Consider the following 57,671-nt stretch of genomic DNA (forward strand, 5'->3'; position numbering starts at 1 on the left):
TAAATATTTATTTTGCTTACTGTAAGAGTGTTTGTCTTTTGTTGAAATATCAGTAAAAAATTTTTTCATCTAATGCCATTTTTCCAATATAAAAGGCCACCGGAGTGGCCTTTAAAGTTATTTATTGAATTTAATGAGGAGATGAAATGTGTTCAGTATCCTCATTTTTTTTGCTAAAACGGCGTTTAATCACAACGAAGAATACAGGGACGAAGTAAATTGCCAGAGATGTCGCTGCAATCATTCCACCCAGTACGCCAGTTCCTACGGCATTTTGAGCACCGGAGCCTGCACCGTTGCTCAGTACCAGAGGCATGACACCTAACATGAACGCCAGAGATGTCATCAGAATAGGGCGTAAGCGCATTCTGACTGCTTCCATCGTTGATTCAATAAGCCCTTTGCCATCTTTTTCCATCAAGTCCTTGGCGAATTCAACAATAAGGATGGCATTTTTTGCAGATAGGCCGATTGTTGTCAGCAAACCAACTTTAAAGTAGACGTCATTATCCATACCACGCATAAAGGTTGCCAGTAATGCACCAATAACACCTAATGGAACAACCAACATTACAGAGAATGGTATGGACCAACTTTCATACAGGGCTGCCAGACAGAGGAATACCACAAGCAGAGACAGGGCATATAAAGCCGGAGCCTGATTACCTGAAAGTCGTTCCTGATAAGACATTCCCGTCCAGTCATAGCCAATACCTGCCGGCAATTGTGACGCAAGTTTTTCCATCAGAGCCATTGCCTCACCAGTACTTTTTCCAAGTACGGCTTCACCGACAATTTCCATGGATGGCAATCCGTTATAGCGTTCAAGGCGCGGGGGACCGTAGATCCACGGTTCTTTGGTAGTGTCCATGAATGTCGAAAATGGCACCATTTCACCGTAGAGGTTACGGACATATAATTTGGAAATATCTTTTGGCAGCATACGGAAACGGGCATCAGCCTGAACGTAGACCTGCTTAATACGGCCACGATCAATAAAATCATTCACATAGGTACCGCCAAACATTGTACTGAGCGTGATATTAATGTCATTGATAGAGACACCCTGTGCTTCTGCTTTCTCCTGATCGATATAGAAGCGGTATTGAGGTGTATCATTCTGGCCATTAGGGCGCACACCGGTCAGCATATCTGGATTCTGAGCCGCCATGCCCAGTAATTGATTACGGGCATTTGTCAGTGCTTCATGCCCAAGGTTTCCTTTATCAATTAACTGGAAATCAAAACCACTGGCAGAGCCTAATTCCACGATAGACGGAATGTTAAATGCGAATACCATCCCTTCTTTAATTTGTGAAAAACGAATATTAGCTCGGTTTACAATTGCCGGAACCTTATCTTTGTCTTCCTTACGTTCATCCCAGTCTTTTAAGCTGACAAACGCCAGCCCCATATTTTGCCCCTGACCGGCAAAACCAAAGCCGTTTAAGGTAAATACAGACTGAACAACGTCTTTTTCATTGGTATGGAAGTAATCATTAATTTCATTCAGTACCTTCTGTGTTTGCTCCTGAGTTGAGCCGGAAGGTAACTGAACCATTGCCAGCAATACACCCTGATCTTCTTCTGGAAGGAAAGATGCCGGGATACGAATGAATAACAAAGCCGTTCCTGCGATGAGCATGACATAAATCAGCAGATAACGCCTTGTACCGCGCAGCATGCGCCCGACACTGTCAGTATAATGATGAGTGCTTTTTTCGAATAAACGGTTAAACCAGCCAAAGAAACCTGTCTGAATACCGTGGCTGCCTTTGGCAATCGGCTTAAGCATCGTTGCACAAAGTGCTGGCGTCAGGATCAGGGCAACAAATACAGACAAGATCATTGCCGAGACGATGGTGATGGAGAACTGGCGATAGATTGCCCCTGTTGCGCCACCAAAGAATGCCATCGGAACAAATACTGCGGAAAGAACCAGCGCGATACCAACCAGAGCACTTTGGATCTGTCCCATTGATCTTTTTGTTGCTTCTTTTGGTGAAAGCCCTTCTTCCTGCATGACGCGCTCGACGTTTTCTACTACGACGATTGCGTCATCAACAAGCAGACCGATGGCTAATACCATGGCGAACATGGTTAATGTATTGATGGAATAGCCAAATGCAGCCAGAACAGCAAATGTCCCCAGCAATACGACCGGAACAGCAATGGTTGGGATCAGTGTAGCCCGGAAGTTTTGCAGGAACAGGTACATGACAACAAATACCAACAGAATAGCTTCTATCAGTGTTTTCACCACTTCGAAAATAGAAATCTTAACGAAAGGGGTGGTGTCATATGGATACACAATATTTAAGCCATGCGGGAAGTAAGGCTGCATTTCTGACAGTGCTTTCTTGACCGCTTTAGAAGTATCCAGCGCGTTAGCACCTGTTGCTAATTTGATACCTATACCTGATGCCGGTTTACCATTAAATCGGGCAAGAAAACTATAGTGCTGGGCACCGAGTTCAACAGTGGCAACATCGGCCAGAGTGATTTTGGAACCATCAGGATTAACCCGCAGCAGGATCCGACTAAACTGCTCAGGAGAGCTCAGGCGAGTCTGGGCAATGATAGAAACATTCAGACGCTGACCGGGAACAGAAGGGGCTGCCCCTAATTGTCCGGCGGCAACCTGATTATTCTGCGCCTTGATGCTCTTCATGACATCCAGCGCGGTAATTTTATAGTTGAGCAGTTTATCGGGATCGAGCCAGATACGCATGGCATATTGAGTACCAAGCAGCATGGCTTCACCCACTCCACCTACGCGGCTCAGGGAATCTTTGACATTGGCTCCAACGTAATCGGAAATGTCCTCCTGAGACATGGTATTATTCTCAGAAATGAAACCCGCAACCATTAAAAATGAGCTGGTTGTCTTCTCAACGCTAACACCTTGCTGTTGGACTTCCTGAGGTAACAGAGGGAGCGCCTGCTGTAGTTTGTTTTGTACCTGAACCTGAGCTGTATCGGCGTTGGTTTCTGCTTCAAAAGTAAGAGTGATACTAGTACGGCCTGCTGAGTCGCTGTTGGAAGACATATACACAAGGTTATCGATACCATTCATATTTTGCTCGATAACCTGAGTGACCGTATTCTGTAACGTTATTGCGTCAGCGCCCGGATAAGTAGCCGAAATAACAATCGATGGAGGAGCAATGGCAGGATATTGCTCCACAGGTAATTTCATTATCGCCAACAGACCAGCGAGCATGGTGATAATCGCAATTACCCATGCAAAGATTGGTCGTTCTATAAAAAACTTAGGCATGAATCCCCAACTCCTTTATTGAGATTTTTTGGCTGATTCAGTTTTATTTGTTTCAGGTTTGGCATCCAGATCCACTTCTGTTGGCTGAACAGTAGCTCCCGGCGCGGCTTTAAACAAACCTGTGACAATCACTTTATCTCCGGCCTTCAACCCTTCAGTGACGAGCCACTTATTACCAATTGCCTGAGGAGCTTTGAGATAACGCAATTCTACTTTGTTATCTTTATCAACAATCAGTGCTGTTGCCTGCCCACGAGGCGTTCTGGAAATGGCTTGTTGTGGTACCAGAATCGCATTATGGCGAACACCTTCCTCCAGCTTGGTACGGACAAACATACCCGGTAGGAGTTCTTCATTCGGATTTGGGAAAACTGCGCGCATTGTGATGGTACCTGTTGTTTCTTCAACGGTAATATCAGAAAACTCAAGGTGGCCCGTCCGGCTATATTCCATTCCTGTATCTGTGACTAAATGAATTTTGGGCTTGCCGTTTTCTCGCTGGATCGTACCTTTTGCGATTTCATTTTTAAGCCGCAGATAATCATCACTCGATTGAGTGATATCAACATAAATCGGATCCAATTGTTGAACACTCGTCAGTGCCGTTGTCTGGCCGGCAGAAACCAAAGCACCTTCAGACACAGCCGATTTACCTATACGTCCGGAGATAGGCGCAGTGACTTTGGTATAGGCTAAATTGATACGGGCACTTTCCAGCGCTGCTTTAGCAGACTGAACATCTGCGACAGCCTGAGCGTAATCAGAGTTAGCTTTATCAAATTCCTGCTTACTGACATATTGTGTTCCCAGCAGTGGCTTATAGCGTTCAACAGTTAAATGGCCGACGTTTTCATTTGCTGTTGCTCTGGCTAAGTTTGCTTTGGCTTTATTGTAATCAGCCTGATAGCTTGCTGGATCAATTTGGTAGAGTGATTCTCCGGCGGTGATATCACTGCCTTCTTTGTAATTACGTTTCAGGATGATGCCACTGACTTGAGGACGGACCTCGGCAACTCGGTAAGCTGAAGTTCTGCCCGGCAATTCAGTGATGACTGTCAGAGGTTCAGCTTTGAGCGTCACGATACCGACTTCAGGAGCCTGCTCGCCAGCAGCCCTTTGCTGAGTATTTTGATTATCGTTACATCCTGAGAGAATGAAGCTGCCTGAAAGTACCAGTAATGTGGCCAGAGGCAAAACCCCTCTGTTTTTTAGCATAAGTAAACCTCAATTTTTCAATGTAAACTCTCGAGCTTTATGAGCGTTAACGAGTGAAATTATTACTTCATTAATGAGCGGTGCTATAGTACAAACATACATGAATGTATGTAAATCAGCCTTGAGTCAAAAACAAAGTTTATGGCATGAAAATGGCACGAAAAACTAAACAGCAAGCTAACGAAACCCGCCAACACATTATCGAAGCCGCGATAAAGGTCTTTTCTGAGTGTGGTGTGTCTGCAACATCATTATCTGAAATCGCGGTTGCAGCGGGTGTAACGCGAGGTGCAATTTACTGGCACTTTAAAAATAAAACTGATTTGCTTTTTGCTGTGTGCAAAATGCCAGCAAACAAAATAGACGCGTTAGAGAAAGAGTATCAGGCAAAATATCCTAATAATCCACTCCTCGTATTGAGATATATATTAATTTTTCTACTAAAAGTCATGACGACTGATTCTCAAAATCGTTTATTAATGGAAATATTTTTCCACAAATGTGAGTTTGTTGGAGAGATGTCTTCATTAGCTGAACAGATTAGAGAAGTCTGTATTTCTGATTATCAAAAAATAGAAGACATGTTGGTTATGTGTATTCAGTCAGGAGAGTTACCTTATAATCTTGATATAAGGCGTTCAGCCGTCATGTTAAGGGCATTAATGACCGGGTTGCTTGAAAACTGGTTATTTGCACCAGAGAGTTTTAATATTCAGGCACAATCTGAGTCTCTGGTGGATGGCTTTATTGACACACTAAAATATAGTCGTCACTTGCGTCGCATTGAAGATGCATCGTACTGAGTAAGTGAAACCAATAAAAAGACAATTAAGCGGTAAAGGCTATGCATCTATACATTATGGTGATGGCTCTTTCTTAACGAGCAGAATTGCCGGTACTTCAGTGCTATCATTCCATTATCTGTAAATGATGAGTAGATTAATTCATGGTTCTATTTAACCGCAGTTTGAGTGTCTTACTCAACAAAGCGGGTCTGTTATGCAATAAAAGGCCCGATATATTATATATTCGCCAGCTGGGCCTAATCAGCCTGCTTTTTTTTCTGCTGTTTTTTCTTCACCCGGCCTCGGCTGCATTCAGCAATGATGTACCAACACGTGATGATATCCAGAATCAGCTTAAGGTGTTAACGGACCGTAATGAGCATACTCTTGAAGAGAGAGCTTCGATCGCTGATTTGGAAAAAGCACTTTCTTTCTTTGATAAGATTGAGAAGATTCAGCAGGATTCTGAGCAGTTGGAAAAAAATTTACAGCAATTACCTCAGAAGTCACAACTACTCACCGCTGAGTTAGCGAGCCTGAAAAATAATTCTCAACAAAATGAGGATGAATATAAGAATAACCTGGCGACTCTATCGCTGAAACAACTTGAATCTAAACAGAGTGTTACACTTAACAGTTTACAAAAAGCGCAGGACAATCTCGCGAACTACAATAGCCAACTGATTGGGTTGCAAACACAGCCTGAACGGACACAAAATCTGCTGTTTAATAATGTCCAAAGATTACAGCAAATCCGTAATTTGCTTAATAATGCTGTTACGGAGCAATCGGACGTTCGCCATACTGAGATTGAATTATTACAGGTAGAGCAAGCTTTCCTGACGCAGCAAAAAGAATATCAAAAATCGGCTCTGCGCGCGAATACACAGCTGCAAACTCTTCTACAGCTACAGCGCGATTATACCTCCTTCCAGATTGAACAATTAGAACGGCATGTCCAGTTTATTCAGGATATGGTTAATGGAAAGCACTTAATTGATTCGGAGGAAACCGCGAAAGAAGCCCAGAATTCAAATGATACCAGCCCCCATATTCAATCTAATCCGCTGGTCAGAGAAGAAATTATGGTGAACCGTGAATTCAGTGAGCGTCTGGTAGCGGCAACACGGGATAATAATCAACTGGTGAAGAAAAAAATTCAGGTGAAGAATTTTTTAGACAGAGCTATCCAGTCTGAACGTGATTTAAAAGAACAGGTTAAGGTGTTACGCGGTAGTTTATTATTATCGCGCATTTTGTTTCAGGAACAGCTACAGGTTCCTCAAACTGTCCTGACAAAGGATTTACCCACGAAGATTGCTGATTTACGGCTGGAGCAGTTTGAAATCTCACAACATCGTGATCAACTTTATTTAGTGGACGATTATATTAATCAACTGCTGAATCAACATGCCAATGATATAAAAAATGAATCTCAGGAAGCCGTCGGAGAAATCCGTAATGCGATAGGGCAATTGTTGGAAATTCGTCGAGAGCTGTTGAATCAATTGAATAACCAGTTGGGGCAGCAGATCACACAAGCGATTAATTTACAGATGGATCAACAGGAGTTGTTGAATGTGACACAATCGCTGGAACAGACGCTCGCCCAACAGATTTTCTGGGTTAACAGTAATAAGCCGATGAATTGGGTCTGGCTGAAATCATTGCCTATTTTAGCTCATGAAGAGCTGACTCACTTTAGTGTGCACTTTACTATCAGAGGGATTATTTCCGGGTTGCAGAACTCTGTCCATTTTGTCATTCCTCTATTACTGGTAGGTTTGTTTCTGCGTTGGCAGACAAAAAGTATTAACGCACACTTGAAGAAAATTTCAGCTGAAATAGGGCAGCTACGCAGGGATAGTCAGCTACATACTCCACTGGCTTTGGTTCTGACGCTGATAAAAACGCTGCCACTGGCGTTTATTATTCTGGCTATAGGTTATTGGTATTCGAAGTCAGAGGATGAACTGGGAGGAATGATATGGGATTTCTCCAGTCATTTGGCTTTATTCTGGGTTGTCTATGGCTCCAGTTACCAAATTCTGGAAAGAGGTGGGATTGGAGAGCAGCATTTTTCACTCGATAGAGAAGTTTGTTCCTTATTCCGCAAAAATCTGGTCAGATTATCAGTCGCTTTGCTGCCGATTTTGTTCTGGATAACTCTGGGAGTTAAGCATCCGCTTCGTTTGGCTGATGATGTGATCGGTCAATGTACAGTGTTGATTTGCCTGCTCTTCGTTTTTATCTTTGTTTTTCCGTTCTGTCGTCAGGTATGGCGTGAAAAAAGTTCGCATATGATCCGCACGATCGTGGTGACAATGTTGACTTTTTCACCACTGATTCTGATAGTACTGATGGTGTCAGGTTATTTTTACACGACGTTACGCTTGTCTGAACGCTGGCTTTACAGCGCTTATTTGCTGCTTCTCTGGCATATTTGCTATCAATCTTGTCTACGTGGATTAAGCCTTGCTGCCCGTCGTATCGCATATCGCCGTGCAATGTCTCGCCGTCAGGCACAGTCAAAAGAAGGTGCGGAAGGTGAAGTCATCGAAGAACCGCCAATGGCCTTGGAGCTGATTAATCAGCAATCATTACGTCTAACGACCATGGTGCTGTTTTTGATCTTTTTTATGGCGTTTTACTGGATTTGGTCTGATTTGGTGACGGTCTTTTCTTACCTTGATGGAATAAACCTGTGGCAATACAGCACGACAACCGATCAGGGAAATATTCTGCAACACGTTACCCTGAAAGATTTGGCACTCTCAGTCGCAATGCTGGTTATTTCATGGGTGATGATGCGAAATTTGCCGGGGTTATTGGAAGTATTAGTGCTGTCCCGCTTACAGCTACAACAAGGTTCTTCTTATGCCATTAAGACAACGCTGACTTATTTAATTATCGGTGTCGGCGGAATTAGTGCATTGGGCACATTGGGAGTTTCGTGGAATAAATTACAATGGCTGGCAGCGGCCCTTTCGGTTGGTTTGGGATTTGGGTTACAGGAAATCTTTGCCAACTTTGTTTCGGGCTTAATTATTTTATTTGAGCGCCCTGTTCGTATCGGGGATACCGTAACAATAGGGACTTATTCCGGTTCAGTCAGTAAAATCCGTATTCGGGCTACAACAATCACTGATTTTGACCGCAAAGAAGTCATTATTCCTAACCGGGCTTTTGTGACAGAACGCCTGATCAACTGGACCCTTTCTGACACTATCACACGCATTATTATTAAAGTTGGTGTCGCCTATGGCTCCGATCTCGATAAGGTGAAAGAAGTCATGTTGCAGGCGGCGAAAAGTAATCATCGTGTAATGAATGAACCGGAACCACAGGTTTATTTTATGAGTTTCGGTGCCAGTACGCTGGATCATGAATTGAGGCTTTATGTAAGGGAGCTGGGAGATCGCAGTCGTACAGTCGATGAGGTAAACCGCAGTATAGATAAATTATGTCGGGAAAATGATATTAATATTGCCTTCAATCAACTGGAAGTCTATTTGCATAACGGTCAGGGCAATAGCTTGCAAGAGGTTAAAAGGTCGATAAGTGGTGCTCAGTACCAGACTGGTGAACCTCCAACGCCTGATGATAAGCCGTTCTTACCTTAAATAATCATAATATACCCAATGAATTTCAAATTGCTTCGCGGCGGTAAGGGAGTGAGTCCCCGGGAGCATAGGTAACCGTATGTTTATAAAAACGGTGACTGGGGTGAGCGAGTGCAGCCAACAAAGAGGCAGTTTGAAAAACGACGGGTATAAAAGGGGAACATTCCGGGTTGTACAATCAGGAGTGTTCCTCAGATTGTTGAGGTAATTGTTTTAATTTTCCCTGTAGATCTTGTCTGACGATATCTAATGCTGCCAAAGCCGTTTCTGGGGAAATATCATTACATTCGAGCAGGTAAATGAGATCAACTGCAAGCTTGACCTCTGGCGGTGCATTTTCGAGTGACATAATGGGGTATTCCTCTAATAATCATTAATCAGAATGTTCCTGCTTTTCTATCGTTCTTTCTATGCGCATTAACGCTTGACGACAACGAGCCAGTCTGCCTGCCAGAGCAGCGATCTCTTTTTGCAGTTTATATTTATCGACTGCCTCAGCTTTCTGAGCCAGTTGTAATTCTCGGTCATCAATCATTGCCATTAATCGGCGTTCATAATCCTGATGTTCGGCCAGACGATGATAAAGATCCTGCTCTTGTGACTGACGCCCGAATTTATCTTCCTGTTTGCGGAGAACCTGCGTGGATAATTCCCGTTTCAAAGCTTCTATTTGCATCACTAAACGTTCAGAGAGAAATTTAACCTGTACAGTGCGATTATCCCGGACGCAGCTTTTCAGTTGATCCATATTCTGATTAATTTCCAGCATATAGCCACTGAGTTTATTCGTATGGCAGTGGAATAACGCCTGATCAAAACGAGCAATTGAAAATGGTATATCTGGCAGGGAAGATAATTCGGCTGCTAGCATACTGATTTGTTTTTCAAGCACATCTAATAAATTTTGTATACCCATCAGTATCCCGTTATAGTCGATAATCTTTTGGTTGAATGCTATTTCATCTGACCCGCGCTGTGTTTAACGATACGCAGGGATCAGCTGAGGATAAGCTTGATACATATCAACAAAAATTAAGCTACAACTTGCTTTGTTGTTGCTTTTTCCCGGTAGTTTGCATAGATTTTAGCGTTTTCATTTTTTAACTGGCTGGCATTGATTATGACCGCTAACGCACAAAAACTGCAATTTATTAAAGATAGTATCGAAACAATACCTGATTATCCGAAAGCAGGCATACTTTTCCGCGATATTACCACGTTATTGGATAATCCTGTTGCATATCAGGCGACGATCGATTTATTGGTAGCTCATTTTCAAGGCAAAGGTATTACCAAAATTGTCGGTACTGAAGCTCGTGGTTTCTTGTTCGGGGCACCAGTGGCACTGCGTCTGGGGGTAGGTTTTGTTCCCGTCCGTAAAAAAGGTAAACTACCCAGAGAGACGTTAAGTGAAACTTATGATCTGGAATACGGTACTGATACATTAGAAATTCATAAAGATAGCATCAAAGCCGGAGATAAAGTCCTCGTTGTTGACGACCTGCTTGCAACCGGTGGCACGATTGAAGCAACTGTGAGCTTAATCCGCCGTCTTGGTGGTGAGGTTTCAGAAGCGGCCTTTATTATTGGTCTTCCTGATTTGGGAGGAACAGAACGCCTGAAAAATCAGGGTATTGATAGCTACACCCTTGTTGAATTTCCAGGCCACTGATCGCTCTTGTCTTTGCATTGATTGCTCTGATTTTTGCATAATTGATACATCAGCCTCGCCGACTATGGTGAGGCTGTGCTAGCATGATAGGCAGTCGTGTTCAATTTCCCCGGTATTCATGAGCTATCAGGTACTTGCCCGTAAGTGGCGCCCACAAATATTTTCTGATGTGATTGGTCAGCAACATGTGTTGACTGCATTGGCTAATGGTCTTGAACACCAGCGCCTCCATCATGCTTATCTTTTTTCCGGCACACGTGGTGTTGGGAAGACTACTATTGCCCGCCTGTTGGCAAAGGGCCTGAATTGTGAAATAGGTATCACAAAAAACCCTTGTGGACAGTGTGTTAACTGCCTTGAAATTGAGCAGGGGCGGTTTGTCGATCTGATTGAAATCGATGCTGCGTCACGAACAAAAGTAGAAGATACCCGTGAACTACTGGATAACGTGCAGTATGCCCCAGCCAGAGGGCGTTTCAAAGTTTACCTTATTGACGAAGTTCACATGCTGTCCCGCCATAGTTTTAATGCATTACTCAAGACATTAGAAGAGCCGCCGGAGCATGTGAAATTTTTGCTGGCGACGACAGATCCACAGAAATTACCCGTAACCATTCTTTCGCGCTGTCTACAATTCCATCTGAAAGCACTTGATGTCAGCCAGATTTCAAGCCAGCTGGAACATGTGCTTAATGCGGAACAAATAGAGAGTGAAGCTCGAGCTCGTCAGCTATTGGCCCGTGCAGCGGACGGCAGTATGCGTGATGCTCTGAGTCTGGCTGATCAGGCGATTGCTCTTGGTGGCGGAATACTGACAGCAGATATTGTCAGCCAGATGTTGGGAACGCTGGATGATGAACAGCCTTTAGAAATGGTTGAAGCTCTGGTTCGTGCGGATGGACAGAAACTTCTGACTTTAGTGGAACAGGTCGCAGCCCGTGGTATGGACTGGGAAAACCTACTGGTCGAAATGTTATCGTTGCTGCATCGTGTTGCGATGATTCAGTTACTGCCTCAGCAACCAGAGATTGAGCCTTCTTCAACAGAAGGGCGCTTACGGTTGTTGGCAAGATCAATGCCACCCAGCGATTTACAACTTTATTATCAGGCGTTGTTAACTGGCCGTAAAGATCTCCCCTATGCCCCAGAGCGTAGGATGGGGGTTGAAATGGCATTATTACGTGCTCTGGCATTTCATCCAAAAACGATAATTGAAGAAGTGCCAGCCTCTAATAACGCAGATATACCGGTCTCACAGGGTACAGCATTCATGCCTACGCAGCAGCCAGTGTCTGGTAATTTTGGTTCTGTCAGCCCTGAATCTGGTATGACAGATAAACAACCCTCTGCCCAGAAACAGAAAATGGCCCCAAGGGAGGGGTTAGAACCAGTTGCTGACAGCCCGACTGCAAAATTACTACAGGCAAAAAATCTGCTTTCGCGGCAGGAAGGCACTTCCTCAAAAGGAAGTGCTCCTCCAAAAAAGGCTGAGCCGGCAGCGTCTGTTAAGGCGAAGCCGGCGAGTTCGGCACTGGAGCGATTGGTTGCAGTGGCCGAACAACGGCCTCAGTCTTTTGTTCCCAAGGCACGTGAAGTTAAACCGGTAAAGCAAGAAGCTTATCGGTGGCGTGCGAAAAATATTGAAGAAAAGAAGGTTGTTACAACACCAAAAGCTATCAAATCAGCACTTGAATATGAAAAAACACCTGAATTGGTGAAAAAGCTGGCTATTGAATCCAGACAGCGGGATCAATGGGCGGCTGAAATTGATAATCTGAATATTCCTAAACTGGTTCAGCAGGTAGCCTTGAATGCATTTAAAGAGCAGATTAATGAAAATCAGTTCTGTCTTCATCTGCGTTCAAAGCAACGTCACCTAAATTCGGCATCGGCACAGAGATCTTTATCGGAAGCGTTGACGGAATTGCATGGAAAACCTATTGAACTCAGCATTATTGAAGATGATAATCCAGCAGTAAAAACACCGCTGGAGTGGCGACAAGCCATCTATGAAGAAAAATTGGCACAAGCGCGCCAATCCATTATTTCGGATAAAACGATCCAAACACTTCAACAATTGTTTGATGCTGAAGTGGATGAAGAAAGTATCCGGCCTGTTTAACCCCGCAGTGTGTATTGATACTGTGTCTACAGCAAAGAGAGAAGATTATGTTTGGTAAAGGTGGTTTGGGCAATTTGATGAAACAGGCCCAGCAGATGCAAGATAAAATGCAGAAAATGCAGGAAGAAATTGCAAATCTGGAAGTGACTGGTGAATCTGGTGCAGGTCTGGTGAAAGTCACCATTAATGGTGCACATAACTGCCGTCGTGTCGAAATCGATCCAAGCCTGATGGAAGATGATAAAGATATGCTGGAAGATTTGATTGCTGCGGCATTCAATGATGCAGCCCGTCGTATTGAAGAAACTCAAAAAGAAAAAATGGCTAGTGTTTCCAGCGGAATGCAGTTACCACCCGGCTTTAAGATGCCTTTCTGATGCAAACCAGCCCTCTTCTTGAATCCCTGATGGAATCATTGCGTTGCTTGCCGGGAGTCGGTCCCAAGTCAGCACAACGGATGGCGTTTCATCTTTTACAACGGGATCGTAGTGGCGGTATGCGGCTTGCTCAGGCATTGACACGTGCTATGTCTGAGATTGGACATTGTCAGGACTGTCGAACGTTTACAGAACAGGAACAGTGCACGATTTGTACCAATCCCCGCCGTCAGCAAAACGGTCAGATCTGCGTGGTTGAAAGCCCGGCGGATATCCACGCTATTGAACAGACGGGTCAGTTTGCGGGGCGCTATTTTGTCCTTATGGGGCATTTATCGCCGCTGGATGGCATCGGTCCTATGGATATCGGCTTGGATCGTTTGGAAGAACGTTTATCTTCTGAAACGCTGTCGGAAATTATTCTGGCAACTAACCCAACTATCGAAGGAGAGGCAACTGCGAACTATATTGCTGAAATGTGTTCGCAATATGGTGTGACCGCCAGTCGTATAGCACATGGTGTTCCTGTTGGAGGGGAGCTTGAAATGGTAGACGGAACAACGCTGTCCCATTCCCTTGCCGGTCGCCATAGAATTACTGATTTGTGATCATACCCCCATTTTTTAATGGAAAATTCCAATGGATGGTGTTGTGAAACCCGCCACCATCCATAATTATTTGTATAACTGATTGTTTTTAAAAGTCTAAATAATTAATTTCACATTCTTCTTATTCTCTGAACTTGAAACTCTTAAGTTTTATCCCCATCTGATTACCATCGTCCGATTTTACATATCTGAACTGGATTTAGATTGAGGTAATAAATGAGCATGAAAGATCAGGAAACCCGTGGATTTCAATCAGAAGTCAAACAACTGTTACAGTTGATGATCCATTCTCTCTATTCCAATAAAGAAATTTTCCTCCGTGAGCTGATTTCAAACGCATCAGATGCGGCGGATAAATTACGTTTCCGTGCATTATCAGCGCCAGAACTGTACGAAAATGATGGTGAACTGCGTGTTCGTCTGGCTTTCGATAAAGAGAATAAAACAATTACCATTAGTGATAATGGTATTGGTATGACCCGTGATGAAGTGATCGATAACCTGGGAACGATTGCAAAATCTGGTACTAAGGCATTTCTTGAATCTATCGGCTCTGACCAGGCTAAAGACAGCCAATTGATTGGTCAGTTCGGTGTTGGTTTTTATTCTTCCTTTATTGTTGCTGATAAAGTGACTGTACGTACCCGTGCAGCAGGTGCGGCGACGGAACAGGGTGTATTCTGGGAATCAACCGGTGAAGGTGATTACACTGTTGCTGATATCGAAAAAGCAGAACGTGGAACAGAAATTACCCTGCATTTACGTGAAGGGGAAGATGAATTTTTGAATGACTGGCGTTTGCGTTCTGTCATCGGCAAATATTCTGATCACATCGCCTTACCTGTTGAAATTGAAACCCAGACTAAAAATGAAGAAGATGATTCAGTTACTGTAGCATGGGAAAAAATCAACAAGGCACAGGCACTGTGGACCCGCGGTAAAGCTGAAATCAGCGATGATGAATATAAAGAATTTTATAAACACATCTCCCACGATTTCGCCGATCCTCTGAGCTGGAGCCATAACCGTGTTGAAGGAAAGCAGGAGTATACCAGCCTGTTGTATATCCCTTCTCAGGCACCATGGGATTTGTGGAACCGTGAACATAAACACGGGCTGAAACTGTATGTACAGCGTGTCTTCATCATGGATGAAGCTGAGCAGTTCATGCCAAATTATCTGCGTTTTATTCGCGGGCTGATTGATTCCAATGACCTGCCACTGAACGTTTCCCGTGAAATTCTACAGGACAGTTCAATCACTCGTAACCTGCGCAGCGCACTGACTAAGCGCGTATTACAAATGCTGGATAAGCTGGCAAAAGATGATGCAGAGCAATACCAGTCTTTCTGGCAGCAGTTTGGTCTGGTTCTGAAAGAAGGTCCAGCCGAAGATGGCGGAAATAAAGAAGCTATTGCTAAGCTGCTGCGTTTTGCGACTACGCATAATGACAGTGCTTCACAAACTGTTTCTCTGGAAGAATACGTCAGCCGCATGACCGAAGGTCAGGAGAAGATTTACTACATTACCGCAGATAGTTATGCTGCTGCGAAAAATAGCCCACATCTGGAACTGTTCCGTAAGAAAGGCATTGAAGTTCTGCTGTTATCTGACCGTATCGATGAGTGGATGATGAGCTATCTGACAGAATTCGACGGAAAATCATTCCAGTCAGTCAGCAAAGCTGATGAATCTCTCGATAAACTGGCGGATGAAAACAAAGCAGATCAGGAAGAAGAAGATAAAAAACTGGAACCATTCGTTGAGCGTGTGAAAACACTGCTTGGCGAACGTGTGAAAGAAGTCAAGCTGACCCATCGACTGACTGATACACCGGCGATAGTGACCACTGATGCTAACGGAATGACCACTCAAATGGCGAAACTGTTTGCAGCGGCAGGACAGTCAGCACCGGAAGTCAGCTATAACTTTGAACTGAACCCGGATCATAATCTGGTTAAAAAGGCAGCTGAAATTCAGGATGACAGCCAATTTGCTGACTGGATTGAGTTGTTACTGGAGCAGGCTCTGTTTGCTGAACGTGGAACGCTGGATGATCCAAACCAGTTTATCCGCCGTATGAATCAATTATTATTAGCTGAAAGCGCGTAATATCGTTTAAATTATGCCAATAAACCACGCTTCAACGGAAAATGAGGCGTGGTTTGTTTTTTGATAAGCGCGAAAACGTTTACCTGTTTTCTTGAGCGACTACCATTCCAGTGGTATGGTGGTTCGTTTTCTTTAAAAAATACGAAAAGCAAATAGCAAGGGGATTTACGCGATGCGTATTATTCTGCTGGGCGCGCCAGGCGCCGGTAAGGGGACTCAGGCGCAATTTATCATGGAGAAATATGGGATCCCTCAAATTTCGACAGGTGACATGTTGCGTGCCGCAGTAAAAGCAGGCAGCGAGCTGGGTTTAAAAGCAAAAGAACTGATGGATAATGGCAAACTGGTAACTGATGAGCTGGTTATTGCTTTGGTTAAAGAGCGTATCAAACAAGATGACTGCCGTAACGGATTCTTGTTGGATGGGTTCCCACGTACCATTCCTCAGGCTGATGCTATGAAAGAAGCGGGTGTCAGTGTTGATTATGTACTGGAATTCGATGTGCCGGATGAAATTATCGTTGATCGTATTATCGGCCGCCGTGTACATGCCCCATCAGGTCGTGTTTACCATATCAAATTCAATCCACCAAAAGTGGAAAATCGTGACGATATTACAGGCGAAGAACTGACTGTTCGTAAAGACGATCAGGAAGATACTGTCCGTAAACGTCTGGTTGAATACCACGCTCAGACTGCACCTCTGGTTTCTTACTATCAGCAAGAAGCACAGGCAGGTAATACAAGCTACTTTAAACTTGATGGGACACGTCAGGTTGCTGAAGTTAGTGAAGAGCTAGCCCGCATTCTGGGTTAAGACTCTGGGGTATTAGTGCCCTGAGGTATTAGTATCCCGAATAGTTGCGCGACAGATTTCAGATTAATTTGATCCTGAAGCATAGAGCAGGCGGTGTGAATACCGCCTGACTTTCACCTTTCCGTATCAGATCCCCCCCATAAAATGTATTATACCCTTCGTCTTTCAAGTTGCCTCTTTGTTGGCTGTGTTCACTCACCCCGGTCACATAGTTATCTATGCTCCCGGGGATGCGTTCCCTTGCCGCCGCAACGCACCTTGAAATCCATTGTGTATGTGACTATCACCGAGTTTTATCCTGAATTATCCGTCACTTTAATGGGTGGAGTGTTGAATAATGAGTAATCGTAATTATGGTGTGCTATTAGTTAATCTTGGTACACCAGACGCGCCGACACCTGCTGCAATAAGGCGTTATCTGGCACAGTTTTTAAGTGATCGGCGAGTCGTGGATATTCCGCCATTGATTTGGAAGCCTCTGTTGTATGGCATTATACTTCCTTTCCGTTCTTTCCGTGTAGCCAAGCTGTATCAGGAAATCTGGACAGATGAAGGCTCGCCTTTATTGGTTTACAGCAAACGTCAGAAACAGCGATTAAGTGAAAAACTGGGTAATATACCTGTTGAGCTGGGAATGACTTATGGTTCACCTTCATTAACTCAGGCAGTAGATAAATTACTACAGCAGGGTGTTGAATATCTCATCGTACTTCCTTTGTATCCTCAGTATTCAAGTACAACATCAGCGGCAGTATTTGATAGTCTCAGCAAAATATTACAGGGATATCGTACTATCCCACATTTAAAATTTATCCGCAGTTACGCACGGCACCCGGCATATATCGCCGCATTAAAGGAAACTGTAGAACAGAGCTTTGAAAAGCATGGTCAACCTGACCGCCTGATTCTTTCCTACCACGGTATCCCTGAGCGTTTGGCTGAAATGGGTGATATCTATCCACAGAACTGTCTGGCGACAACTAAATTGCTAACGGAATTGTTGGACTATCCGGCAGACAGAATTATGATGACATACCAATCGCGTTTTGGGCGTTTACCGTGGTTAGCACCTTATACGGATAAAACAATAGCTCTGTTGCCGGAGCAGAATGTGGAGCATATTCAGGTACTGTGTCCGGGATTCGCATCCGATTGTCTGGAGACGTTGGAAGAAATTAAGCAGCAGAATAAAGCTATTTTTTTAGATGCGGGCGGGAAAAAGTTTGAATATATACCAGCACTTAACGATAATGAGGCGCATATTTCACTATTCATGCAATTAATCAATGATGCCATGAGATAACGAATAACTGGTAGTTATGGATTATGGCAGGGTTTCATACCGGAAGTACATTGGCAGATATGGATATTTTTGCTTATAGTTAGACGGTGTATATTCTGTCAATTGTGTGATTTTTTTAGAGTATTGCTTCAAAATCAATATATAACGTAAGCTGGAAATTAATCTGGCAGGGAATAACGAGAAGCAAAATTATTTGGATTGGACATAGAGATAATGAGTAATAAACCAGTTAAGCATACAGACTTTTATGAGGAACATGCAGACTATTATCATCCAAGGCAAGATGATGAAATTGATCTGTTTGAACTGTTCTCCGTAATATTTCAGTCAAAATATTTGATTATTGCAGTATCCTTTATTTTTGCCGTGATTGGCTTTGGTGTTGCGTCATTTTTACCACAAAAATGGACCAGTACGGCGGCAGTGGTACAACCTGAGCTGGAACAGTTTCAGCCATTAAAAAACGTCTTAACAGAACTGAATGTTCTTAGTCTTGATCCAGAGATTACAGAGTATTCACTATTTAAGCGTTTTGTTGAAAACTATAACTCCCGTGTACTGCGTGAAGAATATCTGGTAGACACCGATTACTTCAGAACACTGCTTGCCAGTAAAGAAGATATTACGGCACAGGCTAAAAGAAGTCTGATTGAACAGATTGTAAATAAAAATATCTCTTCAACTGTACCCAATAAAAAAGATAAAGATGATGAATTTTATGAAACAACGCTTTCTTTCAGTGCGGGGACAGCAGAAGATTCATACAAGTTATTGTCTGGTTACATCAAATTTATCTCCTCTGTTGTGCGTGACCAGATAAAAGATGAACTGAATGATGCAGTGAGTCAGAAACTGGCTTACTCGAAAAAAATGTATGATATTGATTTGGGACGCATCACCAACATGCGTGTTACCGATATTGAACGACTGAAGTATGCAATTTCTATTGCCAATTCAGCGGGTATAAAAAAACCAGTCTCCAGTGGTGGCGCAGTTGTTAAGGATGACCCGGATTATTCAATCGCTCTGGGTGCTGATGCGTTGCAACGTAAATTGCAGATCACTGAAGGCATTACTGATGCAACAACGATAGATCCTGACTTACGTAACCGTCTTCTTTATATCAAAAATCTGGAAGCGGTAAATATTGATAAGCTTGATTTCCAGCCATTCAAATATATGCAGGAGCCTTACGAGCCAACGGCGAAAGATTCACCTAAGCGTCTGTTAATCCTGATTGGTGCTGGCTTTATCGGTTTTATTCTGTCGGTAATGTTTGTCCTGATGCGCCATATGGCGCGTAGCCGTCAGAAGCAAGTAGCCTGAAGCTTATAAGCTACATTTAATCATCAGTAGCTTATAATCAGCGAAATTTGGCAGCCAGTGTGTGTTATCACATTGGCTGTTTCTTTTCATCAATACTGAATACTGTGTTTTTTGTTTCATAGTGGGATTATGCTAATATGGCGCATGTTTTGGCTCCATAGCAACAATCAATTATGAAATTCCCCGGAAAACGCAAATCTAAACACTATTTTCCTGTCAGTCTGAGAGACCCTCTGCTTCAGCCCATCAAAGAGATGATGGATACTGAAAATAATCGAGCATATATTGTTGGTATTGACCAGATATTGGTAGATATTGAAGCTAAGGTTGATGAAAGCTTTATCCAACGTTATAACCTGAGTCAGGGACATTCATTAGTTATTGAAGATGATGTTGCTGAAGCGCTCTACAATGAACTGGCAGATAATAACCTCATCAGCCATGAATTTGCGGGTGGAACGATTGGTAATACTCTGCATAACTATTCTGTGCTGGCTGACGACAAATCTGTGTTGCTTGGCACCATGTGCAATAACATTCAAATCGGTAGCTATGCCTATTGCTATCTTTGTAATACTTCCAGCCGGATGGATTTGAATCATCTTCAGGGTGTCGATGGCCCAATTGGCCGCTGTTTTACTCTGATCACTGAAAATGGTGAAAGAACATTTGCCATCAGTCCGGGGCTAATGAATCAGCTTAAACCGGAAAGTATTCCTGAGCATATTATTGCAGAAGCATCAGCACTGGTAATCACGGCCTATCTGGTACGCTGTAAATCAGGTGAACCAATGCCGGAAGCAACCATGAAAGCCATTGAGTACGCGAAGAAACATAATGTGCCAGTTGTTCTGACACTGGGTACAAAATACGTTATTGCGGACGATCCTCAGTGGTGGCGCGATTTTCTGGCAGAGAATGTTTCTGTGGTAGCCATGAATGAAGATGAAGCTCTGGAACTGACCGGATTTAGTGATCCTCTGCTGGCTGCAGATATGGCACTAAATTGGGTTGACCTCGTATTATGTACTGCTGGCCCGGCAGGGTTGTATATGGCCGGTTATACAGAAGAAGAGTCCAAGCGTCAGACATCACACCCATTATTGCCGGGAGCGATTGCTGAATTCAATCGTTTTGAATTCAGTCGTGCCATGCGTCAGGATGATTGTCAGAATCCTATGCGGGTCTATTCTCATATTGAGCCATATATGGGAGGACCTGAAAAAATTATGAATACGAATGGTGCCGGAGATGGCGCACTGTCTGCCTTACTGCATGATATTACAGCTAATAGCTATCATCGTATGAACGTCCCTAATTCGAGTAAACATATGCGCTCTTGCCTGACATATTCTTCTCTGGCTCAGGTGTGTAAGTATGCGAACAGAGTGAGCTATCAGGTATTGAGTCAACATGCTCCACGTCTGACACGCGGTTTACCAGAAAGGGAAGATAGTCTGGAAGAGTCTTACTGGGAACGTTAATTTCTGATTCAGGAGTATCCCCCCTTGAAATTATAGGGATACTCCCTATTAATCAATTCATTATGCTGCTGATGAATTAGTTGGTGAAAATGCCGATGGTAGCGCTATCGGGCAGTCAGGCGTGGATTCAGGGAGTGAATCAGCCATCGCTCTGGCGATTTCATGTTCGCCAATAATAATATGATCAGCGCCACGTGCCGTAAGGTAAGTGACTTCATCATCGTAATGAGCGCGAACGATAATATTGATATCTGGCCTGATTGCTCTTGCACTCTCGATAATTTTGCCGGCTTCATAACCATTCGGGATAGTCAGGAATAGCGCACAAGCACAATCCAATCTTGCTAATGCCATGATATCTTCTCTGGCAGCATTCCCCATCACAGCACTAATCCCCATTTCTCCCAACTCTTCAAATCGGGCACGGGTATCCTCAATTGCAACCAGTGGAAAAGGTTTTTCCTGCAAACGCTGGCAAAGCAGGCGACCGACCCTGCCATATCCCACAACAATCGCATGGCCGCAAATATTGACAGGGATTTGAGTTTCTTCCTCTAATGTTTCTTCCAGTATCTGTTCTTCTATCGTTTCTGTTTTTTCCAGATAGCGATCCAACAGGCTGAATAAAATCGGATTCAACATAATGGAAATAATAGCCCCAGCGAGTATTAGGTTACGTGCATCATCATCCAACACGCCTAAAGTGACACCTAATCCAGCCAGAATAAAAGCAAACTCACCAATTTGGGCAAGACTGACAGAAATAGTCAGTGCGGTACGTCGTGAGTGGCCGAAAAGCCTGACCAGCAACAGTGCTGCGACAGATTTACCGATAATAATAATGGCCAGCGTTCCTAAAATGGCAATGGGCTGCTGGATCAAGATTATTGGATCAAACAACATACCGACCGAAACAAAAAACAGTACAGCAAAAGCATCTCTGAGTGGTAAAGTATCCTGTGCGGCTCTATGACTCAGCTCTGATTCATTCAGTACCATCCCGGCAAAAAATGCTCCCAGTGCAAATGAGGCATCAAACAGCTCGACTGCACCATAGGCGACCCCTAAGGCGATAGTGAGGACAGCCAGGGTAAATAACTCGCGTGAGCCTGTACTGGCTGTTTTTGCCAGCAGCCAGGGGATCAGACGGCGGCCGACAAAAATCATCAATAAAATAAATGCGACAACTTTGCCGACGGTAATGGCAAGTTCAAGAAGTAATTGGCCGATATCAGTATTATGGTTATCTAAAATACCCGCAGAAGCAGGCAGTAATACCAAAGCCAGCACCATTGCCAGATCTTCGACAATCAGCCATCCAATAGCAATTTTCCCTCGCTGGCTGTCAATGAGTTGGCGTTCTTCCAGTGCTCTGAGCAGTACTACGGTACTGGCGGTGGACAGGCAGAGGCCAAAGACAATTCCGCTGAATAAACCCCAGCCCAGTAATTTTGACAGGCCGGCTCCTAATAGCGTTGCCACGGCAATTTGGGCAATCGCTCCCGGGATTGCAATTGATTTTACGGCTAATAAATCTTTGAGTGAAAAATGCAGACCGACACCAAACATCAGTAAGATCACGCCAATTTCTGAAAGTTCAGGCGCCAGAGAAGTATCGGCAACAAAACCTGGTGTAAAAGGCCCGGCAAGCACACCGGCCATAAGATAACCTACCAAAGGTGAGATTTTCAGACGCTGTGCAAGCATGCCAAGCAGATAGGCGAGGAGAAAACCGCCAACAATAGTCGTGATGAGAGGTGTCGAATGCTCCATCAAGTCTCCTTCTGAGTTGGATAAATGTAATAGGATGTATTATCAGATTGGGTAATTATTAATTTTACAAATAATTTGAAATATTTGCTTGAAAAATATACTTTTTTGAGAAAATGAGGGTGATCTACATAAAGAGCATTGTAATGGTATTTTATGTAGATCTTTTTATTATTTACTCATGTTTACAAAGATAAATGATGGTAAATAATGAATATTTTTTATTATTTAGTACTGATTTTATTATGTTTATTTCCTATGTTTGGTAAAAATAGAGTGAAAATGCCAAGAAGTGGTAAAAAAGCACAGATTTTATAAACTAATTCTATACTGGTTTTATCTGCTATATATCCGAGAGCGGCTGCTCCGACACCTCCCATACCGAATGCTAATCCAAAGAATAATCCCGCTATCATCCCTGTGTTGCCGGGAAGTAGCTCCTGTGCATAGACGAGAATGGCGGAAAATGCAGATGCCAGTATCAGGCCGATAATAACGGTGAGTATGCCTGTCCAGAATAGTGATGCATAAGGCAAGAGAAGAGTGAAGGGGGCAACACCCAGAATCGAACCCCAGATGACATACTTACGGCCGATTTTATCTCCGATAGGGCCACCAATCATGGTGCCTGCGGCGACAGCAAACAAAAAGACGAAAAGATGAATCTGTGCATTTTGAACAGAAACACCAAATTTTTGGATCAGATAAAAAGTATAGTAGCTGCTGATGCTGGTCAGATAGAAATACTTTGAAAAGATCAGTATTAGTAGAATGATGAATGAACGGACAATGATTTTTCTGGGAAAAACAGGCTCAAAGCTTGTATTGGAGGCGTGGCGTGAAGTCGTGCGATACTGCATTTTGTACCATTGACTGACTTGTAACAGAATGATGATAGCCAGCAGAGCTGCCAGAGAAAACCACCCTATATTTCCCTTACCGTAAGGCGCGATGAAAATAGCGGCTAACAGTGGGCCAAGTGAACTTCCCAGATTTCCGCCTACCTGAAATAAAGATTGCGCTAATCCAAGACGCCCACCCGAAGCCATTCGGGCAACTCTGGATGATTCTGGGTGAAAGACCGATGAACCTGTACCGACCAGTGCTGCAGCCAGCAGTATCATAGGAAAACTTTCGGCATAAGCCAGCAAAAGCAATCCGGAAAGGGTAAAACCCATCCCAATGGGTAGCGAATAAGGTTTAGGATGTTTATCTGTATATAAGCCAATGAGGGGCTGTAGTAAAGACGCCGTGACCTGATATGTCAGAGTTATCATTCCAATCTGTATAAAACTGAGCGTAAATTCAGATTGTAATAGTGGATAAATCGCCAGAATCAGCGATTGGATCATATCGTTCAAAAGATGAGACAGGCTAATTGCGCCAAGAATAGAGAAAACCGTTTTCTGTGTTCTTTTTTGTGAGCCTGATTGTGGAATTGTACTATTTTGCTTATTTATGTTCATTTCTTCACCAATGTCACCTGTGTTGTATGGTGTTGAACGGTTATTTAATTGTTACACCTTAATGCATATTCACTTTCCAATAAAACCTTTGCTCATCTTGGTATAATTTGATGCCTATCGCAAAAAAATGGAACAACACTCTATTTAATAGCTTATTTATGTAATCTTGATCGAAAAAATACGGCATTAAGTGCTGTTCCGCTAGTCTGTTCTGTTGTTGAATATATGCCTGTGCCAGCCATGTTTCTTGTCATAAAAAATCACACTCTTTGAAATGAGGCAGGTTTTAACATCATTGAAAAACAATAACAGTCATGCAGTCAATTTATTTAGGAGCATGGAGATATCCGATGAAATTTTCATTTAAAGCGTCAGTATGTACCCTTGTTGTTTCTCTGGCTTTGTCACCGATGGTGGCTTCGGCCTGGGAAAAAGATAAAACGTACGATATTACGATCTTGCATACCAATGATCATCATGGTCACTTTTGGCAGAATGATCATGGAGAGTACGGATTGGCTGCTCAGAAAACGGTAGTAGATTCCATACGACAGGAAGTGGCTAAAAAAGGTGGCAGCGTATTACTGCTATCGGGTGGAGACATCAATACGGGTGTACCTGAATCGGATATGCAGGATGCCGAGCCGGATTTTAAGGGAATGAATCTGGTGGGTTATGATGCGATGACACTGGGAAATCACGAATTTGATAAACCTTTGAATGTTCTTTATCAACAGGAGAAATGGGCTAACTTCCCATTTTTGTCAGCGAATATCTACCAGTCCAGTACCAATAAGCGTTTATTTAAGCCCTATGTGATATTTGATAAGCAAGGGGTGAAAATTGCTGTTATTGGCTTAACCACTGACGATACCGCGAAAATAGGTAATCCGGCTAATTTCCCGGATGTGGAATTCCGTGTACCTGCGAAAGAAGCGAAAAAAGTCATTGATGAACTGAAGAAGAATGAAAAACCGGATGTCATTATTGCTGCAACGCATATGGGGCACTATGACGATGGTCACCACGGTACAAATGCTCCCGGAGATGTGGAAATGGCGCGTAGTTTACCTGCTGGCTATCTAAATATGATTGTGGGGGGGCATTCACAAGATCCGGTCTGTATGTCTGCGGAAAATAAAAATTATAAACAAGTGGATTATGTACCGGGAACACCTTGCTCTCCGGATCGCCAAAATGGAACGTGGATTGTTCAGGCCCATGAATGGGGCAAATATGTCGGTCGGGCAGATTTTCAATTCCGTAATGGTGAGTTTAAGTTAATGCACTATCAGTTAATTCCCATCAATTTAAATAAAAGAGTCAAACAAGAAGATGGGAGTACTGAGAGAGTTTATTACACTCAACAAATTCCCCAGAACGCAGAAATGCTGAAATTGTTGACCCCTTATCAGGATAAAGGCAATCAGAAACTGAGTGTCAAAATTGGGTCAGTTGACGACAAATTAGAAGGTGATCGTAGTAAGGTTCGTTTTATACAGACTAACATGGCTCATCTTGTGCTGGCCGCTCAGATGGAGCGGACTAATGCTGATTTTGCTGTGATGAGTGGTGGCGGTATTCGTGATTCTATTGAAGCAGGGGATATTACTTATAAGGATGTATTAAAAGTTCATCCATTCGGTAATCAGTTAATTTATGTTGACTTCAAAGGCAGTGAAGTTCTGCCTTATCTGACCGCTGCGGCTAATATGGACGCGGATTCAGGTGCTTATGGTCAATTCTATAATGTCAGTTTTGTGAAAGAGGGTAAAAGCATCAGCGACGTAAAAATTGCTGGGAAGCCTTTAGATCTGAATAAAACTTATCGTATGGCAACATTGAATTTCAACGCTATCGGTGGTGACGGTTATCCACGAATTGATAATTTGCCGGGATACGTAAATACCGGTTTTGTCGATGCGGAAGTATTGAAAGGATATATTGAAAAACACTCTCCACTGAAAGCCGCTGACTATGATCCTAAAGGCGAAATAATTTTCAAGTGATAATAAGTCAAAGCTGATTTTTGCTAAAAAAGACCATCTTTAAGACAGATGGTCTTTTATTTATCAGTTGAAATGGTAATAAATAATCTGAAGTAGGTATGGTTGAAGGCAAATAATTAATTATTTAATATCATAGTTATTAGCGTATTTTTCTCTCCTTCTTTTTTGGGTAATTCTTTAAATCCATTTGAAGTGTATAGCTCGATAAGTTTGGTATTGTTTTCACATTCTAAAGCAATTACTCTTCCTCCAATCAGGGTTTTTACCGTAAGAATAATGCTTTTCACATAAGTAAAAATTCCGTTTAATTTTATCGTGTTTTTACTAATGGAGAAGTTTTTTGCTATTTGCCCGACTAAATAAACTTTTATTGTATTAGCATTTTTACTGATACCGTTTAGTTTCTTTGTCATTGTTTTTGAAATTTCAAAATTATATGTTTCCAATTCCTTAAAAGTTAATGAAAAGTAGGCGAGAATTAACCCTTTTTCATTTATTATCAGATATGTTCTAGTTACATCAGCCTGTTCAAATCTAATTGCATTTATGTGTAAAAAATATTCTACATCTGGGTTGACGGGGCAGGAGAATGAAAGTAAATATTTTATAGTCTTATCTCTGCCTAGTATCGATAATACTTTACTTAAAGTGAGAATTTTCGTTTTAATATTTCTATTGCCTCTTCTTGTTGAGCTTCAATGTCTATTTTTTCAAAATCGGTTTTAAATGGCCTTCTATTAGCCTTGCGTAACATCTTAATTGCCTTAGGGTCAGTAATCACAATTTGCCGGAAAATTGACGAGGTAGCCATTTTATCTCCTTTTATTTAAATATATTAAGTTACTTAAAATAGTAAATGATATTATTTTTGCCATAAGGAAAGTATATCGATATTAGAAAGTTGAACAAGACTCTGTTTTTGGGAAAACAGAGCCGGCTCGAAAAATTTATAAGTAATTACAATTGATTTTCAAATTCTGGCGATATCAGCAAATGAACCATTTAATAGTTGGCATAAATCAGCAGGAGCCAGTTCAATATCCAGACCTCGTTTGCCGCCGGAAATAAACAGAGTAGATAAAGACTCTGCCTGGCTATCAATAACAGTAGGGAGACGTTTCTTCTGGCCTAATGGACTGATTCCTCCTACCAGATAGCCCGTAATCTTTTGTGCCAGTTGAGGGTCTGCCATATCGGCTTTTTTGGCTTTAAATGCTTTGGCGACTTTTTTCAAATCCAGTTGTCTTGCAACAGGGGTGACAGCGACAACAAGATTTTTAGGATCACCATTTAGTGAAACCAAAAGGGTTTTAAAAACTTTTGTTGCATCTAAACCCAGTTTTCTGACTACTTCATCACCAAAGTTATGTTCATTGGCATCGTGTTCGTAAGGATGAATCTTAAAATTAATTTTTTGTTTTTCCAGCAGAATGATGGCGGGGGTCATATGTTATGTCCTATATATGCTTCAATTATTTAAAATGTTTTTTTATTCTTGTTGCTGCAACAACTGTAGCAAATTGTTTTCACCATGAAGGTGTAATGCACCGACCGCCACTACATATTTTCCCGCAGGTAAGGCACGTAACTGTGTGCTCCATTGGTAGTTACGTTCAGTCATCAGAGTTTGGTAAATAGCGTCGCAGAAAGTTTGTGGCAATACCGGGTTTTTCTGGTCTGTTTTGTAATTCATCCACCAGCCAATCATAGTTTGTAAAGCTCGGGCATTAGTATGCCAGTGAACAAGCGTATCTTCTAATAGAGAAAGGCCACCATTTGGCAACTCGGTAAGCAAATTGATCTGCTTATCTGTTCCTTCCAGCTCGATGATATCTTTATCAATGGCTTTTGCGCTGTTCAGTAATTGGTAATCAATCCCATATTGAGGACTCATTCCCAAATATTTAGCCTGAGCAGCCTGAAGGATCAGGGCAACCTGCCAGGAAGGCAGGCGATCCAGCAATTCTATCGGCTGATGGATCTCATGGCAGTATTGCTGTAGAAACGAAAAGTGTTCAGATGATAAACGTTGTGACAGACCGGCCTGCTCAGGGAGTATTTGCTGAAATGGCGACCCTGACGGGGTAATATCTGCTTCAACAATTAAAGAATTGCATTGTTCCAGTTGTTCCAGCAATACTTCAGAAAGTGGATACATATTTTCTGTACCCATATGGATACTGCCAACAATATGTAATTGTCTGTCCTCAGGCAGAGTGACATCATAAGCAGGATAGGGGTAATTTCGTTGGGAATTTAGTCCTAATACATTACTGAGATAGGTCATGAGTTTTCCCATTTCACAACTCCGTTAATGGACGTAAGTTGATATGCTAATGTATTAAAGGTTAACAGGAAAGTGTGAAAAAGTGCGAAATTCATAGGGTATGTATGATAAGTAGAAAGCTAAACTTCCTTGTTTAGCTTTTCGAATCTTAAATCACTTAACCTTTCGTTTTAAAACGTAATAATCGGTTAGCGTTACTGACTACGGTAATGGAAGAGAGAGCCATGGCGGCACTAGCAATCACCGGGTTTAATAATGTGTCGGTGAAAGGGTAGAGGATACCGGCTGCAATCGGGATACCCAGTGTATTATAAATAAACGCCCCGAACAGGTTCTGCTTCATATTACGCAATGTTCCTTTAGATAATTCAACGGCATCGGCAACTCCATGCAGGCTGTGGCGCATCAGGGTAATTGATGCTGTTTCAATAGCAATATCACTACCGCTTCCCATTGCAATACCTACATCGGCTTGTGCTAATGCCGGAGCATCATTAATTCCGTCACCAATCATCGCTACTTTTCTTCCCTCAGATTGTAAGGTCTGAATAGTTGCTGCCTTACCATCAGGCAAGACACCAGCAATAACCTGATCAATGCCCGCTTCTTTGGCGATAGCATTAGCCGTTGCCGGATGATCTCCCGTCAGCATTACTAAATGATACCCCTGCTTATGCAGACGTTGCAGGGCCGAGATTGTATCCTGACGGAGTGGATCACGTATTGAAAACAGGGCTGCTATTTTACCGTCAACAGCCAGAAGAACAGGGGTAATACCTTTTTCCGCCTGTTGTGCCACTTGCTGTTTTAATGTGGTTGTTTCAACCTGATTTTGTTCAAGTAGGCTCAGATTACCTAACAGCAGTGTCGTGTTACCGATATTGCCGCTAATCCCTGTGCCTGCCAGAGTGCGAAACTGCGTGACGTCAGGTAATTGTTTACTCTCTATTTTTCTGTTTTCAGCTTTCAGGAGAATTGCTTTTGCTAAAGGATGGTTTGAACCGCTTTCCAGCGCACCTGCCCACAGTAATACCTGTTCTTCCGTGTAGCCGTTGAAAGTATGAATTTCCGTAACCTGTGGCATGCCTTCTGTCAGGGTTCCGGTTTTGTCAAAAACAAGGGTATCGAGTTGACTGGCCTGTTGCAGGGCATCAGCATCGCGTATTAATACGCCTAATTCAGCAGCCCTTCCGACTCCTGAAATAATAGACATTGGTGTTGCCAGACCAAGTGCACAAGGGCAGGCAATAATCAGTACCGTTGTGATAATGACCAGTGCATACATGATTTGCGGAGCCGGGCCGGCAAAATACCAGATAGCTCCGGCAACCAATGCAATAACAACGACGACAGGAACAAATATTGAGGATATTTTATCCACCAGTTGGCCGATTTCCGGTTTACTGCTTTGTGCCTGACGCACCAGATTGATAATTCTGGCTAAAGTAGTTTGGCTGCCTACGGCTGAAGCTTTGAACAGCACCGTTCCATCCTGAACGACTGTCCCGGCATGAACTGTATCACCGATTGTTTTTTGCTGAGGAATAGCTTCTCCCGTCAGCATCGCTTCATCCAGCCAGACAGTGCCCTGAGTGATCTCTCCATCAACGGGAACCCGATCACCTGTTACCAGCCGCAATGTCATATCGGGTTCAACATCAGCCAGCGGTAATGACACTTCGCCTTCTGATGTGATGACTCGGGCCGTTGGAGGCGTTAAATCCAACAGTCGCTCAAGTGCTTGTGAAGAACGCTGGCGTGCTCGCTGTTCTAAGGCATGACCAAGATTAATTAAGCCAATAATGATAGCGCTGGCTTCATAATAAATATGACGCGCCTGAGCTGGAAAAATATCTGGCCATAAGTTGACGCTGATGGAATACAGCCATGCTGCTCCTGTTCCCAGTGCAACTAATGTATCCATTGTCGCGCTGCCGTTTTTCAGGCTTTGCCAGGCGTTGCGATAGAAATGCCCGCCAGCAAATACCATGACGGCAAGAGTCACCAGACCAATGCTCAGCCAGATGGTATGATTTTCCGGTGTGAGCATCATATTGTCGCCTATCATGCCCCAAATCATAACCGGAACACCGACAATCAGAGCGAGGGCTGATTGCCAGCGGAAACGGCGCATATTGGCTTGTGCAATCTGTTGCTGTCGTTCCCGGCGTTCAGTTTCATCCAGAATGATTTCAGCTCCATAACCGGCTTTGATAACTGAATCGACCAAAGCCTCGGAGGAGGCGGAGCCTGTGACCAGAGCACTTCTTTCCGCCAGATTGACTCTGGCATTTTTAACACCTTCAACAGATTGCAGGGCTTTTTGTACTTTACTGACGCAGCTTGCGCAGCTCATGCCATCCAGCAGAAGCTGAATGCTGTGCTCGCTGTTATGAGGAGCATCAGAGCCAGTTTTTTTATCAGATTTTGCGATCGGAACAGAGGCGGGATCTGTTGCCGCTGGTAAAAATTCTGGCTCAGGTGTTGTCAGCGGCTCATTTTTTGGGAGATGCGCACTCATGGCTGATTCAGCATGATAGCCAGCTTGTTTCACCGCATTAACTAAGGCATTCTCTTCAGCCTTGCCGTAAATTCTGGCTGATTGCTTATCGACTTCAGCAGCAACGACACCTTCCACTGACTCCAGAGTTTTTTGGGTTTTGCCGACACACTTCATACAGCTTAATCCGGAAAGTTGTAACTCAACATCGGGGCGATCTGCGATTGAAGCCTGATAACCAGCATCACGGATAGCCGCTATCAAGGCATCAGGTGTTACGTTACTGATAACTTTAGCGTATTCAGTAGTGACCTCAGCCTGTTCAACTCCGGGTAGATGCTCCAACGCTTTTTTGACCCTGTTGACACAGTGCATACAGGTTAAGCCCTGAAGTGCAAGAATGGTTGTTGTAGACATAGTAAAATCTCCTGAAACAGAGTGATATACCCCGCGATGCAACTTAAAATTCATTGGGATATACTTACTATTATTATTGGGGATAGCTCGTTATCTGTTTAGGCTAAACCTTCCTGCAAGGGGAAGGTCAAGGGGGAATGATGAATATCAGTGAAATTGCCCAGAAAACGGGCTTAACCAGCAAAGCTATCAGGTTCTATGAAGAAAAAGATTTGATTACAGCGCCGGGGCGGGAAGAGAATGGCTACCGTTTTTATCAACAGAAGCATATTGATGAATTAATCCTTTTACGGCAGGCGAGAGAGGTGGGGTTTACTCTGGAAGAGTGCAGGGAACTATTACGATTATTTCACAACCCTAATCGCCATAGTATTGATGTCAAGGCTGCAACATTGCAAAAAGTGGCTGAAATAGAAAAAACGATTGCAGAATTGCAGAATATCAGGAAAAAGTTATTAACACTGGCGGCTGAATGTCCGGGAAATGATGGCGCTGAATGCCCCATCATTGAACAACTATCTGGTATTTGTGCAAAACATGGTTGATGATATCAGCTTAATTGTCAGGGGCCTGTGTATTTATATCCAGAGTCGCTTAACCTGATTGCATATGCGCTCCCAGTCAGGTGTTTGCAAATATTTATCCACTTCAGCTTCAAGGATTTCGATATGTTTCCAATCGTCTATATCGAACGGTTTACTGAGCGTAAAATTTGCGCGTAAGTAGTTTTTTCCAAGAATTTTTGCGGTCTGAAGTTCTGCCATTTTAGCCGTCGTTTCAAATATGAGCATCAACAGAGCTGCTGGTGGTATCTCATCTTTGTTCCCCCACCGCAGAGGCCACAACCAGCAATTTACTCCCCAGCTTAACGGTGGTGCACAGTAGTCGAAATTGATCGAACTCACTCCGTTAGACATATCTCCGGTACCTACGGATAGCATGCGGATATCAGTTGGGCCAGAAATTCCCTTCAGTGATAATGCTTCGGTAAGTGCTGTCATGGACGGATTATTGGCAAAAACCCCACCATCTACGAAATAGCCAAAATCTGTGCTATTCACCTGAATACGGTATGGCGGGAAGTACGTTGGAGCCGCGGATGTTGCCATTGCTGCATCAACCATGGAGATATTACGAAAGGGATTTTCTGGTAGATTGGAAAATGTGCACGGTAGCCAGGATTGATTGTTTTCGTTCCAAAGCTGGGCCGCATTAATCGCTATAAAGCATCTTGAACTGGATAGTTGTGCATCAGAAAAGAGTTTCTGTAGAATTGTTTTCAGGTTACTGCTGTAATATCTTGCGCCCATAAGACCCGGTCTTCCAAGAGGTTCATCATTTTGAGCGGAAAACCCTCTAGCCCTGCTTATATTTTGTAGTGATATCTCATTCGAGCCAAAATGCTGAATGCCATCATTTCTGTAGCGGCCAACCATTTTCGAAAGAGTGATATCTTGTGATGATATCCCTTCTGTGGATATCCCCGCAATCCTACTGGTTTTTTTAGTAATTTGAATTTGAAATTGTCTATCGAGCTCTTGGGTAAGTTTGGGGACCGGAAAATCACAAATTCCAGTCTTGTATTTATTCTGTAATAAACTATGGACTTTGAAAATATTAGCCCCCTCCTTTTTGTATAAATCAACTATTTTTGAGATAGGGACACCGTGTGCCATGCCCAGAGCTAATAAGCCTCCTGTGGATGTTCCGGCAAATCCATTGGTTCTTTTAATAATATGAAATTTCTTATCGAGATCTTCGATAAGTTTGGCTGTTAGCAAACCACGAATTCCGCCGCCATCGCAGCAAATGATTTTAAAAGTCATGATTAAATCCCTATTCGTTTTTCTCAGAACTGGGTATTCGATTAATTTTAACTTTCGCTACATTGAGATATTTTTATCTTGACTATTCGTTCGAAATGGATCTGTCATTTCTGCTGTTCTTTTCAGAAGAAACGTACATCCTGTCAGAGCTTAGGTGTGCTTGTTTGCTAGGGTTATGTGGTATTGATAAGTTTTGATATAACGATAAATGAATGATAATTCAGTTACCTGTAACATATTGTAAACAGAAATTACTAAACTCCAGTCAATGGCCGTTTTCAACGTTTTCCACTGGATTCATCGTTTGGTTTCATGAAAGGTTAAATATGGCTGGCATAGCCAGCCTGTATTAGGGAGTGTCGTTGATGAATGAGGGCAATTTATATCAAAATTAAAGGTTGCTGGATGGCTAACTGCATTAACTGACAACAAGGGTTTAATATTTTCTGTGTCGGTTTGTTGCCACCCTGTATTATACCGGCTTAACCTTCAGTGTGATCCCGTCGACGGCGATGATTTCAACTTCTGTATTGGCAGTGAGTTCATGGTCACAGTGAATGCGCCAGCTACCATCAGCCAGTTTGATTCGTCCATAGCCATTTTCAGTATCTGTCGTTAAGCGGGCGTGCTGCCCGATTAATTGCTGATTTTTCTGATTGAGCCTCTCATCACTACTCTTTTGCGGGTGGCGGCGCAACCAGGCCCGCCACGCGATAGCAGAGAGTAATGTTAATAAAGCAAACAGTATGCCTTGTAGCTCCCAGCTCATTGAGGGAAAAATCCATGTGATCAGGGCGACAATGACCGCTGCAATCCCTGTCCACAGCAAATATCCCCCCGTACCCAGCAATTCAGCAATTAACAGTAATCCACCAAAACAGAGCCAGAACCAGACCGGTTGAGTGGCTATCTGTTCAATCATAGTTAGTTATCCTGTCTATCCTTCTTACTTTCGTTAATCAGCTCAGCAATACCTCCGATAGCACCCATCAGATTGCTGGCATCCAGCGGCATCATAATGACTTTGCTATTATCTGCTGCACCGATACTGGTAAGAGCATCCGTATATTTCTGGGCGACAAAGTAGTTAATCGCCTGCATATTGCCGTCAGCAATCGCGTCAGAAACCATTTTTGTTGCTCTTGCTTCAGCTTCTGCGGCACGTTCACGGGCTTCTGCCTGTAAGAATGCTGATTGGCGTTCACCTTCTGCTTTCAGGATCTGAGACTGCTTTTCCCCTTCGGCTTTCAGAATAGCGGCCTGACGAACCCCTTCAGCTTCCAGAATATCTGCACGTTTAGTACGTTCAGCTTTCATCTGGGCATTCATTGCTGAGATCAATTCCTTCGGTGGACGTACATCACGGATCTCGATACGGGTAATTTTCACCCCCCACGGGTTAGTCGCTTCATCGACGATGGTCAGCAGGCGGCTGTTAATTAAATCGCGCTGTGACAGCATTTCGTCCAGTTCCATTGAACCCAGAACAGTTCGGAAGTTAGTCATCGTCAGGTTGATAATAGACAGCTCAAGGTTACTGACTTCATAGGCAGCACGTACCGGATCGACAACCTGAATAAAGCAGACGGCATCAATAGTGACATTGGCGTTATCGCGGGAAATCACCTCTTGCGATGGAATATCCAGTACTTGTTCCATCATATTGATTCTACGACCCACGCGATCAATAAACGGGACCAGAATATGCAATCCCGGCGTTAAGGTGCGTGTATAGCGGCCGAAACGTTCTACTGTCCACTGATATCCTTGTGGGACGGTCTTAACACAGGTAAAAACGATAACGACTGCAATAATAATCAGAATGGGCACAGCCCCGAGAGAAAGTAAATCCATAACAATTCCTTTATTAGTTAATCATGGAATACATAAATGATCTTAATCAATAGAGTAAAGAGTATACATGACGACGATATCTGGATGCCAGCGCATCTCCGGTACCGAGCGCGGTGATAATATCCATTAGTGTTTTTTTCACTTCACCATTGGCAGCAGAGAGATCTTTTTTCAGAAAACCGAACAATAATTCAAGCGCTTCTTCATTACGTCCGACTTCATGTAATTTAGACGCCAATTGAAGCGCAAGTTCCGCATTTTCTGGCTGAGATGCCATTTCCAGCAAAAGCTGCCTGATTTCAGGAGAATCCGCTGCTTGTTTGTGTGATTCAATGGTGGCCAGTAAATCATGATAACGTTGGTCTTGCTCTTCTGATGGAATAGTTTCCAGTACTTTTTCCGCTTCTTCCAGATGATTGAATGAAATATGAACTTCAGCCAAAAATAAGCTGAGTTCCATATCCTGCGGATCTTCCTGATGAGCTTCTTTCAGTAAAGACAGCGCTTCCTGATTTTTTCCTTCAGCAAGTAATTCACTTGCCTGTTCCAGCGGGGACTTTCCTGACAGTGGCAGAATTTGGGCAAACATCTTTCTGATATTCTCGTCGGTTTGCATCCCTTCAAAGCCGTGGAAAGGGCGGGCTTCACGCACAAAAAGTACGGTTGGTACAGTCCGCACACCAAATTGTGCCGAAATATGGCCCAGTTGGTCACAATCAACTTTAGCCAGAATAAATTGACCGGCATATTCATGGGCGAGTTTATCGAGGGTGGACTCTAATTCATGACAATGCAGATCCTGAGGGGACCAGAAATAGAATACAACAAGTGTGGTTAGAGACTGTTGAACAACCTGAGCGATATTTGCTTCATTAATGCGAACAATCTGAGCAGTGTTGCTGTTAGTATTCATTGTTGGTTCCATGGGTTCTCTCTCGTTATAAGGGCATTCATTAAAGTATACATAGGGCTAGCCTGCCGGTTTTTCAATCTTATGGCTAATGCGAAGATACGATTTTATCGATTAATCTTGCTGGCAGCAGGCGACGCAGAACAGTAACAGCATGAGATATTAGCGTCACAGGATAGCGTAACTTAGGGTTAGGGCTTTCCAGTGCATGAATTAATTTTTCCACAACATCTTCAGGCGTCATCGTTAAACGGCGAGCCATTGCCGAGTTTTCGACGGGGTTATCAATCTCGGTCTGAGCAACATTTTCAGTGAAACGAGTTTTAATCGGCCCCGGCTGTATCAGACTGACTTTTATTCCACTTCCAGCTAATTCCATTCTCAGGGCATCAGACCAGGCTTCAAGCGCATATTTACTGGCAGAATATGCACCACGGCCCGGAGTGGAAATTAACCCCAGCACAGAGCTGGTCTGGATAATCCGTCCCTCACCATTCGCCCGAATTGCTGGCAGTAGCAGAGACGTCAGTTGATGGGTGCCAAAGAAATTCGTGGAAAATTGTTTTTCCATCTGTTCACGGGAAATACTCGCCAACGGGCCATAAACGCCAAAGCCACCATTATTGAATAATCCGAATAGACGACCATTTGTTAACTCAATAACTTGCTCAGCGGCTTTCTTAACACTTTCCTGATCATCCAAATCCAGTTCGATGGGTTCTAAACCTAATTCGCGCATATGTGCTAAATCAGCAGGTTTACGGCAAGCAGCCAAAACACGATAGCCACGTTGATGAAGCGTTTTGGCGGCGGCTAATCCGATACCACTGGAGCATCCGGTAATAAGAATGGCTTTTTGCATAACTTTACCTGTCAATTTACAACAATTTACTGGCATAAATGATTTACTATTAATAAGTGAACATTTTTACTTATGGGTAATATATGCCGATAGTTTTCTGGACATCCAATCAGCAATAAAGGGTTGTGCGGCCTGATTGGGGTGCAACCCGTCATCTTGCATCCATTCCGGTTTGATAGCAACTTGCTCCATAAAAAAGGGCAATAAAGGGATATCATTATTTTTTGATAAAGCAGGGTAAATTCCGGCAAAAGATTCGGTGTAACGTTTCCCATAATTGGGCGGAATGCGGATTTGCATTAAGAGCGGCTGAGCTTTGCTCTGTTTGACTAATGAAATGACTTTTTGCAGATCCTGTTCTATTTGCCGAACGGGAAAACCACGTAGCCCATCGTTCGCTCCGAGTTCGATTAAAACCCATTTGGGCTTGTGTTGTTTCAGTAATTCAGGCAGGCGTTCAAAACCTTGTACTGCGGTATTCGCGCTGATACTACCATTAATGATATTCACTTTATTACCGGATTGATGCCATTGGTTTGCCATAAGAACAGGCCACGATTGCTCAACCGGCAGGCGATAACCTGCACTGAGGCTGTCTCCTAATATAAGCAGAGTATCAGCCGCCATTGCTCTGGCGCTGCATAGCATTAACAATAAAAGGAAAAATACATGGCTGTAGAGTGTGCTCTTGAAGTTCATAATCTCATTAAATATGTAGGTGAAGGGGAACAGGTAATTAATATATTGCAAGGTGTTGAGCTGCTTGTCGAGCGAGCGCAGACAATTGCATTAATTGGTGAATCAGGTTCAGGGAAATCGACCCTTTTGGGTATTATTGCTGGCTTGGATGACGGTAGCTCAGGGGAAGTTCATTTGCTGGGGCAGAATATCAGCCATATGAATGAGGAACAGCGGGCACAGCTACGGGCAGAAAACATCGGTTTTGTTTTCCAGTCGTTTATGTTGATCCCTACTTTGAATGCACTGGAGAATGTCCAGCTTCCCGCACTTCTGCGCGGAGAATCAGAAAGTCAGAGTCGTCAGCAGGCTATCGAATTACTGGAGCAGCTAGGTTTGGGCAAACGCTTGAAACACATGCCAGCCCAGCTTTCAGGTGGAGAGCAGCAGCGTGTTGCATTAGCCAGAGCGTTCAGTACCCGCCCTAAAATTTTGTTCGCAGATGAACCGACAGGTAACCTTGATCGCCAGACAGGTGAGCGTATTGCGGATCTCCTGTTTTCACTCAACCATGATTATGCAACCACACTGATTTTGGTCACTCATGATAGCCAACTTGCTGCCCGCTGCCAGCGGCGCTTACGTCTGGTAGACGGAAAATTGCAGGAGGAAGCATGATCTGGCGCTGGTTCTGGCGTGAGTGGCGTACTCCATCGCTGTTGATTGTCTGGTTATCGCTGACGCTGGCTGTGGCTTGTGTTTTGGCGCTAGGGCGTATAGGTGATCGAATTGATCAGAGTGTTCATTATCAGAGCCGCGATTTCCTGGCTGGCGATCTGGTATTACGGGCATCATATCCTGTTGATCCATCATGGCTGCAACTGGCACAGAAAAAGGGGCTGACACTCAGCCGCCAGATCTCATTTTCAACGATGGCTTATGCGGGAGACGTTCCACAACTTACGGATGTAAAAGCCGCAGATAAACACTATCCGTTGTATGGTGAACTGGAAACTAGCCCCCCGGGGCTGAAACCGGAAAAAGGTTCAGTTCTGGTTGCCCCGCGTTTGCTGGCGTTATTGCATATCAAAGTGGGAGATAGCCTTGACGTTGGTGATACCACACTGAAGATTAGTGGAGAACTTTTGCAGGAGCCGGATAGTGGCTTTAATCCGTTCCAACTCTCTCCCCGGGTTTTAATCAATATCGATGATGCGCAAGCGACAGGCGCTATTCAGCCGGGCAGCCGTCTGACTTATCGTTATATGTTTGCAGGTTCACCAGATGCGATTCAGTCATTCCAACAATTAATTGATCCTGAATTAAAAGCGGATCAACGCTGGTTAACATTAAAACAGGATAATGGTGCGCTGGCAAAATCCATCGAACGCGCCCAACAATTCCTGTTGTTATCGGCCTTGCTGACATTATTGCTGGCTGTCGCTGCCGTAGCGGTTTCTATGACGCATTATTGCGGTAGTCGCCATAATCTGGTTGCGATACTGAAAACGCTGGGAGCAGGGCGCTGGGCATTGCGTCGATGGATTATCGGGCAGTGGTTGGTGATATTACTTGCAGCAACTGTTGTTGGTTCTGTACTGGGGCTGGTTTTTGAAGCCGCTCTGATCCGGGTACTGGCTGCGATGTTGCCTAAAATGTTGCCGGAAGCAGGGATGTGGCCGTGGGTGTGGGCGATTGGTGCTCTGTTCAGTATTGCTCTGCTGGTGGGGGGCCGTCCTTACCATCAGTTGATGGCAACTCAGCCCTCCAGAGTATTGAGAAGTGGTGTTTCTGCCAGTGTCTGGCCACTACGCTATTATTTGCCTGTAGTTGCTCTGCTTATTGCAGGAGGATTAATACTGTTGGCAGGGACTGAACCACTATTATGGTCATTACTGGCGGGAGTCCCTGTTGTAGCACTTTTACTAGGTGGATTAGGCTGGAGCGGTCTGTGGTTACTGCGTCGTATCACATTTCGCCAGCTGAGCCTGCGTCTGGCTGTGAGCAGGCTGTTATGCCGGCCATTCCAGACAATGACTCAGTTGGCCGCATTTTCACTTTCTTTCATGCTACTGGCATTGCTGGTGATGGTGAGAGGAGATTTACTGAACCAGTGGCAGCAACAGTTACCGCCGGATAGCCCGAATTATTTCCTGATCAATATGACTCAACCACAACTCACACCAGTGGATGAGCTGTTGGCACAATATGATGTAAAGCCAACGGAATTTTATCCGGTGGTGCTGGCGCGTCTGACAGAAATTAATGGGCAGTCTGCAATTGAATGGGCTGACAAAGTACATCCTAAGAGCACGACAGTACGGCGTGAGCTTAACTTGACATGGAAAAAAGAATTGCCGCCGTTCAATACCCTTGTTGAAGGTAACTGGCCGCCGCAATCAAAGGAAGTTTCTCTTGAGCTGGGGGTTGCGGATCGGTTGCAGATCAAAATCGGCGATAAACTGACTTTCACCGGTGACACCAGAACTTTTGACGTTACAGTCAGCAGTATTCGCAAAGTAGATTGGGAAAGCCTGCATCCGAACTTTTTCTTTATTTTTGATAAAGAAACACTGGCGCAACAGCCTCAGACGTGGCTGACCAGCTTCCATTATGTCGGAAACGGGAAATTACTGACAGAAATTAATCGTCATTTCCCGACGATCAGCATGCTGGATATTGGTTCTATGGTTAAGCAGATCCAAGGTATCTTGCAGCAGGTTAGTCGGGCACTGGAAATCATGGTTGTGCTGGTAATGATATGTGGAGGGTTACTCTTATTGGCACAAATTCAGGTCGGTATGAGCCAGAGACAGCTTGAACTGGTGGTTTATCGCACACTGGGAGCCAGTAAGAAACTATTGCGGCGTACATTATGGAGTGAATTCGCCTTGCTTGGTTTTATGGCGGGTCTGGCGGCGGCATTTGGGGCTGAAATCGCTCTTTGGCTGTTACAGACAAAAGTCTTTGAGTTTCCGTGGCAACCACAGTGGCTGATGTGGCTCTTGTTGCCAGTTATCAGCAGCCTGTTACTTTCACTTTGCGGGGGTTGGCTGGGAGTGCGGCTGTTGCGCAGGCAGGCGCAATACCGGCGTCTACCGGAATAAATAAAACGTTTCTGTTCTATTCACTTTTGACACATTACCGATCATGGGAAGCTTTGGCTTCCCATGCTTCAGAACAGTAAATTTCCGGGCGACACTCGCCAAATCAGAGCAGCTAAATTCAGCTTTGCATGAACCTGGCCCGATATGTCACTTCAGCAATGCCTGCCATCACTAGTTCCTTATTTGTGCTTCAATCGATGCGGCAATCCTATTCAGTTTTAACTGAAGTGCCTCTTATTTTATGGCTGGGTGGTTTCATCATCATTGTTACGGTTAACACAGCGAAAACAGGGAAAGCAATGATGAGGAAAGCCCAGGTAAAACTACCGGAATAATCTTTAATAGCTCCAGCGAAGAAAGGAGCCAAACAAGCTAATGTAGAAATCAGATTCATGATCGAAAAGAGTTCCAGATAAGGCTTACGACCAAAATAATTGGCGAGCAACACACTGGAAGCGAGAAAAGTCATGCCGTATCCCATACCGACGAACAGCGTAAATGCAATCAGGAATGGCCATGAAGAGGCAATACTCAGGGAGATTAAGCCAAGAATAATGATAGTCAGGCTACCAAGCAGTAATTTTTTCGGCTCAAGCCATTCCCCGACAGCACCTCCGGCCAGTCTTGAGAATGCATTGATAAAAGCCATGGAGCTTAGTAATCCTGCGGCAATGGCTTCATTAAAACCATTTTCAATAATATGGGCTACAGCGAAACTATTAACCGTAATACCACACCACAAAAATGCTGTGTAGGTGGCCGCAATAACATAAAACTGCCATGTCCGTAGTGCCTGATGGGCTGTCCAGAACTGTTGTGTACGATATATACTGGATGAGTTTTCCCTATTATTTTTTTGGCTGACTGCCTTAGCGTGGGCAATTTCCTTTTCCCCTTCCCGAAGGGTGAAAATAGTCACGATAACAAAAACAGTGAGCACTATAGCGGAGATCATCCAGTGCATTCGCCAAGTTCCCCAGACCCGGGTTGCCAGAAAATAGATCCACGGGCCAATCACGCCGCCTAGCCCGCCAATTGTAAAATAGAACCCGAAAGCCAGAGACTGTTTTTCATATAATCGTGAAATAACATAGGTGCCGGGTACAGTGGCCAGAAAGGTAAAACCGACACCAATTAAAGCCGTTCCAATGAAATATGATGCAATGGCATGAGTATGATAGAGGTTGTAGAAGCCAGCCAGAAAAATCAGTAACCCAATAAAGAGTGTGAACCGAACACCGGCCCTGCGAATAAACACGGTTGGCAGGAAACTGGACAGCCCGCAGGTCAGGCCAAGCAGTGTGAATCCTAAACCGGCATCAGTCCAGCTCCAGCCCAGTTCATTAATCATACTGGGTAGGACAACACCCAATGACGTAAAGGTTGTTGCTGTGGATAGAAAATAGACCATGCCTAAAAGTATCAGCAAAAACCACTGATAAGTACGCCCGAATTTGTCGTATTGAGTGGACATTATGACCCCATCAAGGATATGAACCGTTAAAAACAGCACTATTTTAAGTGGTTATCAGGAAAAACTGTATCGAATAAACACACCATAGCTCAATTGGTTAGTACGAAAATAAGATGTATCCTTGATTTTGTATTTATTTTTGACTGGGTTGAGAAAAAAATGCCTATAGATGACTGGTCTGATACTCTAGTTGTTTTCCAAGTGATAATGCAATTTTGGTTGAAAGTTAAACACTTTTGAAGTAAAGACTGGTATCAATTGATGGAAAATTGACGAAATTAACGAATTACACTTAACTTTTTTCATTATCTTACGGAAAATTACATAATTTTCTCTGTCATCAATTAAATTAACGTTACAATCAAAAAAAGTGCTAGTGTTAAAACCAGCACTTTTATAAGGAGAAATGAATGGAAGAGGAAATATAGTATTTTTATTATTTAAAATCTGATTTTTATTTCATGGAAGAATTAGTATTTCCTACCATCATTACATAATAGATAATATATTAACCTGTGATTTATTGCAGAATAATCTAGCTACGTCGTCATCATGATTTTGGGTTCTATTTGTTTTCTGGATCATTATTATCCTCTAAAATTAGAGTGGATACGTTCAGATCTGTGCATGTTACGGTAATTTTATTAAAATTAAATTTTGCTAATATAAGGAGGTCAGAAATATTTTTTCCTCTAGGTGTATTAATCCCTACTTCTTTTGATAGACTCATAATAGAATCTGGATAATTACTTAAAGTAAATGTGGGATATTCATAATTATTTTTATAAATGATTTTACCAACATATCCAGTATAGGTTCCATTCTTGCCATTAGGACATCCAGCATAAGCTGAACTAATTGACCAAGTTATTAAAAAAACAATAATCATGAGTGGATTTGTGTATTTCATGATGTTACCTCTATCTTTTGTATTTAAATTATTATGCAATTTAAATTAATTCGGTTTTTTTATAAATATTATTTAATAATATAGAGAGAGAAAAAATTTCCAGTCTGATTCTGAATGCGGTTTTTCCACAAAGCTCAGAGAATATTATGATAACCACTTTATGTGCTTTTAATTATAGCACCTATATCATGAAGTCAATGTTACTAGAGAAAAATACCTTTTAATACTGAATGTGATTTTCTTTTTTAAGAAACTTATCTTTTTAATAAATTAGATGTTTATTTATGTGATTATTTTTAATTTGTTAATAACGGTTTAAATAAAATAATAAAAATTAAATTTATGGTTTGCTTTAGGTTTTTATTTGTTTCCATATAATGAATATATGATTTCTAAAAAATATTTTTACTGGTTAATTCATCATGAAAATTGAATGGGCGGCTATAATTCAATAAGGATGACTGCATTTTCATTCTGTAGCTATCTCTAATTATAATAAGGTATTGAAATGTTATAACTTCATGAGGGAGTAAAAAATGAAAATTTGGATTAATATATTCATTGCAATTTTTTGTATGGGAATTTTCATAACAGAAAAGGGATTCGCAATAGCTGATGATCCACCGAATCCTAAATATGTTGGATCATATGTTAAGCTTTTATTTTCCTTTGACAATATACACCAGCGTGGTTCATATGAATGTGGCGGAGTAATTATTGGGAGTGACTTGGTGCTTACTGCTTCTCATTGTTTTGATGATAATTGGTTAAATGCCAAAAAAAGAGATGTGGAAGTCAGCTATGGGAAAATATATAGCAAAATGTTTGGTCGGAGTGCACACCTCTATTCGGGGAAAAGTTTAGTCAGGTTTATGCCGTCAGTTGATATAGCTATTTTCAAGGTAGATACCGATATGACTTCTATTGGAAAAGGTGCTGAGATAGCAAAACTACCTGAATCATGCTCAAAAGGAGGCCCAGGAGTGGTATATCCCTTTGAGGGGATTGCATATCAACTAATGGGGGATGATGGAATTATATTACCACATACGATTTATCAGACAACGACAACACTAATTGAAAAGTTCAGTAAAATAGAGGCAATAAATGGTTATGAACTGAGAACACATATTACAGGAAGAAAGGAAGATTCAGGAAGTCCTATTTTTTCAAAAGACGGTATTTTACTTGGTATATTTTCACGTTTTTCTTTTTCCTATGAGTATTCTTACTTTCCTGCAATTTGTTATTATAGGCATCGGATTGAGGCTATAAAAGAAAAATTACATGGAAGTTAATGATATTTTTTTGATTTTCTTATTTATAATAAAAGTGACGTAACATTATTTCATGTGGAGAGAGTTATTTTGCAAACCGAATTAGAAAATAATAAGGCGTTTATTTTAATGTTAACACCTTATTTTATTGTGGCAATGTATATTGTAATCGATTGAGTTCCTGATATTTTATAAGGAAGTTTACTCTTGAAGTTTAATTATATTGGATAACTATGGATATGCTATAAAATCACCAACTTTAGGATTTTTATACGTATCATGCTATATTAAATTCCTCTTTGATTTATATAAAAAATCATGATGTGACAACGTAGTAAATGTAACCATACGTGTTTAATGTATATTTTTTAAAAATTAATGAGTTAACTTCTGGAGTGAACGTCATGTATACAGGAATTGTTCAGGGTAAAGAGAAGGTATTATCACTCAATAAGAATAATGGTTTTAGTACAATAACAATTAGCAACAATAACCGTCTTTTTGATGATGTTGCCATTGGTGCTAGCGTAGCGGTTGATGGCACTTGTCTGACAGTGACTCAATTCAATGAAGACAAAGTCTTTTTTGATATTTCTGATTTTACCGCTGATACCACAACACTAAAATTTATTTCCATTGGTGATCAGGTCAATATAGAGCGTTCACATCAGATGAATAAAGAGAATGGCGGTCATAGTCTTTATGGGCATATAGAGGGTATAGCCGAGGTGGTTGAGTTTACTGAGATAGGCGAAACTTATCGGCTGGTTATCCGAATTCCTCAGGATAATATTAAATACTTTTTCCTGAAAGGTTTTATCGGGCTACATGGGTGTAGTTTAACTGTCAATCATATTGATGAGGAAAATAAAACCATTACTTTAAATCTTATTCCAGAAACACTGAGGATAACGAATCTTAATAAGATTAAAGTAGGCGATATTCTTAATTATGAAGTAGACCAAACAACAAGGACAATAGTAGATACTCTGTCCAGAGCATTATCAAGAAAATAATTCTTGGTAAGAAAAAGTACAGAACTATGTTTTGGAGGGGGGTGTTAACTTACCGCGGTATAGTGGTATAACTGCTGAGGTGGCAGGGATATAACAGCAGTACACCACCGCGGGGTTAATATTCCTCCCTATATATTTTTGTGGTTTAGATGACATAATTTTCTATTTTCTTTCTGTCTTTAGTTGATTATCATGGTTAACTGTTGTTTGTGCCTCGTGGTTAACCCATTCTGACAAGCCTGTTCACTACCATCACAGGTAAACTTAACTGGAAATTGACATTCATCGTATGTTTCAAAAAAGGTTCTCCAGACGTTATCTATATCATCGTTACTATGATCCATTATTATCTTGCAGTTGGCTGTATCAGAACCGTGAGAATAATTAACAGACCATAAAATATATTTTGTTTTATCATGGCAATGGCTAAATATATTATTACTGTCTTCTATGTCAAAAGATATATTTTCTTTGGAGGATAGTTTTATGGGAGATGGTCCAGTATTATACATACAGTTGTAATCTTCACGAGTGATAGTGACTTTTGCAGTGTTACTATTGTTTATAAAATTCATATGATAATACGCAGAAGAAAAAGCATTATTTGAAAAAAATATCATGATCAAAAATAAACTATATGCTGTGTGTTTTTTAAGTGATTTCATTCCATTTTTCTCCATATTAATAATAACATGAGTAGCAAAGCTGAAAGTTTAAAAATGGTTACATACACCATGTACCTCAAAATTAATCGCTGCCCATTTCAATGTAATTTGAAAGACGATGGGAATATTCATCTCTGGTACTGTAAGTATAGCAGGAATAAATAGAAGTGAATTTTGAGTTTGTTTTTTTAATTGGAAAATATAATATTTATATTGTTTAATAATTTTTATATTTAGTTGCTGTTGATGGTATTTGTCTGACTATTAATCAGTTTATGACAAGATTGAAATGGAAAATGGTAGCTTATTTTAATCACTACCACTTTCTTTAGCTGCTACTTGATCAACTTAATTTATTTTGTGCCCATTTAAGGCTACTTTGATATTCTGTTGGCAATAGTAAGGCCAACGTTTTCAACATGTTTTTTAATGTTTCTTTGTCCGCATGTGTCACATTTAAGTGCCCCACTTTACGTCCCGGGCGAACTTCCTTGCCATACCAATGTAAATGAACCAACGGTAAACTGAGCCATTCTGGGTTTATTTCAGTACCAATCAGATTGACCATCACAGAAGGGGAAACAATTTCCGGTTGAGGCATAGGTAAATTCAGAATTGCCCGTAGGTGAAGTTCAAACTGACTAATAGAGGCACCATTTTGTGTCCAATGGCCACTGTTATGTACCCGTGGTGCCAGCTCATTGATCAGTAACTCATCACCGACAATAAAACACTCCATCGCCATAACACCGATGTAATTCAGGTGCTCCATAATGCGGGACAACATTTCTTCTGCTTGCTGTTGTAATTGACGATTAGCACTAGTAAAGGCAACACTTGTACGTAGAATTCCTTCCTGATGAAGATTATGGGTCAGCGGATAGAACACTGATTTTCCGTCGGCATTACGCGCCCCCACCAGAGAAACCTCCCCCGAGAAAGGGATCCCTTGTTCTACAATGCATTCACCATAAATTTCAGTGGGTAAATCCGTTTCTTTACCCGGCCGGATACGCCATTGTCCACGACCGTCATAACCACCGACCCGACGTTTTACGATGGTGAAATCACCCAGTTCACTGAAAATTTGCGGCCATTGGCTAGGATCAGATAATAATTTCCACGGTGCTGTTGCCAGCCCAAGCGTGTTTAAAAGCTGTTTCTGTGGCAAGCGATCAGCAAGTAACGGGAAAATATCACGATTAATAAATGCTTTATGATGGGAAAGCTCGCGGGTTAAAGCCGTTTCAGGCCAGCGTTCAATTTCAGCTGTAATAATGCTGCTTTGATAGGGAACAGATTCGGGTTCAGCATCCAACCCAATCGGATAGACGGCTATCCCTAATGGTTCGCCCGCCTGACGTAACATCCTGCCTAATTGGCCATTACCCAATACACAAACAGGCCTCATGCATCCTCCCGGGGATCCGGATTTTCCAGAACATCCTGAGTTTGAGTCTGACGCCAGTTTGCCAGTCGCTGAAATAGAGTCTCATCATGTAATGCCAGAACCTGAGCTGCAAGCAAGGCTGCATTTGCTGCGCCTGCCTTACCGATAGCTAACGTACCCACAGGGATCCCTTTAGGCATTTGGACGATAGAATAAAGGCTATCCACACCACTCAGGGCTGCACTTTGTACCGGAACACCAAACACAGGGACTAATGTCTTGGCCGCCAGCATCCCCGGCAGATGAGCAGCGCCTCCCGCACCGGCAATAATCACCTCAAAACCATTTGCTTTTGCTTGTTCAGCAAAATGAAAAAGTTTATCGGGTGTTCGATGCGCTGAAACAATTTCGACATGAAAAGGAAGATCAAGGGAAGCCAGAATATCAGCTGCGTGTTGCATTGTTGCCCAATCACTTTTTGAACCCATGACAATAGCAATTTTGGCATGATGCTGTATTTCGGTTGTTGCTGCCGTGGAGATAGTTTGTGAGGGATCAGGGCTTGCCGTCATAAATCAGATGCTCCTGTATTGGATGTCCACCAGAACAAAGTTCAAAATAATGTTGTCTTGAAATCCATTATGGATAAGGTGGTGGATAATATCACGCGAATTGCAGAAGGAAAACGTTTGCGTTGGTTGCTTTTTTTATTTTTACAGAAAAAACTCACTATCTTCAAAAAGGAAAAGATACCAATTCAATAGATGTTTCTGTCACTTTGAACATTGATCCTTGATGATGCCAGGCACCCAATACACCACGATGTAATATTTTATCGCCGATGCGGATATCATGGATAGCCGGGCGATGCGTGTGCCCGTGGATCATCCAATCCACTTGATATTTATTAAAATGTTCAATAACTGTTTGTTGATTGACATCCATGATCGACTCAGATTTCTGGCTATTGGCGTACTGGCTGCCTGCCCGCATTCTGGCTGCAATTTTCAGCCGGATAAACAAAGGAAGAAGTAAAAACAGCCGTTGGACCCACGGAGTATGTACCCGCTTACGATATTGCTGATAACCCGTATCATCGGTGCAAAGAGTATCACCGTGCAGGATAAGAATGCGCTTACCGTAGAGTTCCAGAACTTTTTCCTGTGGCAGAAGAATCAGCCCACTCTCTTTGGCAAACCGGGAACTTAATAAAAAATCACGGTTACCATGAATGAAATAACAGGAAACGCCTTTTTGTTTCAGAGAATTAAGTGCTTGTGCGATTTCCGCATGTAAAGGGTTGGGATCATCGTCACCAATCCAGTAATCAAAAAAATCACCGAGGATATACAGGCTTTCCGCATGAATTGCGTCTTCACGTAAAAAACGTAGAAAACCGGCAGTAATTGCCGGTTCCTGCTCACTGAGATGCAAATCAGCAATAAACAGTGTACTCATGTAACGACTAATTATTCGCTGACAGTAACACGTTCAACGATAACATCTTCATGTGGTACATCCTGATGCATACCGCTGCGACCAGTTGAAACACCTTTAATCTTATCAACGACGTCCATGCCTTCTACAACTTCAGCAAATACGCAGTAACCCCAGCCGTCAGGGCGTTCTGAGCGGAAGTTCAGGAAATCATTATCAACAACATTGATAAAGAACTGAGCTGTTGCAGAGTGTGGATCATTGGTACGAGCCATTGCCAGAGTGCCACGGCTGTTTTGCAGACCATTATTAGCTTCGTTCTGGATAGGAGATTTAGTCGTTTTCTGCTTCATACCAGGCTCAAAACCACCACCCTGAATCATGAAGCCATTAATGACACGGTGAAAAATAGTGTTATCGTAGAAGCCTTCGCGGCAGTAATTCAAGAAATTTTCAACAGTTACAGGCGCTTTTTCAGCGAAAGTATTAATCACGATATCGCCGAAATTGGTATGAAAAGTCACCATAATAGAAATCCTAATAATATTTTTGACTGACCCTAATATTCTAGAGTGTGCGAAACAACGGCTTTTATACCATATCTGTGATTTTGAGTCAGTACTCAGCCATTCCACGGGAATAAAGCTGATCACAATGCTTGCAAAGTGCCGCGTATCAGGGTGAAATATCTAATCTGGCTTTTCTATTATAGTTTATTTATCTAGCTGATAAGGAAGCCCAAAATCAGCGGATTTGTCCGCTTTTGTTTTTTTATTACACGTACATCAATTTTTACGGAAAACCCACTGATGCTAAAAATTTTCAATACTCTCAGTCGCCAAAAAGAAGAATTTAAGCCGATCCATGAAGGGAAAGTGGGCATGTACGTGTGTGGCATCACCATTTATGATTTGTGTCACATTGGTCACGGCAGAACATTTGTCGCATTTGACATTATTGCCCGTTATCTGCGTTATTCGGGCTACGAATTAACCTATGTCCGTAATATTACTGATATAGATGATAAAATCATCAAACGCGCGATTGAAAATAATGAAAGCTGTGATGCCTTGACTACCCGTATGGTGAATGAGATGCACAGCGATTTTGATGCGCTGAATATTATGCGTCCGGATTCAGAACCGCGTGCGATGCAACATATCCCTGAAATTATTGAGCTTACTGAACTGCTGATTAAACGTGGGCACGCATACGTTGCTGATAATGGTGACGTGATGTTCTCTATCGATAGTAATCCTAATTATGGTCTGCTGTCCCGTCAGGATCTGGAGCAGTTACAGGCCGGTGCTCGTGTTGAAATTGCGGATGTTAAACGTAACCCAATGGATTTCGTATTGTGGAAAATGTCCAAGCCGGGTGAGCCAAGCTGGGAATCTCCGTGGGGAGCAGGGCGTCCGGGCTGGCATATTGAATGTTCCGCTATGAACGCTAAACAGTTGGGGCATCATTTTGATATTCATGGTGGTGGCTCAGATTTAATGTTCCCGCATCATGAAAATGAAATTGCACAATCTACCTGTGCTCACGATGGCCCTTATGTGAATTACTGGATGCATTCCGGTATGGTAATGGTGGATAAAGAGAAGATGTCGAAGTCTCTCAACAATTTCTTTACCATCCGTGATGTGCTGGCATATTACGATGCTGAGACAGTGCGTTATTTCCTGATGTCCGGTCATTATCGCAGTCAGTTAAATTATACGGAAGAGAACCTTAAACAGGCTCGTACTGCGCTTGAGCGCCTGTATACCTCTCTGCGTGGTACGGATAAATCCGCTCAGCCTGCTGGTGGTGAAGCTTTTGAATCCCGTTTTGTTGAAGCCATGAATGATGACTTCAATACCCCAGAAGCTTATTCCGTACTGTTTGATATGGCACGTGAAATTAATCGCCTGAAAACTGACGATATAGCTGCGGCAAACGGGCTGGCTGCTGAGCTGCGTAAGCTGGCGGGAGTGTTGGGGCTTCTAGAGCAAGAGCCTGAACAGTTCCTGCAAGGTGGTGCTGATGACGATGGTGACGTTGCCCAAATCGAGGCACTGATTAAACAGCGTAATGATGCTCGTAAAAACAGAGATTGGGCTTTGGCTGATTCTGCGCGTGATCAGCTTAATGCAATGGGTATTGAACTGGAAGATGGCCCACAGGGCACAACATGGCGCCGTAAATAATCGATTATAGACAGCCATAAAAATACCAAAACCGCCTCGCTGTAGGCGGTTTATTCTATGATATCTATCAGCTTGATATTTTATTGATTTTTATTCAGATGGTTAGGATAAAAAGCACTTCCTGAGTGATAACTGATTTTTCCTGAAGAAGCGTCTCTTTTTTTGGAAATAAAAGACGAATGGTTCAGATGTTCAGGTATTTGATGTTTATCAGTATCGACGTTGAGATTCAAAAGAGAAATAGTCACTCTACGTTTAGAATTGCTTAACTTATACGGCATGCCCAACAACCTTCTTGCAGCTCTATTACTTAACATAATCAACTCCTTTTCAGTTGTAAGTGAGCTTCTCAGTATAGCAACTAATAAAAAAACCAAAACATTTAAGGCGTGATTGTTTAATAAGCATCGCTAATGTCACAGATCTGTGTTGAACATATCCATCACATAGAGCGGTATGCAATAAAAAAACTGCACCTTAAATGCGTAACGCATAATAAAGTGCCGTTTCTTTGACGGGGATTAGCGAAGAGCTAAATTATTCTTTAACGCGAACAGAATCGCCGTTGAAAGTAATAACTTTTCCTGCAACAATTTTGCAGCGTTTGCGAGTTTCCACCTGAGAATCAACTTCAACCAAACCCTCTGCGATAGCAGCCTTTGCTGCCGCACCGCTTTCACTCCATCCTTGAAGCTTCAGTAAATCACACAGTTCTACATAAGGGTGGCCATCTAAATAAAAAATTTCCATCACTGTCCTTCAGTTTTGTTTACATCATGATATTCCTCGCAAGCTTGCAAGGTATTTTGAATCAGCGTCGCGACGGTCATCGGGCCGACACCACCCGGTACAGGGGAAATCCAGCTTGCGTGCTCAGATGCTTTATCAAAGTCAACATCCCCGATAACTTTCCCATTTTCCAGACGATTGATACCCACATCAATCACTATTGCGCCGGGTTTAACCCACTCACCGGGGATAAAGTTTGGTTTACCGACCGCGACGATCAATAAATCAGCCTGCTCTACATGCTGGCGTAGATCCGTAGTGAAGCGATGAGTGACTGTTGTGGTACATCCAGCCAGCAGCAACTCAAGACTCATCGGACGGCCGACAATATTGGAGGCCCCAATAATAACCGCATTTAGTCCATAAGTATTGATATTACAACGCTCGAGCAGAGTCACGATACCTCGTGGCGTACAAGGGCGTAATCTTGGAGCACGCTGGCACAGGCGACCGATATTGTAGGGGTGAAAACCATCCACATCCTTATCAGGGTGAATGCGTTCCAGAACTTTGACATTATCAATACCGGCAGGGAGGGGAAGTTGAACTAAAATACCGTCGATTTCGGGATCATTGTTCAAGTTATCTATCAGGGAGAGTAATTCAGCTTCGCTGGTGGTGTCTGGCATGTCATAAGAGCGTGAAGTAAAACCAACCTCCTCACAGGCGCGGCGTTTACTCGCGACATAAATTTGGGAAGCGGGATTTTCTCCTACTAAAACGACGGCAAGCCCGGGGGCTCGTTTTCCGGCAGCAACACGCTGCCTGACTTTTTCTGCAACTTCACTTCTGATTGTCTGCGCAATCGTTTTCCCATCAATAATTTTTGCTGACATGTATTTAAGATTCCATCATCAATTATAGGAATGGGAGCTATTTTGTCAGAACATGGACGGCCTGTCAGTTTTAATGATAATCATAAAATGAGCATCTGAACGAAAAGGCCATTGACTCAATCCATTATGCCCGTATAATCCACGTCAGCATCAACGCATTGTATTAATGATGTTTCTTATTTCACATCTCAATGCGCCCTTAGCTCAGCTGGATAGAGCAACGGCCTTCTAAGCCGTAGGTCACAGGTTCGAATCCTGTAGGGCGTACCATTTAAAATCAATATGTTACGCCAATCTCAGACCCGCTTGATTTTTCCCTTGTGTCGTATTTGTGTCGTTATCTTCAAAAAGCACATCAATTTTGCAAGCATGTTCACTTAAATGGTTGGGTGCTAAATGTGCATATCTTCTAACCATTTCGATAGATTCCCACCCCCCCATTTCTTGAAGTGCTGAAAGTGGAACCCCTGATTGTATCAACCAGCTTGCCCATGTGTGGCGTAGGTCGTGAAAACGGAAGTCTTCTATTCCTGCTTTTTTAAGGCCAATATTCCAAGCACTATTATCATCAACCCTCATTTTTCTCACTGCTGGGGTTAATGTTCCGTCTGGTCGGTGCTTGGCTTTGGTATGCACAAAGACCCACCTTGAGTGTTTGCCTATCTGATCCCGTAACACCCGGCATGCGGTATCATTCAGAGCGACACCTATCGCTTTTCCGGCTTTTGCGTTCTCTGGATTTATCCATGCCACTTTTCTTTGCATGTCGACTTGTTGCCACTCCAGATCGATGATGTTAGAACGCCGAAGCCCTGTTGCTAACGCAAAGATAACGATAGGCTTGATGCTTTCAGGCATACACTCGATGAGCCTTGCCGCTTCATCTTTTGTCAGCCATCTTATGCGCTTACTTACTGGTTTCTTCGTTTTGATAACAGGTGCTGATTTAATCCAGTTCCATTCATTAGCGGCTGCCCTTAACAAAGATCTGATGAAGGATAAATGCTGGCTTTTTGTTGCCTGACTCACAGGAATAGCCTCATACACGGGAGGCTTTTCCCCTTTTTTCAGCGCTGCATCTCTTTTGCTCTCCCAGATTTGATAATGTTTACGATTCTTCATATTTGAAACTGCATCATAAATTTCATCTGCCGTTATTGTTGAAACATCCCGGCCTGAAAAGTGTTGTAGGAAAAACTCAATCTTCGTTTTGTCGTCATCAAGTGACCTTTTATGCTCTTTTTCCCTAAGCCAGCGAATGCAACACTCTTCAAATGTACGAGTTGGCAGATCATCAAGTTGGTCAACCCTCCAAGCCTCAGCTCTTAATTGGTCATACAACTCCTGCGCTTGCTTTTTGTCCCTCGTGCCAAGAGATTTCCTAACTCTCTTTCCTGACGGTGTAAAGAAATGACAGTGCCATATTCCGTTTCTTTGGGTGATTGACATGATTTACCTCCATTACGATCACCCTTGCTCGCTCCATGAGTTTGCATCGGGCTTTTAATATAAGCAAGAACAGCGGACTTAGTCGTTTTATATCCTTTGCCGATCCGTTTACCGTCTATGACACCTGTAGCGATTAAACTGGCAACAGTTCTTGAGGAAACGTTAAGCTCTTTTGCTGCTTTTTTTGTATCCCAAATGTCATCTTCAATATTCATTTTTATTTCCTTTAACCATGCCTAATAAGATATTTTTTTGATAGTTAGCTCTTATAATTTGGCAATCCCTTGCCACCTTTCATTTTTTGTTCTCGAATTCGTTAGTCATCGGTAAGTGTGGTTTTTATTTCCGAAGCTGGAAACTCAATATCATTTAATGCATCCTGTACAATATCAGTTATGGACAAAACCAAACTTTCATCAGATAACTTGTCATCATTATAAAAATCACAAAACTCTTTAGCTGATTTACGAGATATTTCAATTGATATTTTTGGTATATTCACGTTATTTCCCTTATTTCGTTATTACCTATATTGAATAGGTGTTCTTTATCAACAGTGGTTATTAATTTCCGAGGAGTAATAAAAGGTCGCCAAATTAAAAACATGGAGCCTTTTGTATTTGAATTTCTCTTTCTTTGTTCTACTGGTATAAATTCAACTCTTCCACCCGTTATTAACCTAACCTCATCTACCGTCTCCAGCGCCAACTTGAACCAGCCGACAGAGGTATCAGACGGAACTAACATCACGACTGGCTGTAATTGCTTTTGGCACTCGATAGCGGCTTTCTCTAACCACGGCCTAATATGGGAGTAAGGTGGGTTGCACCAGATAGAGCCGTGACTCACCCAGTCAGACTCCAGTGCATTATCTCGTTCTGTGAGATAATGTGTGCACAGCGCGTTTTGAGCAGATGCTGCTACATCAAGGGTAAAGTTAAATTCTAGGTCGAGTGCTTTAAATAACGGGAGGGGAGTTTGCCATAAATCTTTAAATTCCTTCGGAGTACTACTACCTCCAAAATCTGCCATATTATTTCTCGTTATTTGTTTGGGTGACGTATCTTATAAACTGAATTCTGAGTTTTAATATATCCATCAGCTTCATAAGTTTCGGTGTTATGAACTAATGATGTGATTATTTCAGAACCGTCAGGAAAACGATTTTTACTGTCATTAAATACTTTGCCAAATGCTACAGCTTTACCTTCGCCGTTTTTACAAAAATCAGTTATTTCTAATTCAGCGCTGAATTCAATTAATTTTTTACTCATGTCTATTCTCGTTATTTGTTTGGATGACGGTAGAGATTAAATACATCAGGATCATTATTGAATTCATGAAAAACTTCGCCGATAAAACCATCTCCACTAACGATGAAATGGCCGGCGGGTTCCATATTTTCATATTTTGCGAGACGTTTTAATATCGTGATGTATGAGTCTAAATCCAATGTTATTTCATTAGCTCCTGCTGCTTTTAAATTCTCGGCTGATTCTAATGTTGTATTTATGTTTCTAATCACATCATTGTTCATTATTAATTCTCCTACATATACTCTCTGCTTTCTTACATATATCAGTATCAAACCAGCCGAAGTGACAGGTGTTAAAACTGATGTCTAATTGAGTTGCTATACATGCAATCTCCTTAATGCTTCTTTCACAGCATTTAAACGAGAATCCATCCTTTTGTATTTTGGACTACCAGTGTTTAATGCGGGAGCAAGATATCCAATGAGATACCCGTTATCAGCCTTGAGAACAAAATCAGATAACGAGCAGCCCATCGCAGGCCAGAATGCAGACCATGAGTTGCCATATTCAGAGATTGTTATCCGGCCCATCTTATTACCGTAATCTTCCAGATAAACATGAATAGGATCATGACGTGGTACATCCGTGATCTGTATTTTAGCGACATCCGATGTTTCGATATGCATAATAATCCTCCTGCTGCGCAGCAACGTAGTGATAGAGTGTAGGGTTGGGTGTTTTGGCTTGAACTAACCAACTTGACTAGAAGAAAATACGGGCTCGTATTCGCATTCAACTTCAAACATTCCTATGTATAAATCGCCAATCCACAGCATAAATAACAGAGGCCACTTACCTTCCCAGCCATCATGATTAGAGTAATAATCATCCGCACAATCCTGTAGACAGTATTCAAAGTCGTCATCATCGGCACTATAGTTATTGTCTGCTTCAAGTTCGTAGCGACGATTTTCCGAGACCTCATCAGGGATTGTTTCTTTACTGTAAGCTACGTAGTACTGAATTATTGCCATATATTCACCTTTCTATTATTCCAGTAAATATTATTTTGGTTGGTTAAATCACGTAGATAGCATGGTTGGGGTATTGCTTGCCGATTGGAGCGAATGGCACGTCATCGTCAAAATCCATTGGCGGTGCTGATTGTGGCTGTTGTGGTTTCCCCCATCCCTGAGATTGTTGTTGCTGTCTTGGGTGCTGTTGTTGTGACTGCTGGCTTTCCTGTCTGACTCCTAGCATCTGCATCGTTCCACCGATGTTCACTACTACCTCAGTGGAATAGCGATCTTGCCCTTGTTGGTCTTGCCACTTCCGTGTTTGTAGCTGGCCTTCAATATAAACCTGACTGCCTTTTTTCAGATATTCACCGGCAACTTCGGCGAGTTTCCCGAATATCACCACCCGGTGCCATTCCGTTTTTTCCTTCATCTCCCCGGATTGCTTATCCCGCCATGTTTCAGAGGTGGCTAGTGTGATATTTGCCACCGCGCCCCCGTTTGGCGAATAACGTACTTCAGGATCCTGCCCTAAGTTGCCTAATAAAATAACTTTGTTAACTCCGCGTTGTGCCATTTATGCCGCCTGTTTCAGTTCTTTAAATCTAATCCCGGTTACTTCCTTACATTTTTCTTGCAAATCTGGGTGTCCTTCCAGTGATTTCCATGTATCGGAATATTGTTGCTGTAGTTTTTCTCTGCTGCTTTCATGAGTTGCATATTCAGTAAAATCCCGCAAAATTTCATCGGCTCCTTTAGATGCCACATGATGGATTTCTGCGTCAGCATCAATGGCTGTTTCTTCGGTTGGAATACAGAACGCCTGAAATGCAGCATATTTATATGCGATGGACATAGCTTTGTTCGTTGCTTTGTCTCCGCTATCCATCGCTTCACCAAACGTGGTCACAGTATGCTTGCTGCCATCTTCTGTGGCGATAAAGTCAAATTCAGCTTTGACGACGACATAAAACAGTGCACCTCCTGTTTTTGTGGCCCGTTCTGTTACGGTGCGTTCAGTTATGCGTGGCAAGATAAGTAATCCATGTTTGACTAGTGCCGGGGCTAGTGCGTTATAAACAGCATCAATCCCCCTGAACATGAACTTTTGAACTTTATTCTCGCTGTTTTTTTTAATCCCTGTTTCAGCCAGTTCTTTGGCAACATTACTGATAGCTTTGTAGACTGCACTCATAACTACCTCGATAACCAATAATTGAGGGTAAATTCAATATCAGGATCAATGTCAGGCTGCTTTAATAGCCATGTAAAATAGCTGGGGTTAGTTTTTTTAACCTCTTCAAATGTCATACCTTTGTGCTTGCCAAATCTGAACTTGTGCAGCAATGAGGGCTGGTGACTAATCTCCAGCATCTCTTCATCAGACCAACCTGATTCATCCTTGATACGTTTAAATAGTGCGGCGGTGACTATGCAGTCATACAGTGCCCTGTGTGCATGTAACCCATCCGGTACAAAAACATCCAGTTTTAGTGCATACCGGAGATATTGGTTGCTGTGACTTTCCATGTTTGGCCACAAACGCTTGGCTAA

General features: G+C 42.6%; 56 protein-coding genes and 1 tRNA gene (1 of these 57 only partly in view). 19 read left to right on the forward strand and 38 right to left on the reverse strand.

Features of this window, described 5'->3' with window-relative positions; all coding sequences use genetic code 11:
- Positions 1-130: 130 nt before the first annotated feature.
- On the reverse strand, positions 131-3,280 hold the full coding sequence (locus Xsto_RS01795) for an efflux RND transporter permease subunit (RefSeq protein WP_099123911.1): 3,150 nt from the start codon (positions 3,278-3,280) through the stop codon (positions 131-133).
- A 15-nt stretch (positions 3,281-3,295) separates the two neighbouring features.
- Positions 3,296-4,495 (reverse strand): efflux RND transporter periplasmic adaptor subunit, encoded by a 1,200-nt coding sequence (locus Xsto_RS01800; RefSeq protein ID WP_099123912.1) that lies wholly within the window; start codon positions 4,493-4,495, stop codon positions 3,296-3,298.
- Positions 4,496-4,647: 152 nt separating this feature from the next.
- Here Xsto_RS01800 and acrR point away from each other — a divergent pair, with 152 nt between their 5' ends.
- Together acrR and mscK are read left to right on the forward strand one after the other, a co-directional pair.
- Positions 4,648-5,298 carry a multidrug efflux transporter transcriptional repressor AcrR gene (gene acrR / locus Xsto_RS01805; protein ID WP_099123913.1) on the forward strand — a complete coding sequence of 217 codons (651 nt, stop codon included), beginning with the start codon at positions 4,648-4,650 and terminating at the stop codon, positions 5,296-5,298.
- Positions 5,299-5,441: 143 nt separating this feature from the next.
- Positions 5,442-8,903 carry a mechanosensitive channel MscK gene (gene mscK / locus Xsto_RS01810; protein WP_099111368.1) on the forward strand — a complete coding sequence of 1,154 codons (3,462 nt, stop codon included), beginning with the start codon at positions 5,442-5,444 and terminating at the stop codon, positions 8,901-8,903.
- Between the two features lie 178 nt (positions 8,904-9,081).
- Here the strand turns inward: mscK and rsmS are convergent, their stop codons facing one another.
- Positions 9,082-9,252, reverse strand: a complete 171-nt coding sequence (rsmS, locus tag Xsto_RS01815; RefSeq protein ID WP_099111367.1) for a pleiotropic regulatory protein RsmS — start codon at positions 9,250-9,252, stop codon at positions 9,082-9,084.
- Positions 9,253-9,276: 24 nt separating this feature from the next.
- On the reverse strand, positions 9,277-9,819 hold the full coding sequence (gene priC, locus Xsto_RS01820) for a primosomal replication protein PriC (RefSeq protein ID WP_099111366.1): 543 nt from the start codon (positions 9,817-9,819) through the stop codon (positions 9,277-9,279).
- A 204-nt stretch (positions 9,820-10,023) separates the two neighbouring features.
- Between priC and apt the strand changes: the two genes are divergently transcribed.
- The 9 genes from apt to Xsto_RS01865 all read left to right on the forward strand — a co-directional run bounded on the left by apt (position 10,024) and on the right by Xsto_RS01865 (position 20,724).
- Positions 10,024-10,575, forward strand: a complete 552-nt coding sequence (gene apt, locus Xsto_RS01825) for an adenine phosphoribosyltransferase (protein WP_099111365.1) — start codon at positions 10,024-10,026, stop codon at positions 10,573-10,575.
- A 118-nt stretch (positions 10,576-10,693) separates the two neighbouring features.
- Positions 10,694-12,697, forward strand: coding sequence for a DNA polymerase III subunit gamma/tau (gene dnaX / locus Xsto_RS01830; RefSeq protein ID WP_099123914.1), 2,004 nt, complete (start codon positions 10,694-10,696; stop codon positions 12,695-12,697).
- Positions 12,698-12,744: 47 nt separating this feature from the next.
- Entirely contained in the window at positions 12,745-13,074 is a 330-nt protein-coding gene (locus Xsto_RS01835; protein WP_099111363.1) for a YbaB/EbfC family nucleoid-associated protein, read from the forward strand.
- Positions 13,074-13,682 carry a recombination mediator RecR gene (gene recR / locus Xsto_RS01840; protein ID WP_099123915.1) on the forward strand — a complete coding sequence of 203 codons (609 nt, stop codon included), beginning with the start codon at positions 13,074-13,076 and terminating at the stop codon, positions 13,680-13,682. Before Xsto_RS01835 ends, recR begins: the two co-directional genes overlap by 1 nt.
- Positions 13,683-13,904: 222 nt before the next feature.
- Positions 13,905-15,794: a molecular chaperone HtpG gene (gene htpG, locus Xsto_RS01845; RefSeq protein ID WP_169926580.1), complete on the forward strand. Its 1,890-nt coding sequence runs from the start codon at positions 13,905-13,907 to the stop codon at positions 15,792-15,794.
- Positions 15,795-15,966: 172 nt separating this feature from the next.
- The gene (adk, locus tag Xsto_RS01850) at positions 15,967-16,611 is read left to right on the forward strand and encodes an adenylate kinase (RefSeq protein ID WP_099111360.1); all 645 of its coding nucleotides are present in this window, start codon (positions 15,967-15,969) and stop codon (positions 16,609-16,611) included.
- Positions 16,612-16,948: 337 nt separating this feature from the next.
- The gene (gene hemH / locus Xsto_RS01855) at positions 16,949-17,914 is read left to right on the forward strand and encodes a ferrochelatase (protein WP_099123916.1); all 966 of its coding nucleotides are present in this window, start codon (positions 16,949-16,951) and stop codon (positions 17,912-17,914) included.
- 213 nt (positions 17,915-18,127) lie between these two features.
- Positions 18,128-19,240 carry an LPS O-antigen length regulator Wzz(fepE) gene (gene wzz(fepE), locus Xsto_RS01860; RefSeq protein WP_099123917.1) on the forward strand — a complete coding sequence of 371 codons (1,113 nt, stop codon included), beginning with the start codon at positions 18,128-18,130 and terminating at the stop codon, positions 19,238-19,240.
- 173 nt (positions 19,241-19,413) lie between these two features.
- The gene (locus Xsto_RS01865) at positions 19,414-20,724 is read left to right on the forward strand and encodes an inosine/guanosine kinase (protein ID WP_099111357.1); all 1,311 of its coding nucleotides are present in this window, start codon (positions 19,414-19,416) and stop codon (positions 20,722-20,724) included.
- Between the two features lie 60 nt (positions 20,725-20,784).
- On the opposite strand, the gene ybaL is transcribed toward Xsto_RS01865, so the two are convergent.
- Together ybaL and Xsto_RS01875 are read right to left on the reverse strand one after the other, a co-directional pair.
- A complete protein-coding gene (ybaL, locus tag Xsto_RS01870; RefSeq protein WP_099123918.1) occupies positions 20,785-22,497 on the reverse strand; it encodes a YbaL family putative K(+) efflux transporter in 1,713 nt (570 codons plus the stop codon).
- A gap of 221 nt (positions 22,498-22,718) precedes the next feature.
- The gene (locus Xsto_RS01875; protein WP_099123919.1) at positions 22,719-23,960 is read right to left on the reverse strand and encodes an MFS transporter; all 1,242 of its coding nucleotides are present in this window, start codon (positions 23,958-23,960) and stop codon (positions 22,719-22,721) included.
- A gap of 350 nt (positions 23,961-24,310) precedes the next feature.
- Between Xsto_RS01875 and ushA the strand changes: the two genes are divergently transcribed.
- Positions 24,311-25,969 (forward strand): bifunctional UDP-sugar hydrolase/5'-nucleotidase UshA, encoded by a 1,659-nt coding sequence (gene ushA / locus Xsto_RS01880; protein ID WP_099123920.1) that lies wholly within the window; start codon positions 24,311-24,313, stop codon positions 25,967-25,969.
- Positions 25,970-26,085: 116 nt separating this feature from the next.
- On the opposite strand, the gene Xsto_RS01885 is transcribed toward ushA, so the two are convergent.
- The 5 genes from Xsto_RS01885 to copA form a co-directional block, all read right to left on the reverse strand.
- The gene (locus Xsto_RS01885; RefSeq protein WP_244590323.1) at positions 26,086-26,415 is read right to left on the reverse strand and encodes an acetyltransferase; all 330 of its coding nucleotides are present in this window, start codon (positions 26,413-26,415) and stop codon (positions 26,086-26,088) included.
- Positions 26,416-26,612: 197 nt separating this feature from the next.
- Positions 26,613-26,780, reverse strand: coding sequence for a hypothetical protein (locus Xsto_RS21355; RefSeq protein ID WP_169926578.1), 168 nt, complete (start codon positions 26,778-26,780; stop codon positions 26,613-26,615).
- A 159-nt stretch (positions 26,781-26,939) separates the two neighbouring features.
- Complete coding sequence (ybaK, locus tag Xsto_RS01890) at positions 26,940-27,416, reverse strand: Cys-tRNA(Pro)/Cys-tRNA(Cys) deacylase YbaK (RefSeq protein ID WP_099123922.1); 477 nt, start codon at positions 27,414-27,416, stop codon at positions 26,940-26,942.
- A gap of 42 nt (positions 27,417-27,458) precedes the next feature.
- A complete protein-coding gene (locus Xsto_RS01895) occupies positions 27,459-28,268 on the reverse strand; it encodes a TraB/GumN family protein (RefSeq protein ID WP_099123923.1) in 810 nt (269 codons plus the stop codon).
- Between the two features lie 145 nt (positions 28,269-28,413).
- Positions 28,414-31,173 carry a copper-exporting P-type ATPase CopA gene (copA, locus tag Xsto_RS01900; protein WP_099123924.1) on the reverse strand — a complete coding sequence of 920 codons (2,760 nt, stop codon included), beginning with the start codon at positions 31,171-31,173 and terminating at the stop codon, positions 28,414-28,416.
- Positions 31,174-31,313: 140 nt separating this feature from the next.
- Between copA and cueR the strand changes: the two genes are divergently transcribed.
- On the forward strand, positions 31,314-31,718 hold the full coding sequence (gene cueR, locus Xsto_RS01905; protein WP_099111350.1) for a Cu(I)-responsive transcriptional regulator: 405 nt from the start codon (positions 31,314-31,316) through the stop codon (positions 31,716-31,718).
- 33 nt (positions 31,719-31,751) lie between these two features.
- On the opposite strand, the gene Xsto_RS01910 is transcribed toward cueR, so the two are convergent.
- The 6 genes from Xsto_RS01910 to tesA all read right to left on the reverse strand — a co-directional run bounded on the left by Xsto_RS01910 (position 31,752) and on the right by tesA (position 37,324).
- Positions 31,752-32,999: a patatin-like phospholipase family protein gene (locus Xsto_RS01910; RefSeq protein WP_099111349.1), complete on the reverse strand. Its 1,248-nt coding sequence runs from the start codon at positions 32,997-32,999 to the stop codon at positions 31,752-31,754.
- Positions 33,000-33,471: 472 nt separating this feature from the next.
- Complete coding sequence (locus Xsto_RS01915; RefSeq protein WP_099123925.1) at positions 33,472-33,921, reverse strand: NfeD family protein; 450 nt, start codon at positions 33,919-33,921, stop codon at positions 33,472-33,474.
- A gap of 2 nt (positions 33,922-33,923) precedes the next feature.
- Complete coding sequence (locus tag Xsto_RS01920) at positions 33,924-34,853, reverse strand: SPFH domain-containing protein (RefSeq protein WP_099111347.1); 930 nt, start codon at positions 34,851-34,853, stop codon at positions 33,924-33,926.
- A gap of 46 nt (positions 34,854-34,899) precedes the next feature.
- On the reverse strand, positions 34,900-35,778 hold the full coding sequence (locus Xsto_RS01925; protein ID WP_099111346.1) for a co-chaperone YbbN: 879 nt from the start codon (positions 35,776-35,778) through the stop codon (positions 34,900-34,902).
- Between the two features lie 73 nt (positions 35,779-35,851).
- On the reverse strand, positions 35,852-36,625 hold the full coding sequence (locus Xsto_RS01930; protein WP_099111345.1) for an SDR family oxidoreductase: 774 nt from the start codon (positions 36,623-36,625) through the stop codon (positions 35,852-35,854).
- A 66-nt stretch (positions 36,626-36,691) separates the two neighbouring features.
- Positions 36,692-37,324, reverse strand: a complete 633-nt coding sequence (gene tesA, locus Xsto_RS01935; RefSeq protein ID WP_211284279.1) for a multifunctional acyl-CoA thioesterase I/protease I/lysophospholipase L1 — start codon at positions 37,322-37,324, stop codon at positions 36,692-36,694.
- Between tesA and ybbA the strand changes: the two genes are divergently transcribed.
- Both ybbA and ybbP read left to right on the forward strand, forming a co-directional pair.
- Positions 37,295-37,981, forward strand: coding sequence for a putative ABC transporter ATP-binding protein YbbA (gene ybbA / locus Xsto_RS01940; RefSeq protein ID WP_099111344.1), 687 nt, complete (start codon positions 37,295-37,297; stop codon positions 37,979-37,981). The two genes, tesA and ybbA, sit on opposite strands and share 30 nt — an antisense overlap.
- On the forward strand, positions 37,978-40,410 hold the full coding sequence (gene ybbP / locus Xsto_RS01945; protein WP_099123926.1) for a putative ABC transporter permease subunit YbbP: 2,433 nt from the start codon (positions 37,978-37,980) through the stop codon (positions 40,408-40,410). Before ybbA ends, ybbP begins: the two co-directional genes overlap by 4 nt.
- A gap of 208 nt (positions 40,411-40,618) precedes the next feature.
- On the opposite strand, the gene Xsto_RS01950 is transcribed toward ybbP, so the two are convergent.
- Together Xsto_RS01950 and Xsto_RS01955 are read right to left on the reverse strand one after the other, a co-directional pair.
- A complete protein-coding gene (locus Xsto_RS01950) occupies positions 40,619-41,884 on the reverse strand; it encodes an MFS transporter (RefSeq protein WP_099123927.1) in 1,266 nt (421 codons plus the stop codon).
- A gap of 565 nt (positions 41,885-42,449) precedes the next feature.
- Positions 42,450-42,794, reverse strand: coding sequence for a hypothetical protein (locus tag Xsto_RS01955; protein ID WP_099111341.1), 345 nt, complete (start codon positions 42,792-42,794; stop codon positions 42,450-42,452).
- A gap of 536 nt (positions 42,795-43,330) precedes the next feature.
- Between Xsto_RS01955 and Xsto_RS01960 the strand changes: the two genes are divergently transcribed.
- Both Xsto_RS01960 and Xsto_RS01965 read left to right on the forward strand, forming a co-directional pair.
- The gene (locus Xsto_RS01960) at positions 43,331-44,092 is read left to right on the forward strand and encodes a trypsin-like serine protease (protein ID WP_099123928.1); all 762 of its coding nucleotides are present in this window, start codon (positions 43,331-43,333) and stop codon (positions 44,090-44,092) included.
- 383 nt (positions 44,093-44,475) lie between these two features.
- A complete protein-coding gene (locus Xsto_RS01965) occupies positions 44,476-45,087 on the forward strand; it encodes a riboflavin synthase subunit alpha (RefSeq protein WP_099111339.1) in 612 nt (203 codons plus the stop codon).
- A 179-nt stretch (positions 45,088-45,266) separates the two neighbouring features.
- Here Xsto_RS01965 and Xsto_RS01970 read toward each other — a convergent pair whose 3' ends face one another.
- The 5 genes from Xsto_RS01970 to ppiB form a co-directional block, all read right to left on the reverse strand.
- On the reverse strand, positions 45,267-45,752 hold the full coding sequence (locus Xsto_RS01970; protein ID WP_099111338.1) for a hypothetical protein: 486 nt from the start codon (positions 45,750-45,752) through the stop codon (positions 45,267-45,269).
- Between the two features lie 343 nt (positions 45,753-46,095).
- Positions 46,096-47,163 carry a 5-(carboxyamino)imidazole ribonucleotide synthase gene (gene purK / locus Xsto_RS01975; RefSeq protein ID WP_099111337.1) on the reverse strand — a complete coding sequence of 356 codons (1,068 nt, stop codon included), beginning with the start codon at positions 47,161-47,163 and terminating at the stop codon, positions 46,096-46,098.
- Complete coding sequence (purE, locus tag Xsto_RS01980; RefSeq protein WP_099111336.1) at positions 47,160-47,714, reverse strand: 5-(carboxyamino)imidazole ribonucleotide mutase; 555 nt, start codon at positions 47,712-47,714, stop codon at positions 47,160-47,162. The genes purK and purE overlap by 4 nt, the downstream gene beginning before the upstream one ends.
- Positions 47,715-47,877: 163 nt before the next feature.
- The gene (gene lpxH / locus Xsto_RS01985; protein WP_099111335.1) at positions 47,878-48,600 is read right to left on the reverse strand and encodes a UDP-2,3-diacylglucosamine diphosphatase; all 723 of its coding nucleotides are present in this window, start codon (positions 48,598-48,600) and stop codon (positions 47,878-47,880) included.
- A gap of 11 nt (positions 48,601-48,611) precedes the next feature.
- Entirely contained in the window at positions 48,612-49,106 is a 495-nt protein-coding gene (ppiB, locus tag Xsto_RS01990; RefSeq protein WP_099111334.1) for a peptidylprolyl isomerase B, read from the reverse strand.
- 282 nt (positions 49,107-49,388) lie between these two features.
- Between ppiB and cysS the strand changes: the two genes are divergently transcribed.
- Entirely contained in the window at positions 49,389-50,771 is a 1,383-nt protein-coding gene (cysS, locus tag Xsto_RS01995; RefSeq protein ID WP_099123929.1) for a cysteine--tRNA ligase, read from the forward strand.
- Between the two features lie 80 nt (positions 50,772-50,851).
- Here cysS and sra read toward each other — a convergent pair whose 3' ends face one another.
- The 3 genes from sra to folD form a co-directional block, all read right to left on the reverse strand.
- Positions 50,852-51,088, reverse strand: coding sequence for a stationary-phase-induced ribosome-associated protein (gene sra, locus Xsto_RS02000; protein ID WP_099123930.1), 237 nt, complete (start codon positions 51,086-51,088; stop codon positions 50,852-50,854).
- 220 nt (positions 51,089-51,308) lie between these two features.
- Positions 51,309-51,521: a ribosome-associated protein YbcJ gene (ybcJ, locus tag Xsto_RS02005; RefSeq protein ID WP_099111331.1), complete on the reverse strand. Its 213-nt coding sequence runs from the start codon at positions 51,519-51,521 to the stop codon at positions 51,309-51,311.
- On the reverse strand, positions 51,521-52,396 hold the full coding sequence (folD, locus tag Xsto_RS02010; protein WP_099111330.1) for a bifunctional methylenetetrahydrofolate dehydrogenase/methenyltetrahydrofolate cyclohydrolase FolD: 876 nt from the start codon (positions 52,394-52,396) through the stop codon (positions 51,521-51,523). The genes ybcJ and folD overlap by 1 nt, the downstream gene beginning before the upstream one ends.
- A gap of 193 nt (positions 52,397-52,589) precedes the next feature.
- Here folD and Xsto_RS02015 point away from each other — a divergent pair.
- Positions 52,590-52,666 (forward strand) — tRNA-Arg (locus Xsto_RS02015).
- Positions 52,667-52,681: 15 nt separating this feature from the next.
- Here Xsto_RS02015 and Xsto_RS02020 read toward each other — a convergent pair.
- The 11 genes from Xsto_RS02020 to exoX all read right to left on the reverse strand — a co-directional run.
- The gene (locus Xsto_RS02020) at positions 52,682-53,839 is read right to left on the reverse strand and encodes a tyrosine-type recombinase/integrase (protein WP_244590326.1); all 1,158 of its coding nucleotides are present in this window, start codon (positions 53,837-53,839) and stop codon (positions 52,682-52,684) included.
- Entirely contained in the window at positions 53,722-54,060 is a 339-nt protein-coding gene (locus tag Xsto_RS22100; protein ID WP_244590324.1) for a helix-turn-helix domain-containing protein, read from the reverse strand. The genes Xsto_RS02020 and Xsto_RS22100 overlap by 118 nt, the downstream gene beginning before the upstream one ends.
- Positions 54,061-54,161: 101 nt before the next feature.
- Positions 54,162-54,347 (reverse strand): hypothetical protein, encoded by a 186-nt coding sequence (locus Xsto_RS02025; protein WP_099123932.1) that lies wholly within the window; start codon positions 54,345-54,347, stop codon positions 54,162-54,164.
- Positions 54,344-54,877, reverse strand: coding sequence for a phage N-6-adenine-methyltransferase (locus Xsto_RS02030; RefSeq protein ID WP_099123933.1), 534 nt, complete (start codon positions 54,875-54,877; stop codon positions 54,344-54,346). The genes Xsto_RS02025 and Xsto_RS02030 overlap by 4 nt, the downstream gene beginning before the upstream one ends.
- An 11-nt stretch (positions 54,878-54,888) precedes the next feature.
- On the reverse strand, positions 54,889-55,119 hold the full coding sequence (locus Xsto_RS02035) for a hypothetical protein (protein ID WP_099123934.1): 231 nt from the start codon (positions 55,117-55,119) through the stop codon (positions 54,889-54,891).
- 11 nt (positions 55,120-55,130) lie between these two features.
- Positions 55,131-55,382 carry a hypothetical protein gene (locus Xsto_RS02040; RefSeq protein ID WP_099123935.1) on the reverse strand — a complete coding sequence of 84 codons (252 nt, stop codon included), beginning with the start codon at positions 55,380-55,382 and terminating at the stop codon, positions 55,131-55,133.
- Between the two features lie 96 nt (positions 55,383-55,478).
- Positions 55,479-55,787, reverse strand: a complete 309-nt coding sequence (locus tag Xsto_RS02045; protein ID WP_099123936.1) for a phiTE_072 family protein — start codon at positions 55,785-55,787, stop codon at positions 55,479-55,481.
- A 63-nt stretch (positions 55,788-55,850) separates the two neighbouring features.
- A complete protein-coding gene (locus Xsto_RS02050; protein WP_099123937.1) occupies positions 55,851-56,135 on the reverse strand; it encodes a hypothetical protein in 285 nt (94 codons plus the stop codon).
- A 43-nt stretch (positions 56,136-56,178) separates the two neighbouring features.
- Positions 56,179-56,694: a single-stranded DNA-binding protein gene (locus tag Xsto_RS02055; protein ID WP_099123938.1), complete on the reverse strand. Its 516-nt coding sequence runs from the start codon at positions 56,692-56,694 to the stop codon at positions 56,179-56,181.
- Entirely contained in the window at positions 56,695-57,312 is a 618-nt protein-coding gene (locus Xsto_RS02060; protein ID WP_099123939.1) for an ERF family protein, read from the reverse strand.
- A gap of 2 nt (positions 57,313-57,314) precedes the next feature.
- A protein-coding gene (gene exoX, locus Xsto_RS02065; RefSeq protein ID WP_099123940.1) for an exodeoxyribonuclease X crosses the window boundary here: on the reverse strand, positions 57,315-57,671 show its 3' portion. 318 nt of this gene lie beyond the right edge of the window; 357 of the gene's 675 nt are visible here — the last part of the coding sequence; its start codon lies beyond the right edge, outside the window; its stop codon occupies positions 57,315-57,317.

This window comes from Xenorhabdus stockiae (assembly GCF_002632825.1).
Taxonomy (GTDB): Bacteria; Pseudomonadota; Gammaproteobacteria; order Enterobacterales; family Enterobacteriaceae; genus Xenorhabdus; species Xenorhabdus stockiae.

Excerpts from the sequence above, each read along its gene's own strand:
- Xsto_RS01795 (WP_099123911.1), bottom strand. The coding sequence starts at position 3,280 with ATGCCTAAGTTTTTTATAGAACGACCAATCTTTGCATGGGTAATTGCG.
- Xsto_RS01800 (WP_099123912.1), bottom strand. The coding sequence starts at position 4,495 with ATGCTAAAAAACAGAGGGGTTTTGCCTCTGGCCACATTACTGGTACTT.
- acrR (WP_099123913.1), top strand. The coding sequence starts at position 4,648 with ATGGCACGAAAAACTAAACAGCAAGCTAACGAAACCCGCCAACACATT.
- mscK (WP_099111368.1), top strand. The coding sequence starts at position 5,442 with ATGGTTCTATTTAACCGCAGTTTGAGTGTCTTACTCAACAAAGCGGGT.
- rsmS (WP_099111367.1), bottom strand. The coding sequence starts at position 9,252 with ATGTCACTCGAAAATGCACCGCCAGAGGTCAAGCTTGCAGTTGATCTC.
- priC (WP_099111366.1), bottom strand. The coding sequence starts at position 9,819 with ATGGGTATACAAAATTTATTAGATGTGCTTGAAAAACAAATCAGTATG.
- apt (WP_099111365.1), top strand. The coding sequence starts at position 10,024 with ATGACCGCTAACGCACAAAAACTGCAATTTATTAAAGATAGTATCGAA.
- dnaX (WP_099123914.1), top strand. The coding sequence starts at position 10,694 with ATGAGCTATCAGGTACTTGCCCGTAAGTGGCGCCCACAAATATTTTCT.
- Xsto_RS01835 (WP_099111363.1), top strand. The coding sequence starts at position 12,745 with ATGTTTGGTAAAGGTGGTTTGGGCAATTTGATGAAACAGGCCCAGCAG.
- recR (WP_099123915.1), top strand. The coding sequence starts at position 13,074 with ATGCAAACCAGCCCTCTTCTTGAATCCCTGATGGAATCATTGCGTTGC.
- htpG (WP_169926580.1), top strand. The coding sequence starts at position 13,905 with ATGAAAGATCAGGAAACCCGTGGATTTCAATCAGAAGTCAAACAACTG.
- adk (WP_099111360.1), top strand. The coding sequence starts at position 15,967 with ATGCGTATTATTCTGCTGGGCGCGCCAGGCGCCGGTAAGGGGACTCAG.
- hemH (WP_099123916.1), top strand. The coding sequence starts at position 16,949 with ATGAGTAATCGTAATTATGGTGTGCTATTAGTTAATCTTGGTACACCA.
- Xsto_RS01865 (WP_099111357.1), top strand. The coding sequence starts at position 19,414 with ATGAAATTCCCCGGAAAACGCAAATCTAAACACTATTTTCCTGTCAGT.
- ybaL (WP_099123918.1), bottom strand. The coding sequence starts at position 22,497 with ATGGAGCATTCGACACCTCTCATCACGACTATTGTTGGCGGTTTTCTC.
- Xsto_RS01875 (WP_099123919.1), bottom strand. The coding sequence starts at position 23,960 with ATGAACATAAATAAGCAAAATAGTACAATTCCACAATCAGGCTCACAA.
- ushA (WP_099123920.1), top strand. The coding sequence starts at position 24,311 with ATGAAATTTTCATTTAAAGCGTCAGTATGTACCCTTGTTGTTTCTCTG.
- Xsto_RS21355 (WP_169926578.1), bottom strand. The coding sequence starts at position 26,780 with ATGGCTACCTCGTCAATTTTCCGGCAAATTGTGATTACTGACCCTAAG.
- ybaK (WP_099123922.1), bottom strand. The coding sequence starts at position 27,416 with ATGACCCCCGCCATCATTCTGCTGGAAAAACAAAAAATTAATTTTAAG.
- Xsto_RS01895 (WP_099123923.1), bottom strand. The coding sequence starts at position 28,268 with ATGGGAAAACTCATGACCTATCTCAGTAATGTATTAGGACTAAATTCC.
- copA (WP_099123924.1), bottom strand. The coding sequence starts at position 31,173 with ATGTCTACAACAACCATTCTTGCACTTCAGGGCTTAACCTGTATGCAC.
- cueR (WP_099111350.1), top strand. The coding sequence starts at position 31,314 with ATGAATATCAGTGAAATTGCCCAGAAAACGGGCTTAACCAGCAAAGCT.
- Xsto_RS01910 (WP_099111349.1), bottom strand. The coding sequence starts at position 32,999 with ATGACTTTTAAAATCATTTGCTGCGATGGCGGCGGAATTCGTGGTTTG.
- Xsto_RS01915 (WP_099123925.1), bottom strand. The coding sequence starts at position 33,921 with ATGATTGAACAGATAGCCACTCAACCGGTCTGGTTCTGGCTCTGTTTT.
- Xsto_RS01920 (WP_099111347.1), bottom strand. The coding sequence starts at position 34,853 with ATGGATTTACTTTCTCTCGGGGCTGTGCCCATTCTGATTATTATTGCA.
- Xsto_RS01925 (WP_099111346.1), bottom strand. The coding sequence starts at position 35,778 with ATGGAACCAACAATGAATACTAACAGCAACACTGCTCAGATTGTTCGC.
- Xsto_RS01930 (WP_099111345.1), bottom strand. The coding sequence starts at position 36,625 with ATGCAAAAAGCCATTCTTATTACCGGATGCTCCAGTGGTATCGGATTA.
- ybbA (WP_099111344.1), top strand. The coding sequence starts at position 37,295 with ATGGCTGTAGAGTGTGCTCTTGAAGTTCATAATCTCATTAAATATGTA.
- tesA (WP_211284279.1), bottom strand. The coding sequence starts at position 37,324 with ATGAACTTCAAGAGCACACTCTACAGCCATGTATTTTTCCTTTTATTG.
- ybbP (WP_099123926.1), top strand. The coding sequence starts at position 37,978 with ATGATCTGGCGCTGGTTCTGGCGTGAGTGGCGTACTCCATCGCTGTTG.
- Xsto_RS01950 (WP_099123927.1), bottom strand. The coding sequence starts at position 41,884 with ATGTCCACTCAATACGACAAATTCGGGCGTACTTATCAGTGGTTTTTG.
- Xsto_RS01955 (WP_099111341.1), bottom strand. The coding sequence starts at position 42,794 with ATGAAATACACAAATCCACTCATGATTATTGTTTTTTTAATAACTTGG.
- Xsto_RS01960 (WP_099123928.1), top strand. The coding sequence starts at position 43,331 with ATGAAAATTTGGATTAATATATTCATTGCAATTTTTTGTATGGGAATT.
- Xsto_RS01965 (WP_099111339.1), top strand. The coding sequence starts at position 44,476 with ATGTATACAGGAATTGTTCAGGGTAAAGAGAAGGTATTATCACTCAAT.
- Xsto_RS01970 (WP_099111338.1), bottom strand. The coding sequence starts at position 45,752 with ATGAAATCACTTAAAAAACACACAGCATATAGTTTATTTTTGATCATG.
- purK (WP_099111337.1), bottom strand. The coding sequence starts at position 47,163 with ATGAGGCCTGTTTGTGTATTGGGTAATGGCCAATTAGGCAGGATGTTA.
- purE (WP_099111336.1), bottom strand. The coding sequence starts at position 47,714 with ATGACGGCAAGCCCTGATCCCTCACAAACTATCTCCACGGCAGCAACA.
- lpxH (WP_099111335.1), bottom strand. The coding sequence starts at position 48,600 with ATGAGTACACTGTTTATTGCTGATTTGCATCTCAGTGAGCAGGAACCG.
- ppiB (WP_099111334.1), bottom strand. The coding sequence starts at position 49,106 with ATGGTGACTTTTCATACCAATTTCGGCGATATCGTGATTAATACTTTC.
- cysS (WP_099123929.1), top strand. The coding sequence starts at position 49,389 with ATGCTAAAAATTTTCAATACTCTCAGTCGCCAAAAAGAAGAATTTAAG.
- sra (WP_099123930.1), bottom strand. The coding sequence starts at position 51,088 with ATGTTAAGTAATAGAGCTGCAAGAAGGTTGTTGGGCATGCCGTATAAG.
- ybcJ (WP_099111331.1), bottom strand. The coding sequence starts at position 51,521 with ATGGAAATTTTTTATTTAGATGGCCACCCTTATGTAGAACTGTGTGAT.
- folD (WP_099111330.1), bottom strand. The coding sequence starts at position 52,396 with ATGTCAGCAAAAATTATTGATGGGAAAACGATTGCGCAGACAATCAGA.
- Xsto_RS22100 (WP_244590324.1), bottom strand. The coding sequence starts at position 54,060 with ATGAATATTGAAGATGACATTTGGGATACAAAAAAAGCAGCAAAAGAG.
- Xsto_RS02030 (WP_099123933.1), bottom strand. The coding sequence starts at position 54,877 with ATGGCAGATTTTGGAGGTAGTAGTACTCCGAAGGAATTTAAAGATTTA.
- Xsto_RS02035 (WP_099123934.1), bottom strand. The coding sequence starts at position 55,119 with ATGAGTAAAAAATTAATTGAATTCAGCGCTGAATTAGAAATAACTGAT.
- Xsto_RS02040 (WP_099123935.1), bottom strand. The coding sequence starts at position 55,382 with ATGAACAATGATGTGATTAGAAACATAAATACAACATTAGAATCAGCC.
- Xsto_RS02045 (WP_099123936.1), bottom strand. The coding sequence starts at position 55,787 with ATGCATATCGAAACATCGGATGTCGCTAAAATACAGATCACGGATGTA.
- Xsto_RS02050 (WP_099123937.1), bottom strand. The coding sequence starts at position 56,135 with ATGGCAATAATTCAGTACTACGTAGCTTACAGTAAAGAAACAATCCCT.
- Xsto_RS02055 (WP_099123938.1), bottom strand. The coding sequence starts at position 56,694 with ATGGCACAACGCGGAGTTAACAAAGTTATTTTATTAGGCAACTTAGGG.
- Xsto_RS02060 (WP_099123939.1), bottom strand. The coding sequence starts at position 57,312 with ATGAGTGCAGTCTACAAAGCTATCAGTAATGTTGCCAAAGAACTGGCT.